This window comes from Pseudomonas gregormendelii (genome assembly GCF_017114825.1).
Lineage (GTDB): Bacteria > Pseudomonadota > Gammaproteobacteria > Pseudomonadales > Pseudomonadaceae > Aquipseudomonas > Aquipseudomonas gregormendelii.
The window spans coordinates 56,801-114,471 of record NZ_JADEVO010000014.1 but is presented as its reverse complement, the minus strand read 5'-3'; the positions used below and the strand labels follow the sequence as shown (position 1 = coordinate 114,471).

50 protein-coding genes (2 of these 50 running past the window's edge) are annotated in these 57,671 nt (G+C 61.6%); 24 read left to right on the top strand and 26 right to left on the bottom strand.

The genetic code is table 11. The features are described 5' to 3' along the window. Window positions 1-137 carry the end of a response regulator gene (locus tag IMW75_RS12245; RefSeq protein WP_045060441.1) on the top strand. 502 nt of this gene lie to the left of the window's left edge, so the window shows 137 of its 639 coding nt (coding positions 503-639); the start codon falls outside the window, past its left edge; the stop codon is at window positions 135-137. A 110-nt stretch (window positions 138-247) separates the two neighbouring features. Here IMW75_RS12245 and IMW75_RS12240 read toward each other — a convergent pair whose 3' ends face one another. Further along, on the bottom strand, window positions 248-889 hold the full coding sequence (locus tag IMW75_RS12240) for a pentapeptide repeat-containing protein (RefSeq protein WP_205892746.1): 642 nt from the start codon (window positions 887-889) through the stop codon (window positions 248-250). A gap of 143 nt (window positions 890-1,032) precedes the next feature. Continuing rightward, window positions 1,033-2,925 (bottom strand): quinoprotein ethanol dehydrogenase, encoded by a 1,893-nt coding sequence (gene exaA / locus IMW75_RS12235; RefSeq protein WP_045060443.1) that lies wholly within the window; start codon window positions 2,923-2,925, stop codon window positions 1,033-1,035. Window positions 2,926-3,179: 254 nt separating this feature from the next. Here exaA and pedF point away from each other — a divergent pair, with 254 nt between their 5' ends. From pedF to IMW75_RS12175, 12 genes are all read left to right on the top strand, one after another. After that, the gene (gene pedF, locus IMW75_RS12230) at window positions 3,180-3,641 is read left to right on the top strand and encodes a cytochrome c-550 PedF (RefSeq protein WP_045060444.1); all 462 of its coding nucleotides are present in this window, start codon (window positions 3,180-3,182) and stop codon (window positions 3,639-3,641) included. Between the two features lie 3 nt (window positions 3,642-3,644). Then, window positions 3,645-4,523 carry a substrate-binding periplasmic protein gene (locus IMW75_RS12225; RefSeq protein ID WP_045060445.1) on the top strand — a complete coding sequence of 293 codons (879 nt, stop codon included), beginning with the start codon at window positions 3,645-3,647 and terminating at the stop codon, window positions 4,521-4,523. Then, window positions 4,520-5,281, top strand: a complete 762-nt coding sequence (locus IMW75_RS12220) for a quinoprotein dehydrogenase-associated SoxYZ-like carrier (RefSeq protein ID WP_045060446.1) — start codon at window positions 4,520-4,522, stop codon at window positions 5,279-5,281. Before IMW75_RS12225 ends, IMW75_RS12220 begins: the two co-directional genes overlap by 4 nt. A 16-nt stretch (window positions 5,282-5,297) precedes the next feature. Then, window positions 5,298-6,236 carry a quinoprotein relay system zinc metallohydrolase 1 gene (locus IMW75_RS12215; RefSeq protein WP_205892745.1) on the top strand — a complete coding sequence of 313 codons (939 nt, stop codon included), beginning with the start codon at window positions 5,298-5,300 and terminating at the stop codon, window positions 6,234-6,236. 265 nt (window positions 6,237-6,501) lie between these two features. Further along, window positions 6,502-8,277 (top strand): PQQ-dependent methanol/ethanol family dehydrogenase, encoded by a 1,776-nt coding sequence (locus tag IMW75_RS12210; protein ID WP_045060448.1) that lies wholly within the window; start codon window positions 6,502-6,504, stop codon window positions 8,275-8,277. Window positions 8,278-8,452: 175 nt separating this feature from the next. Beyond that, window positions 8,453-9,973: an acetaldehyde dehydrogenase ExaC gene (gene exaC, locus IMW75_RS12205; protein WP_045060449.1), complete on the top strand. Its 1,521-nt coding sequence runs from the start codon at window positions 8,453-8,455 to the stop codon at window positions 9,971-9,973. 263 nt (window positions 9,974-10,236) lie between these two features. Next, complete coding sequence (gene pqqA, locus IMW75_RS12200) at window positions 10,237-10,308, top strand: pyrroloquinoline quinone precursor peptide PqqA (RefSeq protein WP_081499480.1); 72 nt, start codon at window positions 10,237-10,239, stop codon at window positions 10,306-10,308. Between the two features lie 55 nt (window positions 10,309-10,363). Next, complete coding sequence (pqqB, locus tag IMW75_RS12195; RefSeq protein ID WP_205892744.1) at window positions 10,364-11,278, top strand: pyrroloquinoline quinone biosynthesis protein PqqB; 915 nt, start codon at window positions 10,364-10,366, stop codon at window positions 11,276-11,278. Window positions 11,279-11,333: 55 nt separating this feature from the next. Further along, on the top strand, window positions 11,334-12,086 hold the full coding sequence (pqqC, locus tag IMW75_RS12190) for a pyrroloquinoline-quinone synthase PqqC (protein ID WP_205892743.1): 753 nt from the start codon (window positions 11,334-11,336) through the stop codon (window positions 12,084-12,086). After that, on the top strand, window positions 12,083-13,216 hold the full coding sequence (pqqE, locus tag IMW75_RS12185; protein WP_205892742.1) for a pyrroloquinoline quinone biosynthesis protein PqqE: 1,134 nt from the start codon (window positions 12,083-12,085) through the stop codon (window positions 13,214-13,216). Before pqqC ends, pqqE begins: the two co-directional genes overlap by 4 nt. A gap of 213 nt (window positions 13,217-13,429) precedes the next feature. Beyond that, the gene (gene ercA, locus IMW75_RS12180; RefSeq protein ID WP_045060453.1) at window positions 13,430-14,593 is read left to right on the top strand and encodes an alcohol dehydrogenase-like regulatory protein ErcA; all 1,164 of its coding nucleotides are present in this window, start codon (window positions 13,430-13,432) and stop codon (window positions 14,591-14,593) included. Beyond that, on the top strand, window positions 14,577-16,241 hold the full coding sequence (locus IMW75_RS12175) for a PAS domain-containing hybrid sensor histidine kinase/response regulator (RefSeq protein WP_205892741.1): 1,665 nt from the start codon (window positions 14,577-14,579) through the stop codon (window positions 16,239-16,241). The genes ercA and IMW75_RS12175 overlap by 17 nt, the downstream gene beginning before the upstream one ends. On the opposite strand, the gene IMW75_RS12170 is transcribed toward IMW75_RS12175, so the two are convergent. The 7 genes from IMW75_RS12170 to IMW75_RS12140 form a co-directional block, all read right to left on the bottom strand. Further along, entirely contained in the window at window positions 16,226-17,110 is an 885-nt protein-coding gene (locus tag IMW75_RS12170; protein WP_205892740.1) for an aldose 1-epimerase, read from the bottom strand. The genes IMW75_RS12175 and IMW75_RS12170 overlap by 16 nt on opposite strands. A 148-nt stretch (window positions 17,111-17,258) precedes the next feature. Then, entirely contained in the window at window positions 17,259-18,539 is a 1,281-nt protein-coding gene (locus tag IMW75_RS12165; protein ID WP_045060456.1) for a TRAP transporter large permease, read from the bottom strand. Then, the gene (locus tag IMW75_RS12160; RefSeq protein ID WP_205892739.1) at window positions 18,540-19,067 is read right to left on the bottom strand and encodes a TRAP transporter small permease; all 528 of its coding nucleotides are present in this window, start codon (window positions 19,065-19,067) and stop codon (window positions 18,540-18,542) included. Window positions 19,068-19,146: 79 nt separating this feature from the next. Beyond that, window positions 19,147-20,118: a TRAP transporter substrate-binding protein gene (locus IMW75_RS12155; protein ID WP_045060458.1), complete on the bottom strand. Its 972-nt coding sequence runs from the start codon at window positions 20,116-20,118 to the stop codon at window positions 19,147-19,149. A gap of 62 nt (window positions 20,119-20,180) precedes the next feature. Continuing rightward, window positions 20,181-21,074, bottom strand: a complete 894-nt coding sequence (locus IMW75_RS12150; protein ID WP_205892738.1) for an SMP-30/gluconolactonase/LRE family protein — start codon at window positions 21,072-21,074, stop codon at window positions 20,181-20,183. Window positions 21,075-21,119: 45 nt separating this feature from the next. Next, on the bottom strand, window positions 21,120-21,938 hold the full coding sequence (locus IMW75_RS12145) for an NAD-dependent epimerase/dehydratase family protein (protein ID WP_205892737.1): 819 nt from the start codon (window positions 21,936-21,938) through the stop codon (window positions 21,120-21,122). A 147-nt stretch (window positions 21,939-22,085) separates the two neighbouring features. Next, window positions 22,086-23,381, bottom strand: coding sequence for an OprD family porin (locus tag IMW75_RS12140; protein WP_045060461.1), 1,296 nt, complete (start codon window positions 23,379-23,381; stop codon window positions 22,086-22,088). A 233-nt stretch (window positions 23,382-23,614) separates the two neighbouring features. Between IMW75_RS12140 and IMW75_RS12135 the strand changes: the two genes are divergently transcribed. Then, a complete protein-coding gene (locus IMW75_RS12135; RefSeq protein WP_045060462.1) occupies window positions 23,615-25,270 on the top strand; it encodes an MFS transporter in 1,656 nt (551 codons plus the stop codon). Continuing rightward, entirely contained in the window at window positions 25,267-26,412 is a 1,146-nt protein-coding gene (locus tag IMW75_RS12130) for an HlyD family secretion protein (protein WP_205892736.1), read from the top strand. The genes IMW75_RS12135 and IMW75_RS12130 overlap by 4 nt, the downstream gene beginning before the upstream one ends. Window positions 26,413-26,544: 132 nt before the next feature. Here the strand turns inward: IMW75_RS12130 and copD are convergent, their stop codons facing one another. Then, entirely contained in the window at window positions 26,545-27,405 is an 861-nt protein-coding gene (gene copD, locus IMW75_RS12125) for a copper homeostasis membrane protein CopD (RefSeq protein ID WP_205892735.1), read from the bottom strand. Between the two features lie 3 nt (window positions 27,406-27,408). After that, window positions 27,409-27,774, bottom strand: coding sequence for a copper homeostasis periplasmic binding protein CopC (gene copC, locus IMW75_RS12120; protein WP_205892757.1), 366 nt, complete (start codon window positions 27,772-27,774; stop codon window positions 27,409-27,411). A 141-nt stretch (window positions 27,775-27,915) separates the two neighbouring features. Here copC and IMW75_RS12115 point away from each other — a divergent pair, with 141 nt between their 5' ends. Then, window positions 27,916-28,536 (top strand): TetR/AcrR family transcriptional regulator, encoded by a 621-nt coding sequence (locus tag IMW75_RS12115; protein WP_122839627.1) that lies wholly within the window; start codon window positions 27,916-27,918, stop codon window positions 28,534-28,536. Between the two features lie 172 nt (window positions 28,537-28,708). Here the strand turns inward: IMW75_RS12115 and preA are convergent, their stop codons facing one another. The 3 genes from preA to hydA form a co-directional block, all read right to left on the bottom strand. Next, entirely contained in the window at window positions 28,709-29,983 is a 1,275-nt protein-coding gene (gene preA / locus IMW75_RS12110) for an NAD-dependent dihydropyrimidine dehydrogenase subunit PreA (protein ID WP_205892734.1), read from the bottom strand. Then, window positions 29,984-31,351, bottom strand: a complete 1,368-nt coding sequence (locus IMW75_RS12105; RefSeq protein ID WP_205892733.1) for an FAD-dependent oxidoreductase — start codon at window positions 31,349-31,351, stop codon at window positions 29,984-29,986. 95 nt (window positions 31,352-31,446) lie between these two features. Next, window positions 31,447-32,886, bottom strand: coding sequence for a dihydropyrimidinase (hydA, locus tag IMW75_RS12100; protein ID WP_205892732.1), 1,440 nt, complete (start codon window positions 32,884-32,886; stop codon window positions 31,447-31,449). A gap of 552 nt (window positions 32,887-33,438) precedes the next feature. Between hydA and IMW75_RS12095 the strand changes: the two genes are divergently transcribed. Together IMW75_RS12095 and IMW75_RS12090 are read left to right on the top strand one after the other, a co-directional pair. Continuing rightward, entirely contained in the window at window positions 33,439-34,923 is a 1,485-nt protein-coding gene (locus tag IMW75_RS12095) for an NCS1 family nucleobase:cation symporter-1 (RefSeq protein WP_045060523.1), read from the top strand. Window positions 34,924-35,088: 165 nt separating this feature from the next. Beyond that, complete coding sequence (locus tag IMW75_RS12090) at window positions 35,089-36,372, top strand: Zn-dependent hydrolase (protein ID WP_205892731.1); 1,284 nt, start codon at window positions 35,089-35,091, stop codon at window positions 36,370-36,372. A gap of 104 nt (window positions 36,373-36,476) precedes the next feature. Here the strand turns inward: IMW75_RS12090 and IMW75_RS12085 are convergent, their stop codons facing one another. From IMW75_RS12085 to IMW75_RS12050, 8 genes are all read right to left on the bottom strand, one after another. Next, window positions 36,477-37,865 carry an amidohydrolase family protein gene (locus tag IMW75_RS12085; RefSeq protein WP_205892730.1) on the bottom strand — a complete coding sequence of 463 codons (1,389 nt, stop codon included), beginning with the start codon at window positions 37,863-37,865 and terminating at the stop codon, window positions 36,477-36,479. Window positions 37,866-37,877: 12 nt separating this feature from the next. Beyond that, window positions 37,878-39,233, bottom strand: coding sequence for a nucleobase:cation symporter-2 family protein (locus IMW75_RS12080; protein ID WP_045060520.1), 1,356 nt, complete (start codon window positions 39,231-39,233; stop codon window positions 37,878-37,880). Window positions 39,234-39,364: 131 nt separating this feature from the next. Then, a complete protein-coding gene (locus IMW75_RS12075; protein WP_045060519.1) occupies window positions 39,365-40,402 on the bottom strand; it encodes a CobW family GTP-binding protein in 1,038 nt (345 codons plus the stop codon). 69 nt (window positions 40,403-40,471) lie between these two features. Further along, a complete protein-coding gene (locus IMW75_RS12070; protein ID WP_205892729.1) occupies window positions 40,472-41,119 on the bottom strand; it encodes a UbiX family flavin prenyltransferase in 648 nt (215 codons plus the stop codon). Continuing rightward, a complete protein-coding gene (locus IMW75_RS12065) occupies window positions 41,116-42,501 on the bottom strand; it encodes a UbiD family decarboxylase (protein ID WP_205892756.1) in 1,386 nt (461 codons plus the stop codon). Before IMW75_RS12065 ends, IMW75_RS12070 begins: the two co-directional genes overlap by 4 nt. 255 nt (window positions 42,502-42,756) lie before the next feature. Beyond that, a complete protein-coding gene (locus IMW75_RS12060) occupies window positions 42,757-43,662 on the bottom strand; it encodes an amidohydrolase family protein (RefSeq protein WP_045060517.1) in 906 nt (301 codons plus the stop codon). A gap of 4 nt (window positions 43,663-43,666) precedes the next feature. Continuing rightward, window positions 43,667-44,596, bottom strand: a complete 930-nt coding sequence (locus tag IMW75_RS12055) for an amidohydrolase family protein (RefSeq protein ID WP_045060516.1) — start codon at window positions 44,594-44,596, stop codon at window positions 43,667-43,669. 332 nt (window positions 44,597-44,928) lie between these two features. Beyond that, window positions 44,929-45,819, bottom strand: a complete 891-nt coding sequence (locus IMW75_RS12050) for a LysR substrate-binding domain-containing protein (RefSeq protein ID WP_205892728.1) — start codon at window positions 45,817-45,819, stop codon at window positions 44,929-44,931. A gap of 118 nt (window positions 45,820-45,937) precedes the next feature. Here IMW75_RS12050 and IMW75_RS12045 point away from each other — a divergent pair, with 118 nt between their 5' ends. The 5 genes from IMW75_RS12045 (at window position 45,938) to IMW75_RS12025 (ending at window position 51,571) form a co-directional block, all read left to right on the top strand. Next, window positions 45,938-46,402 carry a (2Fe-2S)-binding protein gene (locus IMW75_RS12045; RefSeq protein ID WP_205892727.1) on the top strand — a complete coding sequence of 155 codons (465 nt, stop codon included), beginning with the start codon at window positions 45,938-45,940 and terminating at the stop codon, window positions 46,400-46,402. After that, the gene (locus IMW75_RS12040) at window positions 46,402-48,588 is read left to right on the top strand and encodes a xanthine dehydrogenase family protein molybdopterin-binding subunit (RefSeq protein WP_205892726.1); all 2,187 of its coding nucleotides are present in this window, start codon (window positions 46,402-46,404) and stop codon (window positions 48,586-48,588) included. The genes IMW75_RS12045 and IMW75_RS12040 overlap by 1 nt, the downstream gene beginning before the upstream one ends. 6 nt (window positions 48,589-48,594) lie before the next feature. Beyond that, on the top strand, window positions 48,595-49,488 hold the full coding sequence (locus tag IMW75_RS12035) for a LysR substrate-binding domain-containing protein (protein ID WP_045061633.1): 894 nt from the start codon (window positions 48,595-48,597) through the stop codon (window positions 49,486-49,488). Window positions 49,489-49,630: 142 nt separating this feature from the next. Beyond that, entirely contained in the window at window positions 49,631-51,127 is a 1,497-nt protein-coding gene (locus tag IMW75_RS12030) for a helix-turn-helix transcriptional regulator (protein ID WP_205892725.1), read from the top strand. A gap of 195 nt (window positions 51,128-51,322) precedes the next feature. Continuing rightward, window positions 51,323-51,571: a DUF1652 domain-containing protein gene (locus tag IMW75_RS12025; RefSeq protein ID WP_045061631.1), complete on the top strand. Its 249-nt coding sequence runs from the start codon at window positions 51,323-51,325 to the stop codon at window positions 51,569-51,571. Window positions 51,572-51,995: 424 nt separating this feature from the next. On the opposite strand, the gene IMW75_RS12020 is transcribed toward IMW75_RS12025, so the two are convergent. The 3 genes from IMW75_RS12020 to IMW75_RS12010 all read right to left on the bottom strand — a co-directional run bounded on the left by IMW75_RS12020 (window position 51,996) and on the right by IMW75_RS12010 (window position 54,984). Further along, window positions 51,996-52,763, bottom strand: coding sequence for an SDR family oxidoreductase (locus tag IMW75_RS12020; RefSeq protein ID WP_045061630.1), 768 nt, complete (start codon window positions 52,761-52,763; stop codon window positions 51,996-51,998). A gap of 44 nt (window positions 52,764-52,807) precedes the next feature. Continuing rightward, on the bottom strand, window positions 52,808-53,875 hold the full coding sequence (locus IMW75_RS12015) for a phosphotransferase family protein (RefSeq protein WP_045061629.1): 1,068 nt from the start codon (window positions 53,873-53,875) through the stop codon (window positions 52,808-52,810). A gap of 143 nt (window positions 53,876-54,018) precedes the next feature. Continuing rightward, window positions 54,019-54,984, bottom strand: coding sequence for a 2-hydroxyacid dehydrogenase (locus IMW75_RS12010; RefSeq protein ID WP_045061628.1), 966 nt, complete (start codon window positions 54,982-54,984; stop codon window positions 54,019-54,021). A 494-nt stretch (window positions 54,985-55,478) separates the two neighbouring features. Between IMW75_RS12010 and IMW75_RS12005 the strand changes: the two genes are divergently transcribed. Continuing rightward, the gene (locus IMW75_RS12005) at window positions 55,479-56,759 is read left to right on the top strand and encodes a serine/threonine transporter (protein WP_205892755.1); all 1,281 of its coding nucleotides are present in this window, start codon (window positions 55,479-55,481) and stop codon (window positions 56,757-56,759) included. Between the two features lie 153 nt (window positions 56,760-56,912). Here the strand turns inward: IMW75_RS12005 and acnB are convergent, their stop codons facing one another. Then, window positions 56,913-57,671, bottom strand: the 3' portion of a protein-coding gene (gene acnB / locus IMW75_RS12000; protein ID WP_205892754.1) for a bifunctional aconitate hydratase 2/2-methylisocitrate dehydratase. The gene runs 1,851 nt beyond the window's last position; 759 of the gene's 2,610 nt are visible here — the last part of the coding sequence; its start codon lies beyond the right edge, outside the window; it ends in the stop codon at window positions 56,913-56,915.

Genomic DNA, 57,671 nt, shown 5'->3' with positions numbered 1-57,671 from the left:
TTGCCGAGCAATTGAGCATCAGCGCCAAGACCGTCTCCAATCACCTGACCTTGCTCAAGAGCAAACTGCAAGTCAGCTCCCACGCCGAGCTGGTGCATCTGGGCATCGATATGGGAGTGGTGCGCAAGGCGGGGTGAAAGAACACACCCATTCCCACGGTAGAAGCGAGCTTGGTCTGCCCACAAAATGTTGTATATCAATCATGACTTTGGGGAGGCAAACCATTCCGTAGGAGGATATGGTCGGCTCATTTATTCCACGTTGTTGGACACCCCGAACACCCCTCCATATTGGCATCTTGAAAGTTCGCATAATGCTGGCGCGATCCACTCAGGTTCGCCTGCTCAAGATTACTTTCACCAAACTTGGATTCCTGCAGATTCGCGTCTGGGAGATTCGCGCCCTTGAGGTCCGCCTTGCTCAGCCAGGTCATCTCCAGATCTGCCGCACGCAGGTTGGCACTGTGCATCCTGGCCCCGGAAAGCCGGGCGAATTGCAGGTAGGCACCACTGAGGTCGGCATCCTGGAATTGTGCGCCCTGGGCAAACATGCCCCAGCCCTGGATCGCCAGCAATTTTGCCCCGGTGAGATTCGCCAGGCGCAGGTTGCTCTGTTGCAGGCTGGCGCGGGTCAGGTTGGCGCCTTGCAGCCGGGCTTTTTCCAGGTTCGCCAGGTCCAGGCGCGCATGGCGCAGGTCGGCCCCGCGCAAGTCGGCGCCGCTGAGATTCATGTTGCGCAGGTCCTGGTTACTCAGGTTCGCGCCCTTGAGGTCGGCACCGGGGCACTGGCTGTGATCGGCGATGGTGCAGCCGTTGATGATGAGCGGAACGTCGGCGGCGGCGTGGACCGTCGTAACGCTCAGTAGCAGTACTAGAGGCAGATATTTCATGAAGAGATCTCTGGCTGAGGGAGGTCTGTAGGAGCGAGCTTGCTCGCGATGGTCGTGAACGATGACGCGGGGTGTCTGGTGCCCCGTGTTGGTTTCGGGTTCATCGCGAGCAAGCTCGCTCCTACAGGGAAGGGGTTCGTGGTTTACTTTTGGACTACCTGGCTATCCCAGCTCGGAATCTTGAATACCCAGAACGACCCGCCCTGAGCCACTGGTTTGGTCAGCTCGGCCATGTCGCCGCCCCACAACGGCACCGCGCCGCCATAGCCAACGGTCACGCCGATGTACTGCTCGCCATCCTGCTCCCAGGTGATTGGCGGCGAGACGATGCCGCTGCCGGTCTGGAACTTCCACAACTCCTTGCCGGTTTTCGCATCGAAGGCCTTGAAGAAACCATCACCGGTACCGGTAAACACCAGGTTGCCCTTGGTCGCCAGCACACCGGCCCACAACGGCAAGGCCTCCTTGTGTTCCCACACCACCTTGCCGGTGGTCGGGTTCATCGCGCGCAGGCTGCCGACGTGATCGTCGTACATGCGCTTGATACGGAAACCCATGCCCAGATAAGCCGAGCCTTTCTTGTAGCTGACCTCCTCGGTCCAGTACTCCTCCTTCCACTGGTTGCCGGGGATATAGAACAGCCCGGTGTCCTGGCTGTAAGCCATGGGGTTCCAGTTCTTGCCTCCGAGGAACGGCGGCGAAACCTCCACCGGCTTGCCCTTGGTCTCGCCCGGTAGTGGCTTGGCTGGACGCTGGCCTTCGTTTTCCACCGGCCGCCCGGTCTTGAGGTCGATGTGACTGGCCCAGGTGATGTTATCGACGAAGGGGAAGGCGTTCTGCAATTTGCCGTTGTTGCGATCGACCACATAGAAGAACCCGTTGCGGTCAGCGTGGCCGGTGGCCTTGACCGTCTTGCCGTCTTTGTCCTTGTAGTCGAACAGCACCAGCTCGTTGTTGCCGGAGAAATCCCAGGCGTCGTTCGGGGTGTGCTGGTAGAACCATTTCACTTCGCCGGTGCTTGGGTCGACGCCGACCTGGCCCGAGGTGTAGAGGCTGTCGTAATCGTGGGGATTGCCATCCTTGGGCGTGCGCGCCCAGGTATTCCACGGGCCGGGGTTACCGGCGCCGACGATGATGGTGTTGGTTTCCGGATCGAAGCTCGCACTCTGCCACGGTGCGCCGCCCCCATGGCTCCAGGCCTCGACCTTGCCGGTTTCGGTGGTTGGGTCATTCGGCCAGGACGGCGCCTTGACGTCGCCGGTGGGGGTGCTGTCCTTGCCGTTCAGGCGGCCCACGTGACCTTCGACGAAAGGCCGCATCCAGACTTCCTCTCCGGTGTCCGGATCGCGGGCAAACAGTTGCCCGACCACGCCGAACTCATCGCCGGAGCTGCCATGGATCAGCAGCACCTTGCCGCTGGTCTTGTCCTTGATCAGCACCGGTGCGCCGGTCATGGTGTAGCCGGCGGCATGGTCACCGAACTTCTTGTTCCAGACCACTTTGCCGGTGTTCTTGTCCAGGGCGATCAGGCGCGCATCCAGGGTGCCAAAGTAGATCTTGTCGCCGAAGATTGCGGCACCGCGGTTGACCACGTCACAGCACGGACGAATGTTGTCCGGCAGACGATGGTTGTAGGTCCAAAGGCGTTTGCCGGTCTTGGCGTCCAGCGCGAAGACCCGCGAATAAGACCCGGTGACGTAAACCACGCCGTCACTGACGATGGCCTGGGATTCCTGGCCGCGCTGCTTCTCGTCCCCGAACGAATAGGACCAGGCCGGCGTCAGCTTGAACACGTTTTTGTCGTTGACCTGGGCCAGCGGGCTCCAGCGCTGGGCGTTGGTGCCCATGCCGTACTGCAGCACGTCCTTGGTGGTCAGGTGATCATTGGCAATGTCCTCCCACGAAACGTTGCGGGTAGGGGCCGCGGCTGCAGTGGCGGCATGGCTGGCAGTGCCGAGCGACAGGCTGCTCACCAGCACGAAGGCCTGTACGGCAAGGGTCAAGGGGGAAAGGGCGGGTAGCGATCTTATTGTCATGGTTGCAGTTCCCAGTGGAGGTTTTGGCCTGCACAGGGTGGTGTGCCCGGAGGGTTGGCGGATACGGAAAATATCCCGCTGTGGCCGGGAAAACTTCCCAAGGGGCACCTGATTTGAGTGTGCGCCACAAGCCCTACTACCAAGGGACTAGAAGGCGGCCACTAAAGCAGCATGGGGCTGGCGCCAGGTGCTTCCTAAGATGGTTGCCATAGCCTCTTTAAAGAGGTTTTGCGTGCAATCCTGAGGGCATAACAATGACAACAAAACGCAACGCCTTGCTTGTTGCCGGACTGCTGGCCGGTTTTATCAGTACCGGTTCCGCCTGGGCTCATGGCAACGTCGTCCCCCAAGCCGTCGAAACCCCGGGGCTGACCCCGATCAAGGACGCTGGCGTGCCGCTCGATGCCGATGGCTGGGCCGCAGTGAACCCTTATCGAACCTCGCCGCAGCACGACAAGGCGGTGGAAATCGGCTCTTCGGCCTACAACCAGAATTGTGCGGCCTGTCATGGCCTGGAAGCCAAGTCCGGAGGTATTGCCCCGGATCTGCGCATGCTCGATGTCGGTGACGCCGGTGATGAATGGTTCGTCGAGCGAGTGCGCCATGGCGCCGTACGCGACGGCCGCGTTTACATGCCCAAGATGGCCGATTACCTGAGCCAGGAAGCCTTGTGGGCAGTGCGCACTTACCTGGATACGGTCCACGTCGAGGAGTAAGGCATGCGCCTGTTCACGCTGTTGATCAGTGCGTTGTTGCTGTGCTGCCAGGTGGTACAGGCGCAGGTGCGGACCTATGACGAAATGATCGCCGCCGGAGAGCTGAAAGTGGCGGTCTACAAGGACTTCGCCCCTTACAGTTTCGAAGACGCCGGTCAGCCCCGGGGCGTCGATGTGGACTTGGCCGCAGCACTGGCCAAGGCACTCGGTGTGCGCCTGACCCTGATGTGGGCGCCGGCGGGAGAAAAACTCGACGACGACCTGCGCGACTACATCTGGCGTCCCAGCCAATTGCACGACCTGCAATTGGCTGACCTGATGATGCGCGTACCCTACGACCAGGACTACGCGCGCAAGCGCAACGAGCTGGGCGAACTGGAGAACAGCCACGTGGTGATGTTCGGGCCCTATCAGAACGAACAGTGGCAGGTGGCGTACGACCGTCGCCGCCTGGACAAGGTCGCCAGCGTGGCAGTGTTCGAGCATCATCCGATCGGCGTCGAGGTGGACAGCGTTCCGTCGTTCTACCTGACCTCGGTGTTCAACGGCATGCTCGCCGGCAAGACCCACCATTATCCCGGCGTGCACCAGGCATTCGCCGCGATGAAGGCGGGTGAAGTCGATGCGGTGATGGCGATGCGCGGCGAGATCGACTGGCAAGTGCACGAAGCGGCCGACCCCCAGGTTGCGCTGGCGGAAAACGCCTACCCGAATATGGGCAAGCAACTCTGGGAGATCGGCATGGCTGTGCACGAAAGCAATCGACAGCTGGCGTATGCGGTCGAGGAGGCGCTGGAAGGGATGATTAGCGATGGTTCGGTCAAGGCGCTGTATGCCAGGTACGGCCTGCGCTATGACGTGCCCGAGCTGTATCAGCAGTGAACTGGCAAGCGAGCTGCCTGCTGGCCTGCTGGCTGCCCATCGCTGCCCATGCAGCGGCCATCGACCCCGGCAAAGACCCGGTGCCGTCGGTGATGTGGGCTTTTTATCACACGCAAATGCTCGGTGATGCGCCGTTCGTGTTCGATGACCGGGTAAAACTGCTGGCCCCGCCATTCGCCGAAGATGCCCGGCAGGTACCGCTGGAGATCGACGCCCGGGCGTTCAAGGGCGAAGTGGTGAAAATCCTCGCCTGGGCCGAGTTGAACCCGTTGCCGAAGATCGTCGATTTCCAGCCGGTGAGCGGGGTCTTGCCCTGGCTGTCGATCCGTATCCGCATCGAACAGGCGACCCCGTTGCGCGCCGCCGTGTTGACCCGCGACGGCCTGTGGCATGTCGGTTCGACGCTGATCGACGCGGCGGGTGGCGGCTGCACCGCACCCAGCGTAGTGCGCACCCAGCCGGGGTGGGAGGAGCACATCGGCGAAGTGCTGGGCGGTCGATACCCGCGGGGCGAGTTCAGTCGCCTGCGCCTGCAGGTCGCGCATCCGATGGACAACGGCATGGTCAGTGGCATCCCGGAATTCTTCATCAATCATGCCGAATTGCGTGATGGTAATGATCAGGTCCTGGCGCGCCTTGAGCTGTTTCCCGCCGTCAGCGAAAACCCCAACCTGACGTTCGATATCGAAGGGGCAGGGCAGACGCGCCTGTTACTGCGCGACAACAGCGGCAATGAGTTCGATGCGGCCATTCCCTGACCCCAAGGAGCGCCTGATGCGCTGGATGCTGTTGTTGTTCATCGGCATGAGCCTACCGGCCCTGGCCGACCTCGAGTACTCGCTCAAGCCCAGGCTCATTGCCCAGGACACCTGGTTGCTGGAAGGCAGCACCGACAACTTCGCCAAGGGCAACGGCGGCAACATCGTCAACACCGCCTTCATTGTCACCGAGCGCGGCGTGGTGGTGATCGATACCGGGCCCTCGAAGCGTTATGGCGAAGCGATGCGCCAGGCGATTGCGGCGACGACCGACAAGCCGGTGATCGAGGTGCTGTTGACTCATCACCATCCCGACCATGTGCTCGGCAACCAGGCCTTTACCGACGTGCCGATTGCCGCGCTGGCGGGGACTACGCAGTTGTTGCGTCAGCAGGGTGATGCCATGGCCGAGAATATGTACCGGCTGGTGGGCGACTGGATGCGTGGCACCGAAGTCATATTGCCAACCCGGACACTGGAGCCGGGTGTGCACAGTTTTGGGAATCACGATTTACGCGTGCTGAGCCTGGGTGGGCACACCGGCGCGGATCTGGCTATTCTCGACCAGAAAACCGGCGTGTTGTTTGCCGGGGACCTGGTGTTTTATCAACGGGCACTGACCACGCCCAACAGCCCTGGGCTGGCGGTGTGGCTGGCCGACATCGCCACGCTTGAAGGCCTGCCCTGGACGCTGATCGTGCCCGGCCATGGCCCGCTGGCAACTGACGCCAGGCCCTTCGAACAGATGCGCGACTACCTGGGGTGGCTCGACCAGCTGATGCGCGACGGCGCGGCCAATGGCAGCGACATGGCGGAGATGATCCGCAGCCCCATTCCCGAGCGATTCGCCACAATCAACCTGAGTCGATATGAGCTGATTCGCAGCGTCAGTCATCTGTTTCCCCGCTACGAGCGCGCCCAAATGACCCGAGTGGATTCCACCCCCGACAACTGAATACCACTCACCACCTGACCTTCTGTGGCAGCGAGCCTGCTCGCGATGGTCGCCAACGATAACCCTGGAACCTGACACCCAGCGGCGTTCTCCCGTCCATCGCGAGCAGGCTCGCTCCCACATGGGTTACGCGCTACGACCCCGTACTAAGGAACTACAAATCTCCACACTGCGGGCAATTGTTGCCAGGGCCCCGGCGACCAAGAATCTGCACCAGACCGGGAAATTTTCCCGGGTATAACAAAAAACCGCAGAGGCAGCCGTCATGACCCAACCCGCACGTCGCCAACCCTTCGTCTTGAGCCTGTTGCTCAGCGCCATGCTGCTGTCCGGCCAGGCGCTGGCGGCCGTCACCGACCAGGAGATTCTCCAGGACCCCACGAACCCGGGGCAGATCGTCACCAACGGTCTGGGCGTGCAGGGTCAACGCTACAGTCCGCTCGATACGCTCAACGTCGACAACATCAAGGATTTGCGGCCAGTGTGGGCCTTCTCCTTCGGTGGCGAGAAACAGCGTGGCCAGCAAGCGCAGCCGATGATCAAGGACGGCGTGATGTACATGACCGGTTCCTACTCGCGGGTGTTCGCGGTGGATGCGCGCACCGGCAAGAAACTCTGGCAGTACGACGCACGCCTGCCCGACGATATCCGGCCCTGCTGCGACGTGATCAACCGCGGCGTCGCGCTGTATGGCGACCTGGTGTTCTTTGGCACCCTGGACGCCAAGCTGGTGGCGCTGAACAAGGACACCGGCAAAGTGGTCTGGAGCAAGAAGGTCGCCGATCACAAGGAAGGCTACTCGATCAGCGCCGCGCCCATGGTCATCAACGGCAAACTGATCACCGGAGTGGCCGGTGGCGAATTCGGCGTGGTCGGCAAGATCGAAGCCTACGACCCGAAGAACGGTGATCTGCTGTGGACTCGCCCTACGGTCGAAGGTCATATGGGTTACGTCTACAAGGATGGCAAGGCCGTAGAAAACGGCATTTCCGGCGGCGAGGCGGGCAAAACCTGGCCGGGCGACCTGTGGAAGACCGGTGGCGCAGCGCCGTGGCTGGGTGGCTACTACGACCCGGAAACCAACCTGCTGCTGTTCGGTACAGGTAACCCGGCACCGTGGAACTCGCACCTGCGTCCTGGCGACAACCTGTACTCGTCCTCGCGCCTGGCGCTCAACCCGGACGACGGCACCATCAAATGGCATTTCCAGAGCACGCCCCACGATGGCTGGGACTACGATGGCGTGAACGAGCTGATTTCGTTCAATTACACCGAGGGCGGCAAGGAAATCAAGGCTGCCGCCACTGCTGACCGCAACGGTTTCTTTTACGTGCTGGACCGCACCAACGGCAAATTCATCCGCGGTTTCCCGTTCGTGGACAAGATCACCTGGGCCACCGGGCTGGATAAGGACGGTCGGCCGATCTACAACGAAGCCAGCCGACCGGGTGCACCGGGCACCGAAGCCAAAGGCAGTTCGGTGTTCGTCGCCCCGGCGTTCCTCGGCGCGAAAAACTGGATGCCGATGGCCTACAGCAAAGACACCGGCCTGTTCTACGTGCCGTCTAACGAGTGGGGCATGGACATCTGGAACGAAGGCATCGCCTACAAAAAAGGCGCGGCCTTCCTCGGTGCCGGTTTCACCATCAAGCCACTGAACGAAGACTACATCGGCGTGCTGCGCGCCATCGACCCGAAAACCGGCAAGGAAGTCTGGCGTCACAAGAACTTCGCGCCACTGTGGGGCGGGGTGCTGACCACCAAAGGCAATCTGGTATTCACCGGCACGCCGGAGGGGTTCCTGCAGGCATTCAATGCCAGGACCGGCGAGAAGGTCTGGGAATTCCAGACCGGCTCCGGTGTGCTCGGCTCACCTGTGACCTGGGAAATGGACGGCGAGCAGTACGTCTCGGTGCTGTCCGGCTGGGGTGGCGCGGTGCCGTTGTGGGGCGGCGAAGTGGCCAAGCGCATCAAGGACTTTAACCAGGGCGGCATGCTCTGGACCTTCAAATTGCCGAAGGACCTGGTGGCTAAGCACTAATCCAGGTTCACCACATCCCACAGAGATTTCCACCCCATTGGGATTTGTGGGCAAACCTACTACCAAATAACGAGAGCCCCCCTGCCAACGGCGCATTCGTCTGGCACCTGGGGCTCTCTACTATCGGTTCATCGCCTGTTTGCACGACAGGCATCGACCCAGACAGAGGCCCACCATGATCTACGCACAACCCGGAACACCCGGCGCCGTCGTTTCCTTCAAGCCGCGCTACGGCAATTTCATTGGCGGCGAGTTCGTTGCCCCGGTCAATGGCGAGTACTTCACCAACACCTCGCCGGTCACCGGTGAAGTGATCGCCGAATTTCCGCGCTCCAGCGCCGCCGATATCGACAAGGCCCTCGACGCGGCCCACGCTGCGGCGGATGCCTGGGGCAAGACCTCGGCGCAGGACCGTTCGCTGGTCCTGCTGAAAATCGCCGACCGCATCGAGCAGAATCTGGAAATCCTCGCCGTTACCGAAACCTGGGACAACGGCAAGGCCGTGCGTGAAACCCTCAATGCCGACGTACCGCTGGCCGCCGACCACTTTCGCTATTTCGCCGGGTGCATCCGTGCGCAGGAAGGCGGCGCCGCCGAGATCAACGAACTGACCACCGCTTATCATTTCCACGAGCCTTTGGGCGTGGTCGGACAGATCATCCCGTGGAATTTTCCATTGCTTATGGCCGCCTGGAAACTCGCTCCGGCCCTGGCTGCCGGCAACTGCGTGGTGCTCAAGCCGGCCGAGCAAACGCCACTGTCGATCATGGTGTTCGCCGAACTGATCGCCGATCTGCTGCCAGCGGGTGTGCTGAACATCGTCCAGGGTTTCGGCCGCGAAGCCGGTGAGGCCCTGGCCACCAGCAAGCGCATCGCCAAGATCGCGTTTACCGGGTCCACTCCGGTGGGCGCACACATCATGCACTGCGCCGCCGAGAACATCATTCCAAGCACCGTGGAACTGGGCGGCAAGTCGCCGAACATCTTCTTCGAAGACATCATGAACGCGGAGCCGCAGTTCATCGAAAAAGCCGCCGAAGGCCTGGTGCTGGCGTTCTTCAACCAGGGCGAAGTCTGCACCTGCCCATCCCGGGCGCTGGTCCAGGAATCGATCTACGAGCCGTTCATGGCCGAGGTGATGAAGAAGATCGTCAAGATCAAGCGCGGCAATCCGCTGGACACCGAGACCATGGTCGGCGCCCAGGCGTCCGAGCAGCAGTACGACAAGATTCTCTCGTACCTCAAAATTGCCCAGGAGGAGGGCGCGGAGCTGCTCACCGGCGGCGCCGCCGAGCGCCTTGAAGGCGACCTGTCGACGGGTTACTACATCCAGCCGACCCTGCTCAAGGGCCACAACAAGATGCGGGTGTTCCAGGAAGAAATCTTCGGTCCGGTGGTGGGTATCACCACCTTCAAGGACGAAGCCGAAGCGCTGGCGATCGCCAACGACAGCGAATTCGGCCTCGGTGCCGGCCTGTGGACCCGCGACATCAACCGTGCCTACCGCATGGGCCGGGCGATCAAGGCCGGCCGTGTGTGGACCAACTGCTACCACCTGTACCCGGCGCATGCCGCGTTCGGCGGTTACAAGAAGTCCGGGGTGGGCCGCGAAAATCACAAGATGATGCTCGACCACTACCAGCAGACCAAGAACCTGCTGGTGAGCTACGACATCAATCCGCTGGGGTTCTTCTAACCCCCAAAAACACCGCGCCCACCTGTAGGAGCGAGCTTGATCGCGATGGTCGCCAACGATAACGCTGGGAACCTGATACCCAGCGTTGTTCTTGCGTCAATCGCGAGCAAGCTCGCTCCTACAGGTTTTTGCAATCGAACCGCCGCGCAACACCCCCTACCAACGCACCCCGCCAACTCCTTCGAAAGTAGCATTCGGTCACCTCCCGCCCCGTGCATTAATGGCTTTACCGGAATTGCCCGGCACAAGAAGAGGATTGACCCATGTGGCATAAACCCGCGTTTACCGATCTGCGCATTGGCTTCGAAGTGACGATGTATTTCGCCAACCGTTGATTGTTCACCCGGCCAGCCGTCGTGTTGGCCGGGCCTGCCTTCTGGAGCATTGCTCATGCACATCCGTGTTCTTGGTTCGGCTGCTGGTGGCGGTTTTCCGCAGTGGAACTGCAACTGCCGGCAATGCGCCGGAGTGCGCAACGGCACCCTGCGGGCGCAGCGGCGAACGCAGTCCTCGATTGCCCTGAGCGACAACGGGGTGGACTGGGTGCTGTGCAATGCTTCACCGGATATCCGCGCGCAGCTGGAAAGCTTCGCGCCGCTGCAACCGGCTCGACAACTGCGCGACACGGCGATCACCGCCGTGGTGCTGATGGACAGCCAGATCGACCACTGCACCGGCCTGTTGAGCCTGCGCGAAGGCTGCCCGCATTCCGTGTATTGCACCGGCCGGGTCCACGAAGACCTCAGCAGCGGCTTCCCCCTGTTCGGCATGCTCAAGCACTGGAACGGCGGCCTGCAGTGGCGAACGCTCGGCCTGGACCGCGAACCCTTTCAGATCCCGGCCTGCAAACACCTGCGGCTGCGGGCGATCCCGCTGGTCAGTAACGCACCACCGTACTCGCCCAACCGCGGCAATCCGCAGCCCGGCGACACCATTGGCCTGTTTATCGAAGACCTGCAAAGCGGCGCGTCGCTGTTCTACGCCCCGGGGCTCGGGCAGATCGACGCTGAGGTGCTGGGCTGGATGCAACGCGCCGATTGCCTGTTGCTCGATGGCACGTTGTGGCGCGACGACGAAATGCGCGTGTGTGAGGTCGGCCAGAGCCTGGGCAGCGACATGGGCCACCTGGCCCAGAGCGGGCCTGGCGGCATGCTGGAAGTGCTGGAAGGCTTTCCCCGCCAGCGCAAGGTGCTGATCCATATCAACAACACCAACCCGATCCTCGATGAGGACTCGGCGGAACGGGCGTTGCTGGAGCGGCGAGGGATTGAGGTGGCTTTTGATGGCATGGACATTGTGCTGTAGCCAATGGCCCCATCGCGGGCAAGCCAGATACCACACAGCTTCCAGGATGATCCCAATGACCGACACCCCAATGACCCCCACCGAATTCACCGCCGCCCTGCAAGCCAAAGGCGCTTATTACCACATCCACCACCCCTTCCACCAAGCCATGTATGCCGGTCGAGCTACCCGCGAACAGATCCAGGGCTGGGTCGCCAATAGGTTCTACTATCAGGTGAACATCCCCCTGAAAGACGCCGCGATCCTCGCCAACTGCCCCGATCGCGAAGTGCGGCGTGAATGGCTGCAACGCATCCTCGACCACGACGGCGTGCCTGGCAGCGAAGGCGGCATCGAAGCCTGGCTGCGTCTGGGTGAAGCCGTAGGGCTCGATCGCGAACAGATTCTCTCCCAGGAACTGGTGCTGCCCGGCGTACGTTTTGCCGTGGACGCCTACGTCAATTTTGCCCGGCGTGCCTGCTGGCAGGAAGCAGCCAGCAGCTCCCTGACCGAGCTGTTCGCGCCGCAGATCCACCAATCACGTCTCGAGGCCTGGCCGAGCCATTACCCATGGATCGACAGCGCCGGCTACGACTACTTTCGCACCCGCCTGGGCCAGGCGCGTCGGGATGTCGAGCACGGCCTGCGCATTACCCTGGCGCACTACGTCACCCTGGAGGGCCAGCAACGCATGCTGGAAATCCTGCAATTCAAGCTTGATGTATTGTGGAGCATGCTCGACGCCATGAGCATGGCCTATGAACTGCAGCGCCCGCCTTACCATAGCGTGACCACGCAGAACGTCTGGCATCGGGGGATTGACCTGTGAACGGGAGCAAACCGCAACCCGGTCCACCGCTGTGGCTGCTGGCGGAGCTGACCTATCGTTGTCCGCTGCAGTGCCCCTATTGCTCCAATCCGCTGGATTTTGCCCAGCAGGGGGCGGAGCTGAGCACCGAGGAATGGATTCGCGTATTTCGCGAAGCGCGGGAGATGGGTGCGGCGCAGCTCGGCTTTTCCGGAGGCGAGCCGCTGGTGAGGCAAGACCTGGCCGAGTTGATCAAGGCCGCGCGGGACATGGGTTATTACACCAACCTGATCACCTCGGGCATCGGCCTGACCGAGCAGAAGGTGCGCGACTTCAAGGTTGCCGGGCTGGACCACATCCAGATCAGTTTTCAAGCGGCCGACGAGGCGGTCAACAACATGCTCGCCGGCTCCCGCAAGGCCTTCGCGCAGAAGCTGGCCATGGCCCGGGCGGTGAAGGCCCAGGGTTATCCGATGGTGCTGAATTTTGTCACCCATCGGCACAACATCGACCAGATCGACCGCATCATCGAGCTGTGCCTGGAGCTGGAAGCGGATTTCGTCGAGTTGGCGACCTGCCAGTTCTACGGCTGGGCCGAGCTCAACCGGGTCGGCCTGTTGCCCACCCGTGAGCAGTTGCAGCGCGCCGAGCGCATTACCAATCAGTACCGCGAGCGTCTCGAGGCCGAAGGGCATCCCTGCAAGCTGATCTTCGTCACCCCGGATTACTATGAAGAACGCCCCAAGACCTGCATGAACGGCTGGGCCAACCTGTTTCTCGACATCACTCCGGACGGCACCGCACTGCCATGCCACAGCGCCAGGCAGCTCCCGGTAGCCTTCCCCAATGTGCGCGAGCACAGCATCGAGCACATCTGGACCGACTCGTTCGGCTTCAACCGTTTTCGTGGCGACGACTGGATGAAGGAGCCTTGCCGCTCCTGCGATGAAAAGCACAAGGACCTGGGGGGGTGTCGGTGCCAGGCGTTCATGCTGACCGGCGATGCCGAGAATGCCGACCCGGTGTGCAGCAAGTCGGCGCACCACGGCGTCATCCTCAAGGCCCGGGACGAGGCCGATGCGCCCGGGCTGGGCATGGAGCACCTGACGCTGCGCAACGAAAAAGCCTCGCGCCTGATCTACCGCGGATAACAACCATGCACACGCCCCCGTAGGAGCCGGCTTGCCGACGATGGCGTGCGCACAATCTACGCAAGGCTTCAGGGCCTCATCGCCGGCAAGCCGGCTCCCACAAGGAATCTGTTGTCATTTCAGCCTTTAGCTACCCATTGGTCTGATTGCATTCACCGCCGGATGGGGTAGTGTGGCTTTACCTTCCAAAACAATAAAAACACAGGCTTTCCAATGAGCCAAAGTCTCAGCCAGCTGCGTAAATTCGTTTCACCTGAAATCATCTTCGGTGCCGGTTGCCGGCATAACGTCGGCAACTATGCCAAGACTTTTGGTGCGCGCAAGGTCCTGGTGGTCAGTGACCCCGGGGTGATTGCCGCCGGGTGGGTGGCCGATGTCGAGGCCAGCCTGCAGGCCCAGGGCATCGACTACTTTCTCTACAGCGACGTGTCGCCCAATCCCCGGGTCGAAGAAGTCATGCTCGGTGCCGAGCTGTACCGGGAAAACCACTGCGATGTGATCGTCGCCGTGGGCGGCGGCAGCCCGATGGATTGCGGCAAGGGCATCGGCATCGTCGTCGCCCATGGCCGCAACATCCTCGAGTTCGAAGGGGTGGACACCATTCGCGTGCCGAGCCCGCCGCTGATCCTGATCCCCACGACCGCCGGCACCTCGGCGGATGTTTCGCAATTCGTGATCATCTCCAACCAGCAGGAGCGCATGAAGTTCTCCATCGTCAGCAAGGCGGTGGTGCCGGACGTGTCGCTGATCGACCCGGAAACCACCTTGAGCATGGACCCGTTCCTGTCGGCCTGTACCGGAATCGATGCCTTGGTGCACGCGATTGAGGCTTTCGTGTCGACCGGTCACGGGCCCTTGACCGATCCCCATGCGCTGGAAGCCATGCGCCTGATCAACGGCAACCTGGTACAGATGATCGCCAACCCCACGGACATTGCCCTGCGCGAGAAAATCATGCTCGGCAGCATGCAGGCCGGGCTGGCGTTTTCCAACGCGATCCTCGGTGCGGTGCATGCGATGTCCCACAGCCTTGGCGGTTTCCTCGACTTGCCCCATGGCCTGTGCAATGCGGTACTGGTGGAACACGTGGTGGCGTTCAACTACAACTCGGCGCCGGAGCGTTTCAAGGTCATCGCCGAGACCTTTGGCATCGACTGCCGTGGCCTCAATCACCGGCAGATCTGCGGGCGCCTGGTGGAACATCTGATCGCGCTCAAACACGCGATCGGCTTCCATGAAACCCTCGGCCTGCACGGCGTGCGCACCGCGGACATTCCGTTTCTCTCGCAGCACGCCATGGACGACCCGTGCATCCTCACCAACCCTCGCGAGTCCAGTCAGCGTGATGTCGAGGTCGTCTATGGCGAAGCCCTCTGACGAGCAGCAACGGGCGCTCGCCGGGCTGCTGGGATTAGGCAGCCACTCGGCGCGCAAAAGCCACTACCCGGAGCTGGCCGCGCGCCTGGAAGAGCTGGAAGCCGAACGCAATCGCTACAAATGGCTCTTTGAAAATGCCGTGCAGGGGATCTTCCAGGCCAGCCTGCTCGAAGGCATGCGTGCGGCCAATCCGGCGCTGGCGCGGATGCTCGGCTACCAGGACCCGCAGGACGTGTTGTTTTCCCTGGCGGACCTGGCGAGCAACCTGTTCGTCGGCGGTGCGCAGGAGCTGGCCAATATCGGCGAGATCCTCAGGCACCAGGGCAGCTTGCACGGCTACGAAACCCAATTGCGGCGCAATGACGGCAGCAGCCTCGATGTGTTGATGAACCTGTTGCTCAAGCCTGATCAGGAAGGCCTGGTGGAAGGTTTTGTGACCGACATCACCGAGCGCAAACTGGCCCAGGAGCGCCTGCAACAGCTCAACGACGAACTGGAGCAGCGGGTCAACGCGCGCACCGACGAACTGCTCGAGGCCCGGGACGCCGCCGAGGCCGCCAATCGCAGCAAGGACAAGTACCTCGCCGCCGCCAGCCATGACCTGCTGCAACCGCTCAACGCCGCGCGCCTGCTTATCTCGACCTTGCGCGAGCGCAAGTTGCCCGACATCGAGCAGGTCCTGGTGGAGCGTACCCATCAGGCACTGGAAGGCGCCGAAGACCTGCTCACGGACCTGCTGGACATTTCACGGCTCGACCAGGCCGCCGTCAAACCGGACATCGCGCTGTATCGCCTCGACGAGTTGCTTGGGCCCCTGGTATCCGAGTTCCAGTCCGTCGCCGAGGCCGACGGCCTGCACCTGCGCGTGCACATGGGCGACTACGCGATCAGCACCGACTTGCGCCTGATGACGCGCATCCTGCGCAATTTTCTCAGCAATGCCTGCCGCTATACCGACCAGGGCAGCATCCTGCTGGCGGCCCGACGCCGGGGCGAGATGCTGCGCCTGGAGGTGTGGGACACCGGGCGCGGGATTGACCCGGACCGCCTGGATTCGATTTTCCTCGAGTTCAACCAGCTGGATGTCGGCCGCGCTGCCGATCGCAAGGGCGTCGGGTTGGGGCTGGCGATTGTCGAGCGCATCGCCAAGATTCTCGAGTACCGCGTGCAGGTTCATTCGCTGCCGGGGCGTGGTTCCAGATTCAGCATCGAGGTGCCCATGTCCCGGGAAGTGCCGCTGCCGATCAGCCTCGCGGCGCCGCAGCCGGGCACCGGTAATCCGTTGCCGGGGCGTCGTTTGCTGGTGCTGGACAATGAAGTCAGCATCCTTGACAGCATGCGGGCGCTGCTTGGGCAGTGGGGCTGCGAGGTGGTGACGGCCACCGACCAGGCCTCGGCGTTGAGCGCACTGGCCGGGCGGGCGCCGGAGCTGATCCTGGCCGACTATCACCTGGACCACGGGGTGGTGGGCTGTGAAGTGGTCAGGCACTTGCGCGAGCATTTTGCCCAGGCAATTCCTGCTGTCATCATCACCGCCGATCGCACCGATCAATGCCGTCGCTCATTGCGGCGCCTGGATGCACCGCTGCTGAACAAACCGGTGAAGCCTGGCAAGTTGCGCGCGGTGCTCAGTCAGTTGCTGGGGTAGGGCAGCGCGCGATATTGCAGGCTGAAACCCAGCTCGGCAGACTGACCTTGTGCCAGCAGGCGCAAGCCCGGCCGCCCGGGCAGGTGATGGGCATTGACCGGATGGCTTACCGGTTCGATACAGAAGAATCCCAAGTCAACCGGGCAATACAGCAGGTAGTAATCGCTGCCGCTGGCCTCGCACTGCAGTTCGTAGCCCAGGTCCGGTTGCTGGATCAGGCAGTGGCCGTCCCATTGGCAGAAACCGTTGTCGACCAGGGTGTCCGGCAGCGCTTGCAGTTGCTGAAAATCCCATCGGTCGGGGATCGAATCAAGTCGGGTAGGCAGTCTGGACGCGTCGCACATCCAGACCTGTCGGGCAGTTGCCTGCAGACGGGTGCCGGCGGTGCGCGGCAGATAAGGATGCAGTCCCAGCCCATGCCACGCGGCATGCTCGGCCAGATGCGTAACCTGCACCTCGATACTCAAGCGGCCCTCGCTCAAGTGAAAGCGTTGCCGGGCGCGATAGGCGAAGGGGATGCTGCAGTCCAGTTGCAGCACCACTTCATCCTGCGTGTGGGAAACGACCTGCCACGGCTGTTGCCAGGCACTGCCGTGGATGGGTAGCGGGTCGGTGAGGCTGTTGGGCGCCAGGGCAAGCCAGCCATCGGGGCAGTCGAAACCGCCTTCGGCGATCCGGTTGGACCAGGGCACCAGCGGGAAGCAGCCGAGCTTGCCCGGCAGGCCTGTGTTCAATGCCTGCGCATCGTTGTACCGCAGCAATGGCTGGCCGGTACTGCGTACGGTCCAGTTGACGATGCTGCCGCCGAGTGCGGGGGCGAGGGTCAGGTGGGTGAGTTCGTCTTCGAGTTCGAGCAGTGTTGGCGCCATAGCCGTTAACCTATCTGAAAAACACCGAGATCCCCGTAGGAGCTGCCGAAGGCTGCGATCTTGGCTGTAAAAAACAAGATCAAAAGATCGCAGCCTCGTTGCACTCGGCAGCTCCTACGGCAGCTCCTGCAGTAGCTGCATTGGCCTTTTACAACACCAGATGCGGCAACCACAGCGACAGTGCAGGAACGTAAGTCACCGCGATCAGCACCAGGAACAGCACGGCATAAAAAGGCAGCAGTGCGATCACGGTTTTTTCGATAGTGACTTTACCCACGGCAGACCCCACAAACAGTACCGCGCCTACGGGCGGCGTGATCAATCCTATGCCCAGGTTCACCAGCATGATCATGCCGAAGTGCACCGGGTCGACGCCTATGCCAAGAATCACCGGCAGCAGGATGGGTGTCAGGATCAGGATCAAGGGCGCCATGTCCATCACCGCGCCGAGAATCAGCAGCATGACGTTGATGCACATCAGGATCACGTAGCGGTTGTCTGACAGGGTCAGGAACATGGTGGTGATCTTTGCCGGAATCTGCATCAGCGTCATGATGTAGCCGAAGCTGGCGGCGAAACCGATCAGGATCATCACGATGGAAATGGTCCGGACCGTGCGGTGCATCAGTTTCGGCAGCTCACTCCATTTGTAGTCGCGATAGATGAACATGGTCACGAAAAACGCCCAGAGCACGGCGATGGCCGCAGACTCCGTGGCGGTGAAAATACCGGACAGAATGCCGCCGAGGATGATGACCATCGCCATCAAACCCCACATCGCTTCGCCGCATATTTTCAGCGCCTGCTTGAGGGGAATGACCTCGCCCTTGGGGTAGTTGCGCTTTTTCGCGAAGATCAGGCAGAGCACCATCAGGCAGGCGCTCATCAACAGCCCCGGTACGATACCCGCCATGAACAGCGAAGCAATCGACACCGTGCCGCCGGCAGCCAGTGAGTAAATCACCGAGTTGTGGCTGGGAGGCGTCAACAGGGCCTGGACCGACCCGCTGATGGTCACGGCCGTGGCGAATTCCCGTGGATAACCCTTGCGCTCCATTTCCGGAATCAGTACAGAGCCCACTGACGCGGTATCCGCCACCGAGGAGCCGGAAATCGCCCCGAAGAATGTCGAGGCCATGATGTTGACCAGCGACAGGCCGCCGCGCACGAAGCCCACCAGCACCCCGGCAAAGGCGACCAACCGGCGGGACATGCCTCCCTCGGCCATGATCGCGCCCGCGAGCACGAAGAACGGAATCGCCAGCAGGGAGAATTTGTTCACACCACCGGCGACTTGAATCATCAGCGCCTGAAACGGAATGTCGATCCACCATGCGCCGATCAGCGCAGAGAGCCCCAAGGCATAGGCGACCGGCATGCCGATCATGATCAAAGCGAGAAAACTGCCCAGCAGAATCAGAGCGTCCATTTATACGGCACCTTCGCTTTCTTCAACCAGGTCGAAACGCACGACCCGACGGTTGCTCTGATCACCGAGCAGGAGTTTTTCCAGGACAAAAATCAGCGTGAGCAGACCGCCCACGGGGATCGGCATATAGGCAATGCCCACGCGCAGCGTCGGCAGGGCGCTCATGAACTGGTTCCAGGTGGACATGCACAGTTTGGTGCCCCAGACAGTCATGAACAGGCAGACCGTGGCCATCAGCAGTTGCGAGAAGATCCCCACGACTCTGCGTACTTCGGGCGTCATCCGGTCGGTCACCATGGCCACCGCCATGTGCGCACCGGCGCGATAACTGGCCGCCGCGCCGATGAATGTGAAGACCATCATCAGCAAAATGGCGGTGGGCTCCGGCCAACTGGAGCCGGTGCCGAGGACATAACGAGCGAAAACGCCCCAGGGAATGATCAGGGCAATGGCCAGCACCGACAGCCCGGCGACCCAGATGCAGGTCATGTAAATCTTGTCATTGATGCGCAGCAGCAGATTCTTCATCGGGTTTCACCGTAACCGGGCGCGCGCTGGGCTACACAGACGTCAGCGGCGCCGGCCTTTCATGAGTGCCTGGGAGGGGTTATTGGACCGCTTCGATACGCTTGATCAGATCGGCATAGGGCGCGCCGTATTTTTCGCGGATCGACGCGGTGGCCTCGTAGAAAGGTTTTTTGTCGACGGTGATGAACTCGACGCCGGCCGCCTTGAGTTTCTCCTCACTGCTGGCGGACTTCGCGTCCCATAGGGTGCGCTCCTGGGCCTGCGCGGCCTTGGCGGTTTTCTTCACCAGCACTTGCTGGTCGGGGGTGAGCTTGTCCCAGGTGATTTTCGACATCACGATGGGTTCCGGCAGGATCAGGTGGCCGGTGAGGCTGTAGAACTTGGCATTCTGGTAGTGGTTGTGTTCGAGCAGGGTGGGCGGGTTGTTTTCCGCGCCGTCGATCACCCCGGTCTGCAGGGCGCTGAAGATCTCCCCGGTGTCCATCGCAATGCCGTTGCCGCCCATGGCGTTGATGGTTTCGATGAACATCGGGTTGCCTTGTACGCGGATCTTCATGCCCTTGAGGTCTTCAAGGCTGCGCACCGGTTTTTTGGTGTAGATGTTGCGCGTGCCGCCGTCCATCCAGGCCAGGGCGACCAGGCCGAATTCGGAATCGGTGATCTTGGCGAGGATTTCGTCGCCCACCTCACCGTCGATGACCTTGCGCATGTGCGCCTGGTCGCGGAACACGAACGGCATGTTGAACACGTTCACGTCCGGTACCACGGGACCGACGATGCCAAGGCTGACCCGGGCCATCTGGATGGCGCCTACCTGGGCCTGTTCGACCACTTCCTTTTCCGAGCCGAGTACGCCGCCGGCAAACATCTTGAAAGTCAGCTTGCCGTCACTGTCGGCCACCAGGGTTTTACCCAGCTGCTCTTCGGCCACGACGGTGGGGTAACCGGCCGGATGGATGTCGGCGAATTTGATTTCCAGTGCCTGGGCGGCACTGCTGAGGGTGAAGGCCAGGGGGAGTGCAGCGGCGAGCAAGGTGCGTTTGAAGTCCATGGGGCAATTCTCCAGTCTTGTTGTTTTTTTTATTCAAGGCACAGCAGATTCAGCAAGGGCGTTTACAGCGAGTGATTGAACAGCGGTTCCGGCAAACCCTGGACGCCAGGGTTGAGGGCGAACACGCCACCGGCCAGTGACTGTGGATCCTGGTCGTCACCGGGGCGGATCGACGTCACGAATAGCGTGTCGAGCCGACTGCCACCGAAGGCGCACATCGTCGGTTTTTTCACAGGTACCGCCAGCGATCGGTCGAGGCGGCCATCGGGGGTAAAGCGATGAATCAGCCCGGCATCATTGGCGCAGATCCAGTAGCAACCCTCGGCGTCCACCGCGGCACCGTCGGGACGACCTTCGTACTGGTTCATGTCGACGAACAGTCGGCGGTTGGTTGGGGTACCCGTGTCGATGTCATAGTCGAAGGCCCAGATCTGCCGGACCAGTGGGTGTGAATCGGAGAGATACAGGGTGCGGCCATCCGGGCTGAAGCCCAGGCCATTGGGCACGATGAACCCGCCCAGCCTGGCTTCAAGTGGCCCCGTCTGCCCGGCGCTGTAGCGGTAAAGGCTGCCATTGGCGGCGTTGGCGCCCATGTTCAGCACCATGCTGCCCGCCCAGAAGCGGCCCTGACGATCACAGCGCCCGTCGTTGAGGCGCATGTCTGCTCGCGCGTGGTCGACATGCGCCAGCGGCTCACTGTCCAGGCTGCCATCGCTGTGCGGTTGCAGCCGGAAGAACCCGCTTTCCATCCCGGCGACCCAGCTGCCATCGCTTTGACGAGCGATGCAAGCCAGCATCTGCGGGGTTTTCCAGGCGTGTACGTGGCCAGTATCAGCGCTCCAGCGTTGCAGGCCGCCGTTGGGAATATCCACCCAGTACAGAGCATTTTCCACGGCGACCCACACCGGGCTTTCTCCAACCGCATTGCGGGCATCGACAATCAGTTCTGCGTGCATGGCCACTCATTCCCTTGGTTATTTTTGTGGGGACTGTTGCGCGGCTCAGTCGCCGAACGGGCCGGCGGCACAGAATGCCCCACCCTGGTAGACCCGCGCCGGATCATCGGCAGCAGGCATCGGTTGGGCCTCGACCTGGTCGCGGAACACTTCGGAGCTGTCTTGCGCCACATAACCAAGGCCCGCAGCCAAGCGGTTGTCCCACCAGACTTGCTTGTTGTCGGACATGCCGTACACCACGGTATGGCCCACGTTGGGTGCATGGAGTGCGCGTTCGAGCAGCTGGGTCAGGTCACCGAAGCTCAGCCAGGTGCTCATCATCCGGCGGTTTTGCGGGACCGGGAGCGAAGAGCCGATCCGGATGCTGACGGTCTCGATGCCGTAGCGATCGAAGTAGAACGTCGCCATGTCCTCGCCATAGGATTTGGACAGGCCGTAGTAGCTGTCCGGACGGCGCGGGGAGTGGGCATCGAGGATCTCGCCCTGCTGGTAGAAGCCGATGACGTGGTTGGAACTGGCGAAAATCACGCGCTTGACGCCATGCTTGCGCGCCGCTTCGTAGATGTGAAACACGCCGCAGATATTGGCGCCTAGGATCTCTTCGAACGGACGCTCCACCGACACCCCGCCGAAGTGCAGGATGGCGTCCACGCCTTCGACGAGCTTATCCACGGCCTGCTTGTCCGCGAGGTCACAGATGACGACCTCCTCGCGATCATCCACCGCCGGGCTGATATCGGCGATATCCGAAAGACGAATGACATGGGCATAGGGTCGCATGCTTTCGCGCAGCACTTTGCCAAGGCCGCCCGCAGCGCCGGTGAGCAGCAGGCGATTGAATGGAGCTGTAGGGTGAGTAGTCATGAGAGTCCCTGGACAAGCAGTTATTATTTAATTTGTTGTAGGTTGTCGTACGACGCAGAGAAGTATCCGTAGAGTTTTCCGCTCTTGTCAACGCGACTTAGGTTGAAAGTCGATGCAGGTATTCAAACCACTTCGCTGCTGGGCGGATTACAACAACGAAAGCGGGTAGCTGATGAAAATCCGGTTTTCGTCAAATTCGTTGGTGCTGAAATCCTTGCGGATCGACGCATTGCGCCACTTCACGTTGAGATTTTTCAGCGCGCCGCTTTGCACGGTGTAGGCCAGTTCCGACTCGCGGCCCCATTCCTTGCCGTCGGTGATGGCACCGGTGTGCACGTTATCGCCGCTGATGTAGCGGTTCATCATGGTCAGGCCAGGAATGCCCAGGGCGACGAAGTTGTAGTCATGACGCAGCTGCCAGGATTTTTCCTTGGCGTTGTCATAGCTGGAGTTGTAGCTGTCGTTGGCCAGGGTGCCGCCGCTGGTGCCGTTGACACGCATCCAGGCGCTGTCGCCCGTCAGCTTTTGCAGGCCGACGTAAAAGGTGTTGCCGCCATATTTGGCCGAGAGCATTGCAAAGGTGGTCTTGTTTTCCATGTCGCCGGCCAGGGCGCTGCCATCTTCCTTGCCGTTAAAAAAGCCGAGGTTGGCACCCAGGGTCCAGTCGCCCAACGGCTGGCTGTGACTGAGGTTGAAGTACTGCTGCTGGTAGATGTCGCTGAGTTCCGAATACCAGACGCCGACCAGGGTGCGCTTGTCGTTGAAGGTGTATTCACCCCCTGCGAAGTTGAAGCGGTCCGAGGTGAACGCCGCGCGGCCATTCATGGACATGTCTTCCATGCTTGCATCGTTGCGCGGGCTGTTCTGGCGGAACTGGCCGCCGTAGAGCGTCAAACCGCTGATCTCGGTGGAGGTGACCTGGCCACCGCGGAAGGTCTGCGGCAGTGAGCGCCCATCGTCCGAGCGCAGCACGGGCAATACCGGCATCCATTCGCCGACCTTGAGTTCGGTCTTGGAAATCTTGCCCTTGACCGCTACGCCCATGCGCCCGAAATTGTCGGCAGGGCGCCCGTCATCGTGAATCGGCAGCAACTGTGTACCACCCGTGCCTTTGCCTCCGTCGAGCTTTTGCGAGTACATGCCGAGCACATCCACACCAAAGCCGACCGGGCCTTGGGTAAATCCGGACTTGGCGTCGAGGATGAAGCTCTGCGTCCACTCCTCAGCCTTGCCCTGGGGATAGGCCGGGTTGGTGTAGTTGCGGTTGAAGTACGCATTGCGCAGGTTCAGCGTCGCCTTGCTGTCATCGACAAACCCTTCTGCCTGGCTGGCGAGGGGCAGGGCCAGAACGATCCCGCCGAGGCTGAGCAGGCTGAGGGTATGACGGCGGGCAAAAGTCGGGCGAGGGGTGCAGGCGAAGGAATGGCGGACGAGTTGACTCACAGTGACGCTCCCTTTGTATTTTTGTTTTTATGGTTGTTATACGTCGTCGTACAACATATGGGTGATTATTTGCGAGGTGTCAGCGGGTTGTCAATCGGAAGTTATACGATGACTTCATGCTTGAGGGCGCCGTGACCTCTGAGGGCCGGGAGGGCGATAGACCAACAGGATATGGGTGTTGGCTAACAAGGTTTTACGGCAAACTGGCACGACCTCCGACACAAGGCCACTGAATGGATCATTACGCCCCGCGCAACTGGCAGCCCCACGAGCGGCCCAGCTTGCCCGGTTCGCCTTCCACGCCGCTGCACTCCACGCCCAAACGCCTGGCCTATGCGCTGGTCGGATTGCTGGTGGCGTTGACCGGGGGGTTGGGAAACTCCCTGGTGATTGCCAACCTGCCTTATCTGCAGGGCGCGCTGGGTGCGACCACCGCCGAGATGGCCTGGCTGCCGGCCGCGTACGTGATGACCAATGTGTCGATGAACCTGCTGCTGGTGAAGTTTCGCCAGCAGTTCGGCTTGCGCGCGTTCACCGAAGTGTTCCTGGTGCTCTACGCGTTGGTGACCTTCGGCCACTTGTTCGTCAACGACCTGAATTCGGCGATTGCAGTACGGGCGGCGCACGGCATGGTCGGGGCGGCGTTGAGTTCGTTGGGGCTGTACTACATGATCCAGGCGTTCCCCGCGAAGTGGCGCATGAAGGCGCTGGTGCTCGGGCTTGGGACTTCGCAGCTGGCTCTGCCCCTGGCCCGGCTGTTTTCCGAAGACTTGCTGCAGATCGCCGAATGGCGCGGCCTGTACCTGTTCGAACTGGGCATGGCGCTGTTGTCCCTGGGGTGCGTGTTCCTGCTCAAACTGCCCCCCGGGGACCGTTTCAAGACTTTCGAAAAACTCGACTTCCTGACGTTCGCCATTCTGGCCAGCGGCGTCGCACTGCTCTGCGCGGTGCTCTCGCTGGGGCGTATCGACTGGTGGCTGGAAGCACCCTGGATTGGCGTGGCGTCGGCGGGTTCCATCGCGCTGATCATGACCGGCCTTGCCATCGAGCATAACCGCAGCAACCCGATGCTGATGACTCGCTGGCTGGGCAGCGGGGTGATGATTCGCCTGGCCCTGGCGGTGGTGCTGATTCGCATGGTGGCCTCGGAGCAGTCCACCGGCGCCGTCGGCTTCATGCAAGCCCTGAACATGAGCACCCAGCAGCTGCACAGCCTGTATGTGGTGATGATGATCGGCAGCATTGCCGGGCTGGTCACCAGCGCGCTGACCATCAACCCCAAGCACCTGTTCAGCCCGTTGATCGTGTCGCTGGCATTGATGGCTGTCGGTTCGGTGATCGACAGCCATTCGAATAACCTGACCCGTCCGGAAAACCTGTATTTCAGCCAGTTCCTGCTGGCATTCGGCAGTACGTTTTTTCTCGGGCCGACCATGGTGCTGGGCACGCGCAATGTATTGACCAACCCACGCAACCTGGTGAGCTTCTCGGTGCTGTTTGGTATCTGCCAGAACCTCGGCGGCTTGATCGGTGCAGCGTTGCTGGGCACTTTTCAGATCGTTCGCGAGAAATTTCACTCCAGTAACATTGTCGAACACCTGGTGTTGACCGATCCGCTGGTGGCTGCGCGGGTCCAGAGCGGCAGCAATGCCCTGGGTTCGGTGATCGCCGATCCAGCCTTGCGCAATCTGCAGGGCATACGCAGCCTGGCGACGGCCGCTACGCGCGAGGCCAATGTGCTGGCCTATAACGACGTGTTCATGCTCATCGCAGTGATCGCCGTGCTGACGATGATCTGGATCTCCATTCGCGCCCTGTGGCTGATGAGCACTACAAAGAACGTCACTCCAACGCCTTCCGACTCCACCAGCGGTGCCACACCTTCATGACCGAACCGACCACGACGACCACCAACGCCATTGCCGCCACCCCCGAGGGCGTCGCGCCACCGTCCACGCCCGCCACCGAGCCGCGCTCGCTACGGGTTCGAGTGCTTTCATCGATGGGCTTTGCGGCGATCGCCCTGGTGGGTGTGCTGATCGTGTTGTACGCCTGGCAGTTGCCACCGTTCAGCAGCGCGATCGAGACCACGGAAAATGCATTGGTGCGCGGCCAGGTGACCATCATCGGTCCGCAGCTCAGCGGCTACGTTTATGAAGTGCCGGTGTCGGACTTCCAGTTCGTCAAGACCGGCGACTTGCTGGTGCGCCTGGATGACCGGATCTACCAGCAGCGCCTGGACCAAGCCCTGGCACAACTGGCGGTGCAAAAAGCCGGCTTGGCTAACGTAGTGCAGCAACGCAACAGCGCCGAGGCCACCATCAAGCTGCGCCAGGCAGCAGTCGCCGACAGCCAGGCGCAGGCGCGCAAAAGTGCCGCCGACCTGCGCCGTAATAACGAGTTGGTTCGCGATGGTTCGGTGTCCAGGCGCGAGCTGGATGTGAGCCTGGCGGCGAACGCGCAGTCGATTGCCGCGGTCGCCCAGGCCCAGGCCAATCTGGAGATCGCCCGCCAGGATCTGCAGTCAGTGATCGTCAATCGAGGCTCACTGGAAGCGGCAGTGGCGAGCGCGGATGCCGCGGTGCAACTGGCGCGCATCGACCTTTCCAATACCCGAATCGTTGCGCCCCGGGACGGCCAGCTGGGGCAGATCGGTGTACGTCTGGGGGCTTATGTCAACTCCGGCGCGCAGCTGATGGCCCTGGTACCGCATCAGCTGTGGGTGATTGCCAACATGAAGGAAACCCAGATGAACAACGTGCGGGTCGGCCAGCCGGTGACGTTCACGGTGGATGCACTGGACCACCGCAAGTTCAAGGGCCGGGTGCAGCGGATCTCACCCGGTACCGGTTCTGAATTTGCGCTGCTGCAAGCCGACAACGCCACCGGCAACTTCGTCAAGATCGCCCAGCGGGTGCCGGTGCGGATTACCGTGGACGAAGATCAGGCCGAGAGCGAGCGGCTGCGGCCGGGGATGTCGGTGGTGGTGAGCATTGATACGGCGGCTTCAGGCGACGCCGCAGCCCCATAACATCGCAGTGGCGAGCAAGCTGACACAACATCTGTGGGAGCAAAGCTTGCTCGCGATCACGATCTACCAGTCGATTTGAATGGCCTGGCACTGCGCAATCGCGAGCAAGCTTTGCTCCCACAGATATCTCGTTCAGGCGGCCACCAGCGGTGGCATGGTGCCCAGCAACGACACTGCCGCCACCGCGCCAATCCCTAATAGCCACTCCATGATCACGCTGGTTTTCAGCGCCCCCATGCGCTGGTCGCAATCATTGACCCGCAGCCGATTGAACAACGCCAGGCCCAGCATCGCCGCCGCCAACCCGACCTTGATCAACAGAATCAAGGCAAATCCCGACCACAATGGCGTCGGCCACAGCTGGCCCGTCAGTACTCGCACGTTGATCAGCCCCGTCAACACCAATCCCGCCACCAGCGCGTAACCCACACCACTGAACCGCTGGAGAATGACGCCGATCGGGTGGACTGATGCCTGGCGCAAGATCATCACCAGCAGCATCAAGCCACCCAGCCAGATGCCCACGCACACCAGGTGCACGATCTGATTGAGGATCAGCAGTTGGCCGTTCAAGCCATCCAGCATGGCGCCATGGCCCACGGGAGCGAGCGTCGCCAGCAACAAGCCACCCAGTACCAGACGCGGCAGCAGGGAGGTCTGCCAGCGTGTGAACAGCAACGCCAGTACCAGCCCGTTGAGTAACAGATGCCAGCGCCATACCTGGCCGAAAAAAGTGTTGCCCATCACCAGTTGCAGGGTCGGCAGATCAAGGGCGGCCGCCCAGTCCCCAGCCATGCTGGCAGTGATCAATAGCAACCAGCAGACGCCGCTCACCAACGCCACCGCCGCCAGCCATCGGCTCACCCGCGCCAGCGGCTGATCCAGCGTGGTAATGCCACGCCCTAACAGCAGGGGCCTGAACACCCAGGCCCCGACCAGCATCAGCACCACGGTGAAATGCAAAAAGCGGCACAGCACCATCGCGCTTGTCATGAGTTACTGGCCAACCTTGAAGCTGTACGCGCCTTCACTTTTGTGGGTATCGACGGACACCGCGTGCCATTCGACCTTGTAAGAGCCTGCAGACAAAGGCGCTTGCGGCGTCACCACCAGGGTTTTCTTGTCACTGCCTTCGGTGGCCAGGCTTTTAACCGGTACGTTGCTGCCGTCCTTGCTCAGGGTCACCTTGGTAAAGGTCGCTTCCACACCTTCGGAAAATACCAGGCGCAACTCGGCCGGTGCGCTGACCGTGCTGTCGGCGGCCGGGCTCTGGCTTTTCAGGTGGGCATGAGCGAACACCGACGAGGTGGCGAACAGCGAGCCGAGGAGGGTGACGGTGGTCAGGGTTTTCTTGAGCGTCATCATGGAATACCTCTGGGGGCAGGTTGGAAGAGAGGTGCAGTTTACCTTCCAGGGCGCGCCGGGACGAAGTTTCGTTTTGCCCTGTCGCCGCGAAGTAGAGCGGATGCTAGTCTTGAGCAACGCTGTCGTCAGGGAGCCCTCATGGGCAATCACAAGATCGAGATCCGTCGCAGTAACGTCGAGAAGATTCTGCTGGGGGCTGAAAAGGTCTTCGCCGAGAAAGGCTTCGGCAGCACCGCCATGGCCGACATTGCCGCCGAAGTGCAACTGCCGCGCTCCAACCTGCATTACTACTTCAGCACCAAGAGCGAACTCTACAGTGCAGTGCTGTTCGACCTGCTGGAAGTGTGGAAACAGGATGCCCTGTGCTTCGAAATGTTCGACGACCCGCGCGTGGTCCTGAGCAGCTACATCCGCGCCAAGATGCAACATTCGCGCAGCCGTCCGTACGGCTCCAAGGTCTGGGCCAACGAAATCATCCACGGTGCCCCGACGCTGGGTGAGGCACTGGACGCCAGCCTGTACGACTGGGCCAAGATGAAGGAAGCGAAAATCCGTCAGTGGGTGGAAGACAAACGCATCCTGCCGGTGGAGCCCTCCAGCCTGCTCTACATGATCTGGGCGTCGACCCAGCACTACGCCGACTTTGATCATCAGGTGAATATCCTCAATGATCACCAGCCATTGTCCGATATGCAGTTTGAGCGGGCGGTGCAGACGGTGACGAGTGTGATTTTGCGCGGGATTGGGTTGGAGCCCTAGATGTCCCATACATCAGTGGGTGTTGGCCAGGGAGTCGTCGGTCTGTGGTGCGCTTGAAAAGATCGCAGCCTCGTTGCACTCGACAGCTCCTACCGGGGTGGAGTGGGGTGGCGCTGGGGCCGGGTAGGATCTGTCGAGTGCAACGAGGCTGCGATCTTCTACTGTTTAAAGGTCAGACCGCGACATGGTAGGGGTTACGCGGATCGTGGTTCCAGTCCAGGAACGGCTTGCCGCTGTCGATCGGCACCATCTCGATGCAGTCCTGCACCGGGCAGGTGATCTGGCACAAGTTGCAGCCCACACATTCATCGTCGATCACTTGATACTTGTGCGTGCCATCGGCCTGCTTGAGGCTGGCCACCGCCTGGTGCGAGGTGTCTTCGCAGGCGATGTGGCAACGGCCGCAGCCGATGCAGGCCTCCTGGTCGATCTTGGCGATGACCTGGTAGTTGATGTCGAGGTACTTCCAGTCCGTTGTATTAGCCACCGCACGCCCGGAAAAGTCCGCGATGCTGGCGTAGCCCTGACTGTCCATCCAGCGTGACAGGCCGTCTTTCATCTCCTCGACGATCCTGAAACCATGCAGCATCGCTGCCGTGCACACCTGCACCGTGCCGCTGCCGAGCGCGATGAACTCCGCCGCATCGCGCCATGTGCCAATGCCGCCGATGCCGGAGATGGGTAGCCGCTGTGTCTGCGGGTCGCGAGCGATCTCGGCGACCATGTTCAGGGCGATGGGCTTGACTGCCGAACCGCAGTAACCACCGTGGGTACTCTGGCTACCGACCACCGGGTTGGCGACCATGCGTTCGAGGTTGACGCTGGTGATGGAGTTGATGGTATTGATCAGCGATACCGCATCGGCACCGCCGCGATGGGCGGCGCGGGCGGCGACGCGAATGTCGGTGATGTTGGGCGTGAGCTTGACGATCACCGGCAGCGAGCAGTAGGTCTTGCACCAGCGCGTGACCTGTTCGACGTACTCCGGCACCTGGCCGACCGCTGCGCCCATGCCGCGCTCGGGCATGCCATGGGGGCAGCCGAAGTTGAGTTCGATGCCGTCAGCACCGGTCGCTTCCACCAGCGGCAGAATGAATTTCCACGACTCTTCCACGCAAGGCACCATCAGCGAGACGATCAGCGCGCGGTCCGGCCAGTCCTTTTTGACCTGGGTGATTTCCCGCAGGTTGATTTCCAGGGAGCGGTCGGTAATCAGCTCGATGTTATTGAAACCCATGACTTCCCGGTTGGCGCCAAACAGCGCCGAGTAGCGTGATGACACGTTGACTGCTGCCGGGTCCTCGCCCAGGGTTTTCCAGACCACGCCACCCCAGCCAGCCTCGAAGGCGCGGACTACGTTATAAGCCTTGTCGGTGGGCGGTGCGGAAGCCAGCCAGAAGGGGTTGGGGGCTTTGATACCGGCGAAGTTGATCGAGAGATCGGCCATTTACGCAGCCTCCACATTGAGCATGAGTTGGGTGTGGATGGCCTCGGCGGCCAGTTTGCCGTGTTGCACCGCTTGCACGGTGAGGTCCTGATCGAGGCTGGTGCAATCGCCGCCCGCGTACACGCCAGGAATGCTGGTGCGCAGCTGTTCATCGACCTGGATGCGCTCGCCCTGGCGCTTCAATTCCCGGGCCAGTGGGTCGGCGAGTGCAGCGGTATCGAAGGCTTGGCCGATGGCTTTAAAAATCGCGTCGGCTGCCAGTTCGAAGGTTTCACCGGTGGTTTGCAGCCGATCTTCTACCAGCACGGTGCGGGCGAAGCGCATGCCACGCACGTTACCCAGGTCATCGAGCAACACTTGCTCCGGTTGGGCCCAGGTCAGCAGGCGCACCTGATTGGCTTTGGCGATGTCCTGCTCGTGGCCCGTGGCGCCCATTTCCTCGACGCCCCGGCGGTACACCAGGTTGACGTCGCGGGCGCCGAGGCGGGCCATTTGCACGGCCATGTCGATGGCCGTGTTGCCGGCGCCGAGGACGATACAGCGATCAGCCAGGGGCAATTGGGTCAGGTCGTCGGCCTGGCGCAGTTCGCGGATGTAGTCGGTGGCGGCGAGCAGTCCCGGCGCATCTTCGTGGGCCAGGCCCAGCTGCTTGCTGGCGTTCAGGCCAATGCCGAGGAATACCGCGTCGAATTGCTGGTGCAGTTCACTGAGGGTCAGGTTTTCGCCGAGTTTTTGCCCGTGACGGATTTCGATGCCGCCGATTTGCAGGAGGAAATCCAGCTCTTTCTGGGCGTAGTCGTCCACCAGTTTGTACTTGGCGATGCCGTACTCGTTGAGGCCGCCGGCCTTTTCCCGTGCCTCGAAGATCACCACGTCGTGGCCGTGCATGGCACTGCGGTGGGCGCAGGACAGCCCGGCGGGACCGGCACCCACCACTGCGATGCGTTTGCCGGTAGCCGCCGCACGGGAGAATGGATGCGTGCTGAAGTGCGCGTTGTCGACTGCGTAGCGTTGCAGCAGGCCGATCAGTACCGGTGCGCACTCATGATCGTTGTTGCGCACGCAGGCCTGCTGGCAAAGAATTTCCGTGGGACAGACCCGCGCACAACTGCCGCCCAGTATGTTCGCGGAGAGTATTTTATGGGCGGCACCTTGCACGTTGTCCGCATGGATATTGCGGATGAACGACGGGATATCGATTTCACTTGGGCAAGCATTCACACAGGGCGCGTCGTAGCAGTAGAGGCAGCGCGAAGCCTCCAAGTGCGCCTGCCGGTCGTTGAGTGGTGGCGCCAGGTCGGTAAAGTGACCGGCGAGGGCGACCGCACTTTCATGGGGATGCGGGAGGTGGTTCAAGCTCTTGATCACGGTGTTGGCCTCACGGTTATTGAGGTGCTGCCTCTGGTGGGCAGTGGGTTTTCTGTTGCGTCCGGGCTGGCCCGCAATGGCCGAAGGCCTGGATTTCAGCGCTTCACAGCAACTGGCTGATTCAACTCAGCCCGCTTGCTCAGCAGGTCAAACACCGCCGGATATGCCGGCCGCTCGACATACCGCCCTGCACCGCGTTCGGCCCGCAGGTCACCATCGGCCCAGACCACCCGGCCCTGGCTGATCGTATGGCTGGGCACACCGCGTACGGTCTTGCCTTCAAAGATATTGAAGTCGACCTGCTGGTGATGGGTGGCCGCGGAAATGGTCCGGGTACCTTGCGGATCCCACAGCACCAGGTCGGCATCGGCACCGACGCGAATGGCGCCTTTGCGCGGGTAGAGGTTGAAAATTTTCGCGGTGTTGGTCGAGGTCAGCGCCACGAACTGCTGCATCGAGAAACGCCCGGTGTTAACCCCCTCATCCCACAGCACGGCCATGCGGTCTTCGATACCGGCGGTGCCGTTGGGGATCTTGCTGAAGTCATCGCGCCCGGCCGCTTTCTGCTCGGCACAGAAGCAGCAATGGTCGGTGGCGGTGGTGTGCAGGTTGCCCGATTGCAGCCCGTGCCAGAGTGCCTCCTGATGCCCGCGCGGGCGGAAGGGCGGGCTCATGACGTAGCCGGCGGCAGTGTTCCAGTCCGGGTTCTGATAGACGCTGTCGTCCAGCAGCAAGTGCCCGGCGAGGACCTCGCCGTAGACCTGCTGGCCCTTGCTGCGGGCATAGGTGATTTCGTCGAGGGCTTCCTTGGTCGAGACATGCACCAGGTACAGCGGCGTGCCCAGGGTTTCGGCAATACGGATCGCCCGGCTGGCCGCTTCACCTTCCACCTGTGAAGGCCGCGACAGCGGGTGCGCTTCCGGCCCGGTGATGCCCTGGGCCATCAGCTTGCGTTGCAGGTGATACACCAGCTCGCCATTTTCCGCGTGTACGGTCGGCACGGCGCCCAGCTCCAGGCAGCGTTCGAAACTCGCCACCAGGGTATCGTCCGCCGCCATGATCGCGTTCTTGTAAGCCATGAAATGCTTGAAGCTATTGACCCCGTGCTGGCTGACCAACTCGGCCATTTCTTCGCGAACCTGCTCGCTCCACCAGGTGATGGCGACGTGGAAGCCGTAGTCCGCTGCCGATTTTTCTGCCCAGCCGCGCCATTGATGAAAGGCTTCCATCAGCGATTGCTGCGGGTTGGGAATCACGAAGTCGATAATCGAGGTGGTGCCACCGGCTAGCCCTGCCGCCGTGCCGCTGAAAAAATCTTCGCTGGCCACCGTGCCCATGAAGGGCAGTTGCATGTGAGTGTGCGGATCGATACCACCGGGCATCAGGTACTGGCCGCTGCCGTCGAGCACTTCGGCACCCGCCGGAACATCCAGTTGATCGCCGATGGCTTTGATTACGCCGTCGGCGCAATAGACGTCGGCGCGATAACTTTCATCGTGAGTTACAACGGTGGCGCCACGGATCAACAGAGACATTCCGAGTTCCTCGCAGGCAATGACCGACTGGTGCCGGTTCTAAATGTTTTATATGAACCAGACGCAAACAGGTGTATTCCTGTCAGCGCTGTCAGGAATAGAAACTAGTCCGAGTTTGAGGAATGAGCAAGATTATTTTTTATAAGCTAATGCCATTAATAAACTATTGATAAATAACGATTAAATATTGAAATCACCAATTTGGTTCAGGCTTTCACCATTTTGACGCACTTGACAGGATGCCAAAATAGACGAGATTTCTTATGTGAAATCAGCTGCTTGAGAAGCGTCTATGGTTAACGCGCAAAGCCGGGAAAAAAGTTTGATGCACCAGTTTGAGTCCTGACGGTTCGGACAACTTTGCCTGGTCGTCGCCCTGAGCGCCGGGCAGTGTCCCGAGGACCGTTTGTTTATATAAATAAACATGATGAGTTTCAGAGAGTTAACGCTTTTTAATGGATCTGCCCGATGCGCAAGCGGGGCAATCGGCATGTTTATTGATGTCGCCAGCCCCTGATGAGCAAGATAATCAAAAATAACAGTGGAGCGGCCATGCAACAGATCAGATCGCAAGTGACCGAGCGCAACGGCTTGTATGAGCTGGAAGCCGGCACCGACGTCCTCGACAGTCCCCGTTACAACCACGACATGGCACCGACCAAGGTGCGCGAACGAACCTGGAACAAGTGGCACATCACGGCATTGTGGGTCGGCATGTCGATCTGCGTGCCGACCTACACCCTCGGTGGCGTGCTCACTGCCTATTTCGGCCTGAGTGTCGGCGAGGCGCTGCTGGCGATTCTGTTTGCCAACATCATTGTGCTGATCCCGCTGACGTTGAACGCGTTTCCCGGCACCAAGTACGGCATCCCTTTTCCAGTGTTGCTGCGTTCCTCTTTTGGCATTCTCGGCTCCAACATTCCCTGCCTGATTCGGGCGCTGGTGGCCTGTGGCTGGTTCGGTATCCAGACCATGTTCGGCGGGTTGGCGATTCACCTGTTCCTCGGTTCGGTGTTCGAGGGCTGGAAGTCCCTGGGCGGCACCGGGGAGGTGATCGGTTTCATGGTGTTCTGGGCCCTGAACCTGTGGGTAGTGATCCGCGGTGCCGAGTCGATCAAGTGGCTCGAGACGCTGTCTGCACCCTTGCTGGTGCTGGTTGGGGTGGGACTGCTGGTGTGGGCGATGCCCAACGTGTCGATGACCGAGCTAATGGCGATCCCGGCCAAGCGTCCGGAAGGGGCGAGCGTTGTCAGTTACTTCGCCGCCGGGCTCACCGCAATGGTCGGTTTCTGGGCGACCTTGTCCCTGAACATTCCGGATTTCAGCCGTTATGCCAAGAGCCAGAAGGACCAGATAGTCGGGCAGATTATCGGCCTGCCACTGACCATGTTCCTGTTTGCCGCCCTGGGTGTGGTGATGACCGCCGCCTCGGTCAAGCTGGTGGGGGTGACCGTGTCCGATCCGGTAACGTTGATTGGTCATATCCAGAGCCCGGTGTGGGTCGCCCTGGCCATGGCACTGATCATTATCGCGACGCTGTCGACCAACACTGCGGCGAATATCGTGTCGCCGACCAACGATTTCCAGAACATTGCGCCAAAGGTCATCAACCGCACCAAGGCGGTGTTGCTGACCGGGGTGGTCGGGCTGGTGCTGATGGCCCATGAATTGTTGAAGAAGCTTGGCTTGATCGTTTCCGACGTCAGCCTGGAGACGGTGTATTCCAACTGGTTGCTCGGTTATTCGAGTTTGCTGGGGCCGATTGCCGGGATCATGGTGGTGGATTATTTCCTGATCAGGAAACAGCAGCTGGACCTGGCAGGGCTGTACCGCGATGACGTGTACCCGGCCTGGAACTGGTTCGGTTTTATCGCCTTCGGCGTGCCGGTGGCGCTGACCTTGCTGTCGTTGGGCAGCGATGCGTTCAGCTGGTTTTACAGTTATGGCTGGTTTACCGGTTCGGCCTTGGGCGGGTTGATTTATTACGGGTTGTGTTCACTGCGACCTGACCCGTCTGTTGCGAAATCTGCGGTGTAAGTGCCGGCCTCATCGCGGGCAGCCCGGCTCCCACAGGAGTGGTGTCAGACGCAACTAACGGGGACACCACAATCCTTTGGGAGCCGGGCTTGCCCGCGATGACGGCAGTGAGAGCACCGGAAAAAATCTGAATAATCCAATAACAAGTCGCCTGAGGAGATCAACATGAACGCTGCTGTAGACGTTCTGCAGTCCACCCATCAGCACATCAACCGCGATCGCCTGTGGCAGTCGCTCATGGAACTGGCCAAGCTTGGCGCCACGGTCAAAGGCGGTGTCTGTCGCCTGGCCCTGACCGACCTCGATCGTCAGGCTCGGGATATCTTTGTCAGGTGGTGCGAAGAGGCGGGCTGCACCGTCAGCATCGACGCGGTCGGCAATATTTTCGCCCGCCGTCCCGGGCGCAATCCGGACCTGCCTCCCGTGATGACCGGCAGCCACATCGACACCCAGCCCACCGGTGGCAAGTTCGATGGCTGCTTTGGCGTGCTGGCCGGCGTCGAGGTACTGCGCACGCTCAACGATCTGGGCGTGGAAACCGAGGCCCCGCTGGAGGTGGTGGTCTGGACCAACGAAGAGGGCTCGCGTTTTGCGCCGTGCATGATGGGCTCGGGGGTCTTCGCGGAAAAATTCACGCTGGAGGAAACCCTGGCCAAAGTCGATGTCGACGGCGTCACCGTGGGCGAGGCACTCAATGCCATCGGCTACGCCGGCACTCGCAAGGTCAGCGGCCATGCGGTCGGTGCCTATTTTGAAGCGCACATCGAGCAAGGCCCGATTCTTGAGGATGAGCGCAAGACTATCGGCGTGGTCATGGGGGCTCTCGGGCAGAAGTGGTTCGACCTGAAACTGCGCGGAGTCGAAGCCCATGCCGGCCCGACGCCAATGCACTTGCGCAAGGACGCCCTGGTCGGCGCCTCCATCATCGTGGGTGCGGTCAATCGTGCCGCCCTGGGTCATCAACCTCACGCCTGCGGCACGGTCGGGTGCCTGCAAGCCTACCCCGGCTCGCGCAATGTCATTCCCGGCGAAGTGCGCATGACCCTGGACTTCCGGCACCTGGAACCGGCTCGCCTGGATTCGATGATTGCCGAAGTTCGCCAGGTGATTGAAGCCACCTGCGAGCAACATGGCCTGACCTACGAACTGACGCCCACGGCGGATTTCCCGCCGCTGTATTTCGAGCAAGGTTGTGTCGACGCGGTGCGCAATGCGGCGCAGGGGCTGGGTCTGTCGCACATGGACATCGTCAGTGGCGCGGGGCATGACGCGATCTTCCTCGCCGAACTGGGGCCGGCGGGGATGATCTTCGTGCCGTGCGAAGGCGGTATTAGCCACAACGAGATCGAAAACGCGGCGCCGGATGACCTGGCGGCGGGGTGTGCGGTGTTGTTGCGGGCAATGCTGGCGGCTTCGGCGGCGATTGCAGGGGGGCAACTGGCGGCTTGAATGATGAGGTCCCCGTAGGAGCTGCCGCAGGCTGCGATCTTTTGGCTGCGTCGAAAGCGGCGCGAGATCAAAAGATCGCAGCCTGCGGCAGCTCCTACCGGGGGCTAGTCGTCGACGTGCATCAGTTGCTGCACGCCTTCCCAGGCTTCGGCGCGCATGCGCTCCAGGTCGAGCCCCGGGATCACGCCGTCATCGACCACCACCCGGCCACCCACCAGGCTGTAGCGCACGGCGATCGGTTCGCCCGCGACCACCGGTGCTACCGCCAGGTCGTGGAAGCCGAAAAAGCGCGGGTGATCCAGGCCGTAGATCACCAGGTCCGCTGCCTGTCCGATCTCCAGTGTGCCCACCGCACCGAGGCCCAATACCTGAGCGCCGCCGGCCGTGCCCCAGTGAATCACGTCTTCGGCGGTGGTGGCGCCCGCGCCTTGTTCCGCCCGGTGAATCAGCCAGGCGGTATGCGCTTCACCGACCATGCTTCCGGACTCGTTCGACGCCACCCCATCCACGCCCAGTGATATCGGCACGCCGGCCTCGGCCATCTGTGGCACTGGCGCGATACCGCTACCCAGTCGGGCGTTGCTCACCGGGCAGTGGGAAACACCGGTGCCCGTCTGCGCGAGCATGCAAATTTCCCCTGGTTGCAGGTGCACCGCGTGGGCGAACCAGACATCCGGGCCGAGCCACTCGTGCTCAGCGACGAATTCGACCGGCAGGCAATTGTATTTCTCGCGGCAGAAATTGACGTAGTTCTGCGTCTCCGACAGGTGCGTATGCAGGCGCAGGCCAAGGCCACGAGCCGTGTGAGCCAGCTCCCGCAGCAGGGTGGGCGGCAGCGAGAAAGTGGGCGTGGTCGGCGCCACCACGACCCGGCGCATGGCGTCCGGAATGTCCTGGTGATAGCGCGATTTCAAGCGCTCGATGTCGCCGACCATTTGCTCCAGCGACTCCGGCTGCAGCGCGGTTTTTGAAAAGCCGGGGTGTGCACTTGCCGACTCCAGGGCACCCCCTCGGCACAGCACGAAGCGCAAGCCGAATTCGTCCGCCGTGTCGAACAGCAGGTCACCGGTCTCGGTCGTGCCGTGGGCGTGGTACAGGTAGTGATGGTCGGCGCAGGTCGTCACCCCCGACAGCAGCAACTCGGCCATACCTAGCCGCGCGGCAATGCGCGACAGCTGCGGGGTGAAGCGGTTGAGGCGCGGGTAGGGCACGCTGGCGAGCCAGCCTTGCAGGTCCTGGTTCAACCCTTCGGGCACGGCTTTGAGCAGGTTCTGGAACAGGTGATGGTGGGTGTTGATCCAGCCTGGATACACCAGGCAATGACGGGCGTCGATCACCCGCTCCCCGGGTTGCGCCTGCAGGCCGGCGGCCATTTCGGCGATGCGCCCGTTGACCACGCGGATGTCGACGCTGCCGGCCCGGGCGCGTTCGCCGCGCAGGCCGGTCATCACCTCCAGCGGGTTTTTGATCAGGATGTTTTGAAGTTGAGTCATGGGCTTCTCCGGTCAAAGGCTATGGGAGGCGGGTTTGCTGGCGGCGCTGTCTGGCGCGCTGACGCCATTGAGGGCGGCGTTAAGCAGCACTGACACCAGGCAGGCGATCACCACGCTGCTGTGCAGGAACGGCTGGCTCCACTCGGGCAATTGCTTGAACAGCGCCGGGGCCAGCACCGGCACCAGGGCGGCGGCGATGGTGAAACCGACGATCAGCACGTTGTAGCGATTACGCTCGTAGTCGACCTTGGCCAGGGTCTGGATGCCGGCGGCCGCGACCACGCCAAACATTGCGATCCCGGCACCACCCAGGGCTGCGGTCGGCATTGAGGCGATGATTGCCCCGGCCTTGGGCACCAGGGCCACGGTGCACATGAGCAATCCGCTGATCGCCACTACCCAGCGACTGCGCACGCCCGTGAGGATCACCAGGCCGACGTTCTCCATGAAGGCAATGAACGGGAAGGCGGCGAACATGCCGGCAATGGTGCTCGCCAGGCCGTTGGCCCGCAGGCCGTTGATCACCTGTTTTTCTTCCACCGGCTTGTCGACGATGTCGCCAATCGCGACGAACAGCCCCATGGACTCGACCATCTGCACAATCATCACCACCACCATGGTCGCGATCGGGATCAGGCTGAAGGTCGGCAGGCCGAAGTAGAACGGGTAGGGCACCGTGAGCCAGGGCGAATCGCCGACGCTGCTGAAGCTGCCCATACCCAGCCCGTACGCCAGCCCCGCGCCCACCAGCATGCCCACCAGCACCGCCATGTTGCGCAGCATCGGGCTGCCGTATCGGTTGACCAGCAGGATGGTCAACAGCACCACGGCGGCGACAGCCAGGTACGCCGGCGCGCCAAAATCGCTGGCGTGACGCCCGCCACCGACCCACTCGTAGGCAATCGGGAACAGCTGCAGGCCGATCACGGTGACGATGCAGCCGGTGACCACTGGCGGGAAATAGCGCCGCAGTCGGCCGACGAAGGGCGCGACCAGCATGGTAAAAATCCCTGCGCCGATCACCGCTCCGCAAACCCCGGCAAACCCCACCTCCGGGTTGCTGCCAATGGCGATCACCGGGCCGACGCTGCTGAAGGCCACGCCCTGCAGAATTGGCAGGCGTACGCCGAATTTCCAGAAGCCCACGGTTTGCAACAGCGTGGCGATGCCCGAGCAGAACAACGTGGTGCTGATCAACACCACGGTATCGGCCTGGGACATTTTCAAGGCGCTGGCGACAATCAACGGCACGGCGATGGCGCCGATGTACGAGACGGCCATGTGTTGCAGGCCGAGGGTGAGCATTTGGCGCACAGGTAGAACCTGGTCGACCGGGTGGATGGTTGAAGGGGGAGTGGCTGACGACATGGGAATCACCTCTTGCTGTTTTATGCTGTAGAGAGGGGTATTCGTGCTGATGCCTGATACCTGTGGGCTACCAGAGGTGTCAGGCATCTGTATGCCCGGAGCCGCCATCCACCGGCTCCGATGCCGCTGCTTCAGCCTGCCAGGCAGGCGGCAAAGCCCTGGTTCAGCGCCGCGCGGTCCAGGTCGCGGCCGATGAACACGATCTTGCTGGAGCGCGGTTCAGTGCCCCACAAGGTTGATGCGCGAAACTCCACCAGGCTGTGAACGCCTTGCAGTACATAGCGCTGGTCCTGGTCCTGCACCGCCAGTACGCCTTTCATGCGGTACAGGTTGTCGGCCTGAGCGGTGCGCAGTTCGCTGATCCAGCGGTGAAACGCGCCGAGGTTCACCGCGCCGTCCACGGCAATGCCTACCGACGAGACACTGGGGTCGTGGTCATGATCCGGCTCGTGATGATGTTCGTGGCCGTGATGGTCATGTTCGGCGCCGATTTCCATGAGTTTTTGCGTGGACTCGAAGGCGCCGATGCCGAGGATTTTCGTCAGGTCGATTTCGGCATAGCTGGAGGTCACCAGGTCCGCAGTCGCGTTCAAGCCACGAATTTTTTCGCTCAGGGCGTGCACCTCGGCGCTGCTCACCAAGTCGACTTTGTTGATCACGATCCGGTCGGCGCAGACGATCTGGTCCACCGCCTGGTTGTCGACGCCATCGAGTTGCAGGTCTTCCAGATGCTGGGCGATGTGCTTGGCGTCAACCATGGTCACGATCGCATCCAGTTCCACTTCATCGGCGATGGGATCGTTGATGAAAAAGCTCTGTGCCACCGGGTACGGATCGGCCAGGCCACTGGTTTCGATCAGGATGTGGTCGAGGCGTACCGGGCGCGCCACCAGTTCGCGAACGATGCGCACCAGGTCTTCGCGGACCTCGGCGGTGCAGCACACACACCCGTTGACCATCTCGTAGATTTCCTCGGTCTCGGAACTGAGGACCAGGTCGCCGTCGATCCCGACCTCACCGAATTCGTTCTCGATCACCGCGATTTTGCGTCCGTGGTTTTCCTTGAGGATGTAGTTCAGCAGGGTGGTTTTGCCGGCGCCGAGAAAGCCGGTGAGGATGGTCACCGGGATCTTGCGGTTCGGGGTCGGGGCGTTGAATGGGCTGTTCATGTGATGCTCCTTTGGAACCAATGGGTCGGGGTGCAGTGTGTAAGCGAGCCTGCTCGCGATGGCGCTGGATCAGCCGATCCCGATGCTGGCTGTTGCGGCCTCATCGCGAACAGGCTCGCTCCCACAGGTTTTGCTTTTCAATGAATGAAGGTCCGGTTCGCCCCAGCGCAACGCGGTGCCGGCGTCGAGGCCGAACAGGTCGAGGACCCGACCCAGGCTGTGATCGACCATTTGCGCAAGGCTTTGCGGGCGGGCGTAAAAGGCCGGGACGGGTGGGGCGATGATCCCGCCCATTTCGGTGACGGCGGTCATGTTGCGCAGGTGCGCCAGGGTCAACGGCGTTTCCCGGGCCATCAGCACCAGGGTGCGGCGCTCCTTCAAGGTCACATCGGCCGCGCGGCCGATCAGGCCTGCGGAGGTGCCGGTGGCGATTTCCGCCAGGGTGCGCATGGAACAGGGCGCCACCACCATGCCCAGGCAACGAAACGAGCCACTGGCGATGCCCGCCGCGACGTCGTCTGCGCGGTGGTAGTGACTGGCCAGGGCGATCACGTCCGCCAGTTTGTAGCCGGTTTCATGGGCCATGGTCAGCAACGCGGCCCGGCTGATGACCAGGTGCGTTTCGATGTCGAGCCTGGCCAGCAACTCCAGCAGGCGCACGCCGTAGATAAACCCGGACGCGCCGCTGATACCGACCACCAGGCGCTGGCGATTCATGACCGATAACCCTGCAGCAGGCTGCGCGCGCGCTCCAGGGCGGCCTGGTCGAGTTGTGCCTTGATGCCGTCAAACCCTGCGCCGCGGGTGGCGTCCAGGCCCATGCGCGAGGTGGTGCCGTTGACCGAGGACGAAGGGTCCAGGGGGCTGCCGGGCAAGCCGTCGATCACGAAGATGTCCTGATGCGGCTGGAAGTGCGTGGCCAAGGCCCAGAGCACCTGGCTGTCGTCGTTGATATCGATGTCACTGTCCACCGCGATCACCGATTTCAGGTAAGGGTCCCAGCCCAGCAGCGCCAGCATGATCTGCCGCGCCTCACCGTCGCGGCTCTGGTCCAGGGCCACGTAACAATGGAAATGCGTACCGGAATTGGGGTAGTGCACGGCGGTGACGGCGGGAAAGCGTGCCTTGAGCTTTTCGCTCATTTCCGCTTCCCGGGGCAGCCGTGCCAGGGTCAGGTGTTCGGCATAACGCCCGCCGACCACGTCCACCAGCCAGGCATCCTTGCGGCGCATCAGGGTGTCGACGCGCAGCACGTTATTGGTCGAACGGTCCGAGGAATAACCGCTGAACTCGCCAAACGGACCTTCTTCGGCATAGGCCGTCGGGTCGATCGCACCTTCGAGCACGAATTCGGCGAACGCCGGCACGCCGATGCCGTAGCGTGGGGTCTTGACCAGCTCCAGCGGGGCGCCGAACAGGCCGCCGGCCACTGCCCGCTCATCACTGCCAAAAGGTAACCTTGCGGCGGCGGCGAGCATGAACAGCGGATGGGCGCCGACGACCATGGCCACGCGCAACTCTTCCCCGCGTTCCCTGGCAGTTTGCAGCATGCGCCACAGGTGACCCCGTGAGTGCAGGCTGGTGGCGAGGGTTTGCCGGGCATGGCGCATGGAGCGGTGATAGCTCATGTTGGCGATGCCGGTCAGCGGATCCTCGGCAATGATGATCGCGTTGGTGATGTAGGGGCCGCGGTCGCTGTCGAAGTGCTTGAGCATCGGCAACAAGGCCAGGTCCACGGCCTCGCCTTCGAAAATTTCGTCCAGCACCGGGCCGGTTTCAACGTAGCGCGGTGCGATGGGCTGGTTGGCGCGGGCCTGGAACGTCTCGTGCAGTTGCGCCGCGGTGACGCCGAAGATCCTTGCGATCCGGCTGCGGGAGGCGAACAGGTTGGTGGCTACGGGCACGCCGAGGTTGCCGACCTGTTCGCAGATCAACAGCGGATCGCGGCCCTGGCTGGCGAGGGCGTCGACCAGGGCGGTGACGTCCTGGTCGGCACTCAGGGGTTCGTGGATGGTCAGCACATCGTCCGGGTACAACCGGCGATAGGCGTCGATGAAAACGTGGAAATCCTGGGTATCGCCAAGCGTCGAAACGGTCATGGTTTCACTTCGTAAAAAAGCAGGCGCGCAGGGTTGAGGGCGACGTTCGATCGACAAGCCGTTGGCCCGCGGGTCGATCGAACGCCGGTTCATCTTCGCGCCTGTAAAGTCGCTGTACCGCAATGTTGTGGATTGGTGCAGAACCTGTGGGAGCTAGCCTGCTGGCGATACCGGTGGGCCAGTCGACATTGATTTTGACGGTGCTGCCGCCATCGCCAGCAGGCTGGCTCCCACAGGGTTCTGTGTGATGCCGATCTACAAATAAGTCGTGGTCAGGCGGATGTCCGCCTCGATCAGGTCCTTGGGTGGCGGCGTCGGTTCGATGCCGCACAGCCGGGCGATGTTGTTGCCCAGGTAGTCCTCCAGATGATCCTCATCGATGCCCAGGCCTTGCGGCGCAGGCGAGCACAACACTTCGAGTTCGCGTAGCCACATGCCCGGTTCGTTGGGTGGCGAGTCAGTGCCGAACACGATTTTGTTGCGCGGCAGGTCCTTGGCGAACTCGACGATCCGCGACTGGAAGCACCAGCCGGATTCGCAGTACACGTTCGGTGTGTCCATCGCCATCCAGAACGCTTCGAACGAGTAGTTGCCGCCGGTCTGGATGCCGAAGTGACCGATGATGAAGTTGACCATCGGGAACTCGCGGATGATCGGGTAGAACATCGTCGGGATGGTGTACGGGCCGTCGCCGGTGTGGATCAGCACCACGATGTTGTACTTGGCGCAGACCTTCATCGCCGGGCGCAGCCAGTCCAGTGCGCGATCGGGGCGATAGCCGTGCATGTTGGCGTGCAATTTCAGCATCTTGAAGCCGTATTCCTTGATGTGGAATTCCAGCTCCGCGGCGCCGTTTTCCGGTCCCCAGCGCGGGTTGAAGTTGAAGTTGCCGATGAAGCGGTCCGGGTACTTCACACAGAGTTCGGCAATGTACGACATGTAGTCGCGCACGCCTTCGCGGCCCCGGCGGTTACCGTCGCGATAGCCAGTGTTGCCCGGTGGCGGCTGGATGAAACCCATGTCGATGCGGCGAGGTTTGCCGTTGATCATGTAGGGGCCGTCCATCAGCTTGAGCATGCGCTCGCCGGTGAAGGGTTCGCCCGTGTGGCGCCAGGCCTCGTCGACCAGGTTGGTGGGGTGCAGATGGGTGTCGATGATCATCGATTCAGCTCCTGGCCAGTTGGGTGGTGACGGGGCGCTTGAGTTGCGCCTCGGCTTCGGACACGGAACGCGGCGGCGCAGTCGGCTCGAGGCCGATCATCCGTGCGGTGTTGTTGCCCAGGTAGTCTTCGAGGGTGTCCTCGTCGAGGTTCAGGCCCTGCGGCGGCTCGTGGCACAGCACTTCCAGCAGGCGCAGCCACATGCCCGGCTCGTTGGGGGGTGTGTCGGTGCCGAAGAGGATTTTGTGGGTGGGCAGCACCTTGGCGAATTCGACGATCCGCGATTGCAGGCACCAGCCTGATTCGCAGTAGACGTTGGGCAGTTCCATGGCCCATTGCATGGGTTCGAACACGTAGACGCCACCGGTCTGCACGCCGAAGTGCGCCATGATGAAATCGACGTTGGGAAACTCCTTGATCATCGGCACCCATTCCGACGGGATGCTGTAGGGGCCATCACCGGTGTGCAGCTTGACCGGGATGCCGAGTTCGGCGCATTTCTCGAAGGCCGGACGCACCCAGTCCAAGGCGCGGTCCGGGCGATAGGCATGCATGTTGGCCTGCATTTGCACCATCTTGAACCCGTGTTCCTTGACGTAGCGTTCGATCGCCTCGACGCCGTTCTGCACTCCGCAACGCGGGTTGTAGACAAAGCAGCCAATGAAACGATCAGGGTAGGTCTGGACCATCTTCAGGGTGTAGGCCATGTAAGCGTCGATGGACTCGCGACCTGTCAGGTCGCCGTCGGTCCAGGTGTAGATGGTGTTGCCCTGGGGGGGCTGGATGAAGGCTTTGTCGATGCGGCGAGGTTTGCCGTTGACCATGTACGGGCCATCCATCATCTCCAGCAGACGCTCGCCGGTGAACGGGTCACCGTCATGCCTCCAGGCGAGGTCCACCAGATCGGTGGGATAGCAGCTGATATCGATGATCATTGAAGTCGATCTCCTGATAGCGGAAAGGGAACCTTGCGGTTCGCTAGCAGCCACGTCCGGGCAATCGGCCATTTCTATGCGCAGCAGGCTGCGCATTCCCTCGCCTGGTCGCATCCGGCTCGGGACGCTGGCTGCTTGGGGAGGAGTATTGGAAGGGGGGGCAGGGTTCGTACAATATTAATTGGGCGGGGAGGTGATATGCGTTCGATATGGTTTCGTATTGACTGGGCGGGCCTCATCGCTGGCAAGCCAGCTCCCACAGGTTTTTGTGTTGTCAGAAAGACTGGGTCAACACTTTGATCCCTGTGGGAGCTGGCTTGCCAGCGATGGCGTCAGGATTCTGTACGCAAGGCCAGCTGCTTGATCACCTCAACCACCGGCGCCACGCGCTCGGCTTGCCCCGGCGGCCACACCGCATACAGGTTGTAATGCGCCGGGATCTGCGCGGTGTTCAGTTCAACCAAGCGCCCCGCGCGCAACGCATCTGCTGCCAACAGCCCACGCACCAATCCCGCACCGACCCCCGCTTCAGCCGCCGCAATCAGGTTCGCCGCATTATCGAAAATAACCCGCGCGGCCGGCTCGGTGGGGGTTAATCCCGCGGCATCCAGCCACGGAATCCACGACCGACGCGTGTAGCCCAGCAACGGCAATTGCAACACCTGCGCCGGCGTCATCGGCAGCTGCAGACCGTGCCGCTCAAGCAGTCCGGGGGAGGCCACCGCCATGACCCGGTCACCGCAGATCTGCGTCATCTCGCAGTCTTCCCAGTCGCCATAGCCATAACGCAATGCCAGGTCCACCCGCTCGAACGAAGTGCGATCCGAGCGTGGCACCGACAGCATCACGACTTCATGCCCGGGCAGTAAATCCAGAAGCTCGGGCAAGCGTGGGTTGAGCCAGCTCTGCGCCAGTTCGCTGTCGACATCGAGCGTCAGCCGCTGCGCCACGCTGCGGTTCTTCACTGAGGACAGCGCGCGGTCGATTTGTGCCAGGCCGTCAGAGAGCACGCTGGCGAACAACTGGCCGGCATCGGTCAGCTTGCTGCCACCGCCTTCGCGCACGAACAACGGCTGGCCGATGAAGTCTTCCAGGGCACGGATCTGCTGGCTGATGGCGCTGTGGGTCAAGTCGAGCTTGCGCGCAGCGCTGGAAAAACTGCCGCTGCGCGCAGCCTGGATGAATGCGCTCATGGACTGTACCGACGGGTATCGTTTGTACATGCTGTTAGTCCTACTTACACAGGGTGGCAGAAATCGTCGCTGGCCCGATTGGCCTGCGGTTACCACTATTCGATCACCAGGCCCGCACAAAGGCGGGCCGCTCTTTTGGAGCCTGACAATGATCGAATTCACGGTAAACGGCGAACGACACGAGCTGGTAGAGACTGCGCCCTCCATGCCCTTGTTATGGGTGTTGCGTGACCACTTGAAACTCACCGGCACAAAGTTCGGCTGCGGCATGGGGCTGTGCGGAGCCTGCACGGTGCACCTGGACGGGGTCGCAGTGCGTTCCTGCCAGTTACCGGTGGCGGCGGTGGCGGGGCACCGCATCACAACCATCGAAGGTTTGTCGCCCACCGGGCAGCATCCGCTGCAACTGGCCTGGGTTGCCGAAGATGTCCCGCAATGCGGCTACTGTCAATCCGGCCAGATCATGTCGGCGGCGGCGCTGCTCATCACCGGGGCGGCGGTCACCGATGAGTCGATCCGCGATGCGATGTCCGGCAACCTGTGCCGCTGCGGCACGTACGGGCGCATCAATAAGGCGATCAAGCGCGCAGCCGATGCGCCGAAGGAGGCGTGATGACGAGCAACCGGATCGAGCTGCCACGCCGGCAGTTTCTCAAGCACAGCGCCACCGTTGCTGCGGGTTTGGCTGTTGCCTTCTACCTGCCCGCCGGCATCAGCGCCAGCGACCCGAAAGCGCCGGCGCCTGCCACTGTCTTTGAGCCGAATGCCTGGGTGCGGGTATTGCCCGATGGCACGGTCAAACTGGTGGTGCACAAACACGATTCCGGCACCGGCACCCACACCGCACTGGCCGCGTGCGTGGCGGAGGAGCTGGACGTCAACCCGATGACCGTGCAGGTCATCTCGCCGGAAAACCCCTTCTTCGAAACCTATATCCACCCGGTGTGGAAAGTCTATTCCACCGGGGGCAGCACCAGTGTGTCGCTGGAATATGATCGCCTGCGCATGGCGGGCGCCACCGCGCGGGCGTTGTTGATCGCGGCAGCGGCAAGGCAGTGGCAGGTCAGCCCTGACAGCTGGGTGGTTCACAGCACCAGCCAGCGCAGCCTGGGTTATGGCGAACTGGTGAGTGTGGCCGCGCACTTGCCGGCGCCCACAGCCGTCAAGCTCAAGGACCCCGCGCAGTTCAAGTACATCGGCAAATTGCGCCATAAACGCGATGCGGCGGCGAAGGTCTGCGGACGTTTCAAGTACAGCATCGATGTGCAATTGCCCGACCTGTTGGTGGCGGTGATCCTGCGCACCCCGGTGGTGGGGGCGAAAGTCTTGAAGGTGGATAGCACAGCAGCATTGCAGGTCCCGGGTGTGCGCAAGGTGATCGCGGTACCGGGCCGTCCCGACGTGCTCGGCGGCAATCAGGAAGGTGTCGCAGTATTGGCCGACACTTACTGGGCCGCGCAGCAGGGGCGGGCGCTGCTGGTGGTGCAATGGAGCGAGTCGCCCCTCGCCGGGTTCGACAGCGATCAGCTGGCCACAGCCCAGGCGGCGGCGCTGGCTGATAAAACCGCGCTGCGGGTCACGGCGATGCAGGCGGGTGATGTCAACGCTCAATGGCCAGGCGCGGCCCGGCTGCTGGAAGCTGATTACCGCATGCCCTACAAAGTCCAGAACCCTCTGGAACCGATCTGCATCACCGCCCAGGTCAAGGACCACGCCATCACCTATTGGGGCGGCGTACAGGTGCCGTCTTCGGCATTGGAGGCGGCGCACGTGGTGTGCCGTATCGCCAAGGACAACGTCACCATCAATGAGATGGTCTCCGGTGGCAGTTTCGGCGCACGGGAGGCCAATTACTGGCTGTTCGAAGTGGCGTACCTGGCGCAACAGGCCAAGGTCCCGGTGAAGCTGATGAACAGCCGTGAAGATGAAATGCGCTCGCTGTTCATGCACCCGGCCACGTTGCACAGGGCCAAAGGCGCACTCGACGCCCAGGGCCGCCTGACGGCCTTGCGCCTTGAAGCCGTGTCGCCGGCCTCGCCGGAGCAGTGGGAGCCGGGCTATTTTGAACGGCCTGACCGCATGGACTACAGCACCACCGAAGCGCTCACCGCGTGGGACTTTGCGTATCGCCCGGCGAACCTGGACCTGGTCTGGGTCAAACACGAAAGCCAGGTGCCGAGCGGCTGGTATCGCTCGGTGAGCTTCATCCCCAACGTGTTCGCCGTGGAAAGCTTCATGGACGAGCTTGCGCAGGGTGCCGCAGAGGATCCCCTGGCCTTTCGGCTGGCCCACATGCACGAGCGGCCGCGTCATGTCGCGGTGCTCAAAAGTGCCGCCGAGCGTGCGGGCTGGGGCCAGCCGCTACCGGAAGGCACGGCCCTGGGGATTGCCACCAATCAGGGTTACACCAGCTTTATCGCCGTGGTGGCGCGGGTGGCCAGAAAGGACGGAGTGATTCGCGTGGAGAAGCTCACGTGCGTGGTGGATTGCGGCCTGGCCGTGTCGCCTGGCGGCGTCGAGGAACAAATCTACGGCGGCCTGATGTGGGGCCTTGGTCACGCCCTGTTCGACCGCATGGACATCAAGCAGGGCCAGGTGGTGCAGAGCAACTTCCATGATTACCGGGTGCCGCGCATGTCCGACATGCCGCAGGTAGACATCCTGGTGCTCGACGGCGAACCGGGTAAACCAGGGGGCGTCGGTGAGCTGGGCAGCCCGTCGGTGGCCCCGGCCATTGCCAACGCGCTGTTCAGCCTGACGGGCGTGCGTCAGCGCTCGACACCACTGACCCTTGGGTAAACCGCCATGGACCTGCGCTTGTTGCGGTACTTCATGGCCTTGGCCGAAGAGCTGCATTTCGGTCGGGCCGCGTCGCGGTTGCACATCTGTCAGCCACCACTGAGCCAGCAGATACGCCTGCTTGAGGAAGAGCTTGGTACGCCGCTGTTCGAGCGCAGCCACCATCGGGTCGAACTGACGGCGGCGGGGCAGATGCTCAAGGAGCAGGCGCCCCTGGTGTTCGAACAACTGAACCGCGCGCTGGACCTGACCCGCCAGACCGGTCGCGGCCAGTTGGGCGAGCTGGAGATTGGCATGATCAGCTCGGTGATGGTCGGCGTGCTGCCGCGGGCCCTGCACCTTTTTCGCGAGCGCTATCCGCAGGTCAACTGGCGGTTGCACGAGATGACTCCGGCGGCTCAGGTCAAGGCCTTGAAGGAAAAGCGTATTGACGCCTGCGTGTTTCGGGTCGGCTACGACGATCCGGGCCTGCGTAACGAACTGCTGATTTATGAACCGATCCGGGTGGTCATGCCGGTGGACCATCCATTGGCGCAACGCGAAGTGCTGGCGCCCGCCGACCTCGCGGCAGAACCTTTCGTGGCACTGGAACTCAAGCAATCGAGGTTTGCCGATTTTCTCTTCCAGTGTTGTATCAAGGCTGGATTCACCCCGCAGATCCGCCAACAGGTGATCGAGGTACAGACCCTGCTCAGCCTGGTCCGCGCAGGATTCGGTGTGGCCTTGCTGCCAGCCTCGATCGAACAGCTGGCGCCCGCCGGGCTGGTGTTCCGTCGGTTGAGCCCGGCACTGCCCGAGGTGCCGCTGTACGCCACCTACCGCGCCGATGATGAATCGCCGGTGCTCAAGCTGTTCCTTGATACGTTGCGCGAGTTGGTCGTCGAAGGTGCGCCCCGTTAGACGCTCCCACAGCCTTGCACCCACAGAATTCGGCATCGGCTACAGGGCCGTGTACAAGACTTATTCGCACTTACGCAAATGGTTGCGGTCGACATCTTCACAGAGCACCACGGGTTGGTGCGGATATATCAGTGGAGATCCAATGAGCCAGGACGTCCTGACCACCGAAACCAATCGCCGCCATCTCCAGCAGATCATCGCTGGCCTGTCCGACGGGGTGATTTTGCTGGAGCTAGACCAGACCATCATCTGGGCGAACGAAGCTGCACTGTCCATGCATGGCGTCGAGCAACTGGGTGACCTGGGTGCCAATGCCCAGGAATACGCCAAGCGCTTCGCCCTGCGTTATCGCAACAACCACCCGGTAGTGTTCGACAATTATCCGATCAGCCGCGTGGGCCGTGGCGAGACCTTCAGTGACGTGCTGGTCGAGGTGACCCGCACCGATGATGAGGAGCGTACCTGGGTGCACAACGTGCGCAGCCGGGTTCTGACCAACAGTCGCGGCGATCCCGAGTCGCTGGTGCTGATCATGGACGATGTCACCGAATGGGCCAGCGCCGAACAGCGCTTCGAAAGGACCTTCAACGCCAACCCCGCGCCGGCGGTGATCTGTCGCCTGAGCGATCTGCGCTATATCAAGGTCAATGCCGGTTTCCTGGAAATGACCGGCTATACCCGGGATCAGGTGATCGGTGCATCGACCTACGAGCTGGACATTCTCGAAGGGGCCGAGCGCAGGGAGCTGGCCATCGAGCGCCTGCGCGAGCACGCCACCATTCCGCAAATGCAGGCCGAGCTGACATTGCCCGAGGGCGGCAGCAAGCAGGTGATAGTGGCTGGCCAGCCATTGGCGTTCAACGAGGAAGACTGCATGCTGTTTTCCTTCGTCGACATTGAGCCCCGACACAAGGCCGAGGTTGCGTTGCGCCAGAGCGAGGAGCGATTTGCCAAGGCGTTTCGCCTGTCGCCGGTGCCGATCCTGGTGTGCGGGGCTGCCGATCAGGTGGTGATGGATGTCAACGAAGCGTTCCTCGATACCTTTGCCTATCCGAGTGAAGAAGTGCTGGGCAAAACGGTTGCCGAGATCGGTTTCTTTCATGACAAGGGGGCCCAGACTCGTCTGTTCGCCGCCCTGGAAAAAACTGCAAGGCTGGACCGCATCGACGTCGGCCTGCGCAAGAAAACGGCTGAATTGCTCGACTGCGCCATCTCGGCCGACACTGTGAATATCCAGGACCATCCGTCTTACCTGCTGGTGATGATGGACATCACCGAACGCAAGCGCACCGAGCTGGAACTGGTGGCGGCGATCGAGGAAGTGATGAAGGACGCTTCCTGGTTCAGCCGGACGCTGATTGAAAAGCTCGCCAACGTGAAGAGCGTCAATTCACCGAAACTGCCCAGCGTGTCATTAGCCGAGCTGACGGCGCGCGAACGCGATGTGCTGGGGTTGATCTGTGAGGGCCTGGCCGACAAGGAGATTGCGGCGCGATTGAAGCTGGCACCCAACACGGTGCGTAACCATGTGTCGACCATCTATTCCAAACTCGATGTCCACAGCCGCAGCGAGGCCATCGTGTGGGCACGGGAGCGTGGATTGTTCTCGGGGGAATGGCGCACCAAGGGGCAGCGTTAGGGGTGCAAATGCACTAGGTGATGGGGTGCAATTGGATGTGTCTGGCGACTCTTCCTGTTCGTAATCTGAGAGGGTGCGATACAGGTGCTGGAAAGACCTGTGGTGCCCCAACGGTACATCTCAAGGAACAGCAACATTGATAGCGAAAACATCGACATATCGATCCATTTTGCGCCAGTGCCAAGGTGAATCCCTATGATTTCTCTCGTGCAATTGCGTACCCAACTGGAGCAGAGCTTCCCTCCGCTGGCCTGTGACTGCAGCCTGACGGGCGACAGCTCGCTCACGGTGAAGCTCTATCATCCGACTTCAGGTCAGGTCGACCTGGTGGTCAGCGGGTTGAGCGTCGTCAATCTGCGAACACCTGATGCGGTCGCCGCGCTGGTCGAAGAATTGCGTTATGAACTCGAGAGTAACAACTTGCGCCAATTAGGCCCTTTATAGTCCAGAGTGGCCATTTACTGGCGTTGGCGGCAGGCTAGGCTATAAGAAATGCGAAGGTATTATTTTCTGTAGCCAGCGCGCGGCTTCGCGATGTTGTCGTCAGGTTGCCGAAAGTGTCGATAACTTACCGCAGGTCAGCCTATGAAAAGTCTTGGGAAACGCGTTTTTTCGCCGCTGTCGCTTGCCCTTTGCGCACTGATCCTCGGCGGCTGCGCCAGTCCGCCTCCGCCGCCACCCCCACCGGCACCACCACCTCTGGAACGTACCTGCGAAATGATCGAAAGCACTGATGTCCAGGGCGACGTGCGTGGGGAGAGCGGGCAAGTTACGCGAGTGACCGAGCTGACCCGGTGCGTCACCCAATAGGTTTTTCAATCGATATTGGTTTAACGCATACCCCCTAAGGGGTGTGCGTCAACTCAGATCAGGAGAGGAACCCGCCATCCACATTCAGCGACACACCCGTGGTGTAGCTGGACGCGTCACTCGCCAGATAAAGCACCGCCCCGGCCATTTCACTGGGGTCTGCTACTCGCTTGAGCGGGATCTGCTGCAGTGCAGTCTTGAGGATTGCATCGTTTTTCACCAGCGCCGAAGCAAACTTGGTGTCCGTCAGCCCAGGCAGCAGGGCGTTGCAACGGATGCCGAACTGCGCGCATTCCTTGGCAAACACCTTGGTCATGTTGATCACGGCAGCTTTGGTCACCGAGTAGATGCCCTGGAACACTCCCGGGGAAATACCGTTGATCGATGCCACGTTGATGATGCTGCCACCGCCGTTCTCGCGCATCAGCTTGCCGGCTTCCACGGACATGAAGAAGTAGCCGCGGATGTTCACGTCCACGGTTTTCTGGAACGCCCCGAGGTCGGTGTCCAGCACGTTGCAGAACTGCGGGTTGGTCGCGGCGTTGTTGACCAGGATATCGAGACGGCCGAACTGTTCCTTGATGCCGGCGAAGACCTGGCTGATCTGTTCCATTTCGCCAATGTGACAGGCGATCGCCGTGGCTTTGCCACCCGCAGCGATGATGGCGTCGGCAACGTGCTGGCAGCCTTCGAGTTTGCGACTCGAAACAATGACATGGGCGCCTTGTTGGGCCAGGAGTTTGGCAATGGCTTCACCAATGCCACGGCTGGCGCCGGAGACGAAGGCGATTTTGCCGTCGAGGTCGAACAACTGGGTCTTGGACATGGAATTCCCTTAATGAAGAGTCTTGTTATTGGGCCAGGGCGGATTCAGAGGCTGGATTTGGCAATGACCTGCAGGCTCATCTGCTCCAGCAGTTTGTTCATGTGAATGAACTGCGCAAAGCGTTTGTCCTGGGTCTGGCCATGGAAGAAGCGGTAGTAGATCTGCTGCACGATCCCGGCCAGGCGGAACAGGCCGTAGGTGTAGTAGAAATCGAAGTTGTCGATCTGCAGGCCGGCACGCTCGGCATAGTAGTCGACGAATTCACGGCGAGTGAGCATGCCTGGAGCATGGCTCGGCTGGCGGCGCATCAGTTGCACCGGCGGCGGGTCGCCGGCTTCTATCCAATAGGCCAGGGTGTTGCCCAGGTCCATCAGTGGGTCGCCGAGGGTGGTGAGCTCCCAATCGAGCACGCCGATGATCTGCATCGGATTGCCGGGGTCGAGAATCACATTGTCGAAGCGGTAATCGTTGTGCACGATGCTTGAGGTAGGGTGATCGGCGGGCATCTTGTCGTTGAGCCAGGCCTTCACCGCTTCCCATTTCGGTGCATCCGGGGTCAGGGCCTTCTCATAGCGATCGCTCCAGCCGCGAATCTGCCGCGCCACATAGCCTTCGGGTTTGCCCAGGTCGCCCAGGCCACAGGCCTGGTAGTCGACCCTGTGCAGCTCGACAAACTTGTCGATGAAGCTCTTGCACAGGGCCTCGGTCCTGGCTGAATCCAGCCCCAGCTCTGCAGGCAGCTCGGAGCGCAGGATAATGCCCTTGACCCGCTCCATCACATAGAACTCGGCGCCTATCACCGATTCGTCGGTGCAGTGCACGTAGGCCTTGGGGCAATAGGGAAAACCGTCGCGCAGTTGATTGAGGATGCGAAACTCGCGCCCCATGTCGTGGGCGGACTTGGCCTTGTGACCGAACGGCGGGCGCCGCAGGACGAACTCCTGCCCAGGGTATTCCAGCAGATAAGTGAGGTTGGAGGCGCCACCGGGGAACTGGCTGATGGTGGGCAGGCCACTCAATCCGGGAATGTGGGCTTTGAGGTAAGGATCGATCAGGCTGGCATCGAGTTCTTCGCCGCTGCGAATAGGTGTGGATTGGTCAGTAAGCGCCATGCTTATCCCTTCTGCTTATTCTGGAGGCCTGAAACTATTGGCTAATCTAATGCGCACTCCTGGCACCCACAACCACGAACATCCCTTATAGGTGAGCGTGTTGCCGGCCAATCATTGTTTTTGATACACCTGTTTGAATTATCTCAGAGCACCGCACTGCTCAGATCGCTGGGCAGGTTGACGGGCGTCAGTACCGGTTCACCGGAAAAGAATGCCACCAGGTTGCGCCCGACCATCTCCACGGTACCCTGGGTCGCTTCCGGAGACAGCCCGGCAACGTGCGGGGTGAGGATCACGTTGGCCAGGGACTTGAGTGCATCGGGGACCCGGGGCTCGGCGTCGAATACGTCCAGCGCCGCGCCAGCGATCCTGCGTTGCTCAAGCGCGCTGATGAGGTCGGCAGTCACGACCACACTGGCCCTGGCGATGTTGACGATAAAACCGCTGGGCCCCAAGGCATCTAGCACCTGGCGGTTGATCAGGTGCCGGGTACCCACCCCACCGGGCGTTGCGACGATCAGAAAGTCCGAGGCCCGGGCCAGCTCGGTCGGAGTCGAGCAAAAATCGTAGGGGACATCCTTGCGGTTCTGCCGGTTGTGGTAGCAGATCGTCATGTCGAAGCCATTGGACGCGCGCTTGGCGATGGCCATGCCGACTGCACCCAGGCCGAGGATACCCAGGCGTTTGCCCGCCAGCGACGGGCGCATGATCTTCGGCCACTCACCCCGGCGCACGGCGGCGTCGCAGCGGGGAATGTCGCGCACCAGCGACAGCAGCATTGCCATGGCATGGTCGGCCACCGACGACGCATTCACCCCGGCACCGTTGGTGACGGTGATGCCCCGGTCAGCGGCAGCGTGCAGGTCGACGTGTTCGTAACCGGCGCCGATCACGCAGATGATCTTGAGGGCGGGCAGGGCGCTGATCTCTTCGGCGTACAAGCCAAGCGGCCCGCGGGTCAGCACCGCATCGATCCGGTCACCATGACGGGCGATGGCAGCAGCCCGTTCGTTGGGGGTCGGTGCCAGAATCAGGTGAAAGCCCTGGTGTTCGAGAATCGGCAGGTAGTCATTGATGGTTTCGACCAGTACCAGAACGGTTGCGGGCATTGCGCGACTCCTGTGATCGGCGACTAGGTGGACAGCGCAAATGGGTCAAAAATGCTGATTCCCTGACAGTCTGGCAATCGTTGTCATTTGCGCAGTAGTGCTTTGATTCTGGACGGGTTCACGCAAGAAGCAAGGTCGGTGGCACGCCGGCTATCCAGTGTGCCACCAGGATACTGGGCGGCGCGCGCTCTGGTGTGTTCGGCCTGTGCAATCGGCTTGAAATCATAGATTGGGGATGAGCCGAATTAACTCCAGCGCATCGCTACGCAGCGACATATCTGAAAGCGACAGATAAGCCAGCTGATAACGACAGCTTTTGTGCTGATAACGACAAGTCGACGATCTGCCACGCACGACCATTCCTCAGCTAAGTCTTTGCTTCTGCTCAGTTATCGCGGAGAATCGCGCCCCTGTTTCGGCCGGACATGTCTGTCGGTTTTTTCCGACGCGTCCTGACCGAGTGGCAAGTGACCGGAATGCGGAGATCCGACCGGATGAATGATCAGGCCAATAGCGTCGACGAACGCTATGTAGCGACGAAACCCACCAGCCTCGAAGGCTGGAATCGCCATGACACCACCTGGATGTTGGGGCTGTTTGGCACGGCCATCGGCGCCGGCACGCTGTTCCTGCCGATCAATGCGGGTCTGGGCGGCTTTTGGCCGCTGATGATTCTTGCGCTGTTGGCGTTCCCCATGACGTTCTACGCGCACCGCGGCCTGACCCGGTTCGTGCTGTCCGGGCGCGAAGGCGCCGACATCACCGAAGTGGTTGAAGAACATTTCGGGATCAAGGCCGGCGCGCTGATCACCTTGCTGTACTTCTTCGCGATCTTCCCGATCCTGCTGATCTACAGCGTGGCGCTGACCAACACCGTGGGCAGTTTCCTCGAGCATCAACTGCACATCATGCCGCCACCGCGCGCGGTACTGTCGCTGGTGCTGATTCTGGGCCTGCTGGCGGTGGTGCGTTGCGGCGAACAGGTGATCGTCAAGGCCATGAGCCTGATGGTCTATCCGTTTATCGTCGCGCTGTTGTTCCTGGCGGTGTTCCTGATTCCCCACTGGAATGGTGGCATCCTCGCTACCGCGACCACAGTGCCGGCACCTTCGGCGTTACTGCATACGCTGTGGCTGGCGATTCCGGTGATGGTGTTCTCATTCAACCACTCGCCGATCATCTCGGCCTTCGCGGTGGATCAGAAGCGTCGCTACGGTGAACATGCCGAAGAGCGCAGCTCGCAGATCCTGTCCCGCGCCCACGCTTTGATGGTGGTGATGGTGCTGTTCTTCGTCTTCAGCTGTGTGCTGACACTGTCGCCGGCGCAGCTGGCGGAAGCCAAGGCGCAGAACCTGTCGATCCTGTCGTACCTGGCCAACCATTTCAGCAACCCGACCATTGCCTTTGCTGCGCCACTGATTGCCTTCGTGGCGATTTCCAAGTCGTTCCTGGGGCACTACATCGGCGCCAGTGAAGGGCTCAAGGGGCTGGTCGTCAAGAGCGGCAAGCGTCCGGCAGCCAAGACCCTGGACCGCATGACGGCGGCCTTCATGCTGGTGGTTTGCTGGATCGTGGCGACGCTGAACCCGAGTATCCTGGGGATGATCGAAACCCTGGGCGGACCGATCATTGCGGCGATTCTGTTCCTGATGCCGATGTACGCGATTCGCAAGGTACCGGCCATGGCGCGGTATCGCGGGCAGGCATCGAACGTGTTCGTGACGGCGGTGGGTCTGGTGGCGATATCGGCGCTGATCTATTCGCTGAGTGCCTGACAAGCAAGATCAAAGGATCGCAGCCTTCGGCAGCTCCTACGGGTAAATGCATTCCCCTGTAGGAGCTGCCGCAGGCTGCGATCTTTTGATCTCAGGGCATAAAAAAACGCCGCTCATCTCACGATGGGCGGCGTTTTTTATTGCGCTGTAACGTTAGGCTTGAACGACCGGGATGTTGGCGTTCGCTGCGGCTTCACGGAACTCGGCGATCTGGTCGAAGGACAGGTAGCGGTAGACATCAGCCGCCATGCTGTCGATCTTGCCAGCGTATTCCATGTACTCCTCGACGGTCGGCAGGCGACCCAGAATGGAAGCCACCGACGCCAGCTCAGCCGAAGCCAGGTAGACGTTCGCGCCGTCACCCAGACGGTTCGGGAAGTTACGGGTCGAAGTCGACACGACGGTCGAATTCGGCTCTACACGGGCCTGGTTACCCATGCACAGCGAGCAGCCCGGCATTTCCATGCGCGCGCCAGCCTTGCCGTAGATACCGTAGTAGCCTTCCTCGGTCAGTTGGTGAGCGTCCATCTTGGTCGGCGGCGACAGCCACAGACGGGTTGGCAGCTGACCCTTGACCTGCTCCAGCAACTTGCCCGCAGCGCGGAAGTGGCCGATGTTGGTCATGCACGAACCGATGAACACTTCGTCGATCTTCTCGCCAGCAACGCTGGACAGCAGACGGGCGTCGTCCGGATCGTTCGGCGCGCAGAGCACAGGCTCCTTGATGTCGGCCAGGTCGATTTCGATGATTTCAGCGTATTCGGCGTCAGCATCGGCAACCATCAGCTCAGGGTTGGCAACCCAGGCTTCCATCGCTTGGGCACGACGCTCCAGGGTACGCGCATCGCCGTAGCCTTCGCCGATCATCCAGCGCAGCAGGGTGATGTTGGAGTTCAGGTACTCGGTGATCGA

Bases quoted from the DNA above. Each gene is read 5' to 3' on its own strand.
- IMW75_RS12060 (WP_045060517.1), bottom strand. From the start codon at position 43,662: ATGATCATCGACACCCATCTGCACCCCACCAACCTGGTCGACGAGGCC.
- pqqC (WP_205892743.1), top strand. From the start codon at position 11,334: ATGACCGACACCCCAATGACCCCCACCGAATTCACCGCCGCCCTGCAA.
- IMW75_RS12145 (WP_205892737.1), bottom strand. From the start codon at position 21,938: ATGACTACTCACCCTACAGCTCCATTCAATCGCCTGCTGCTCACCGGC.
- IMW75_RS12160 (WP_205892739.1), bottom strand. From the start codon at position 19,067: ATGAAGAATCTGCTGCTGCGCATCAATGACAAGATTTACATGACCTGC.
- IMW75_RS12135 (WP_045060462.1), top strand. From the start codon at position 23,615: ATGGATCATTACGCCCCGCGCAACTGGCAGCCCCACGAGCGGCCCAGC.
- IMW75_RS12080 (WP_045060520.1), bottom strand. From the start codon at position 39,233: ATGTCGTCAGCCACTCCCCCTTCAACCATCCACCCGGTCGACCAGGTT.
- IMW75_RS12065 (WP_205892756.1), bottom strand. From the start codon at position 42,501: ATGACCGTTTCGACGCTTGGCGATACCCAGGATTTCCACGTTTTCATC.
- IMW75_RS12045 (WP_205892727.1), top strand. From the start codon at position 45,938: ATGATCGAATTCACGGTAAACGGCGAACGACACGAGCTGGTAGAGACT.
- IMW75_RS12085 (WP_205892730.1), bottom strand. From the start codon at position 37,865: ATGACTCAACTTCAAAACATCCTGATCAAAAACCCGCTGGAGGTGATG.
- IMW75_RS12150 (WP_205892738.1), bottom strand. From the start codon at position 21,074: ATGCACGCAGAACTGATTGTCGATGCCCGCAATGCGGTTGGAGAAAGC.
- IMW75_RS12050 (WP_205892728.1), bottom strand. From the start codon at position 45,819: ATGTACAAACGATACCCGTCGGTACAGTCCATGAGCGCATTCATCCAG.
- IMW75_RS12035 (WP_045061633.1), top strand. From the start codon at position 48,595: ATGGACCTGCGCTTGTTGCGGTACTTCATGGCCTTGGCCGAAGAGCTG.
- IMW75_RS12175 (WP_205892741.1), top strand. From the start codon at position 14,577: ATGGCGAAGCCCTCTGACGAGCAGCAACGGGCGCTCGCCGGGCTGCTG.
- IMW75_RS12240 (WP_205892746.1), bottom strand. From the start codon at position 889: ATGAAATATCTGCCTCTAGTACTGCTACTGAGCGTTACGACGGTCCAC.
- IMW75_RS12225 (WP_045060445.1), top strand. From the start codon at position 3,645: ATGCGCCTGTTCACGCTGTTGATCAGTGCGTTGTTGCTGTGCTGCCAG.
- IMW75_RS12075 (WP_045060519.1), bottom strand. From the start codon at position 40,402: ATGAACAGCCCATTCAACGCCCCGACCCCGAACCGCAAGATCCCGGTG.
- preA (WP_205892734.1), bottom strand. From the start codon at position 29,983: ATGGCCGATCTCTCGATCAACTTCGCCGGTATCAAAGCCCCCAACCCC.
- pqqB (WP_205892744.1), top strand. From the start codon at position 10,364: ATGCACATCCGTGTTCTTGGTTCGGCTGCTGGTGGCGGTTTTCCGCAG.
- IMW75_RS12070 (WP_205892729.1), bottom strand. From the start codon at position 41,119: ATGAATCGCCAGCGCCTGGTGGTCGGTATCAGCGGCGCGTCCGGGTTT.
- exaA (WP_045060443.1), bottom strand. From the start codon at position 2,925: ATGACAATAAGATCGCTACCCGCCCTTTCCCCCTTGACCCTTGCCGTA.
- IMW75_RS12115 (WP_122839627.1), top strand. From the start codon at position 27,916: ATGGGCAATCACAAGATCGAGATCCGTCGCAGTAACGTCGAGAAGATT.
- IMW75_RS12055 (WP_045060516.1), bottom strand. From the start codon at position 44,596: ATGATCATCGATATCAGCTGCTATCCCACCGATCTGGTGGACCTCGCC.
- IMW75_RS12170 (WP_205892740.1), bottom strand. From the start codon at position 17,110: ATGGCGCCAACACTGCTCGAACTCGAAGACGAACTCACCCACCTGACC.
- IMW75_RS12020 (WP_045061630.1), bottom strand. From the start codon at position 52,763: ATGTCCAAGACCCAGTTGTTCGACCTCGACGGCAAAATCGCCTTCGTC.
- pedF (WP_045060444.1), top strand. From the start codon at position 3,180: ATGACAACAAAACGCAACGCCTTGCTTGTTGCCGGACTGCTGGCCGGT.
- copD (WP_205892735.1), bottom strand. From the start codon at position 27,405: ATGACAAGCGCGATGGTGCTGTGCCGCTTTTTGCATTTCACCGTGGTG.
- IMW75_RS12005 (WP_205892755.1), top strand. From the start codon at position 55,479: ATGAATGATCAGGCCAATAGCGTCGACGAACGCTATGTAGCGACGAAA.
- IMW75_RS12090 (WP_205892731.1), top strand. From the start codon at position 35,089: ATGAACGCTGCTGTAGACGTTCTGCAGTCCACCCATCAGCACATCAAC.
- IMW75_RS12030 (WP_205892725.1), top strand. From the start codon at position 49,631: ATGAGCCAGGACGTCCTGACCACCGAAACCAATCGCCGCCATCTCCAG.
- IMW75_RS12095 (WP_045060523.1), top strand. From the start codon at position 33,439: ATGCAACAGATCAGATCGCAAGTGACCGAGCGCAACGGCTTGTATGAG.
- hydA (WP_205892732.1), bottom strand. From the start codon at position 32,886: ATGTCTCTGTTGATCCGTGGCGCCACCGTTGTAACTCACGATGAAAGT.
- IMW75_RS12215 (WP_205892745.1), top strand. From the start codon at position 5,298: ATGCGCTGGATGCTGTTGTTGTTCATCGGCATGAGCCTACCGGCCCTG.
- IMW75_RS12155 (WP_045060458.1), bottom strand. From the start codon at position 20,118: ATGGACTTCAAACGCACCTTGCTCGCCGCTGCACTCCCCCTGGCCTTC.
- IMW75_RS12015 (WP_045061629.1), bottom strand. From the start codon at position 53,875: ATGGCGCTTACTGACCAATCCACACCTATTCGCAGCGGCGAAGAACTC.
- copC (WP_205892757.1), bottom strand. From the start codon at position 27,774: ATGACGCTCAAGAAAACCCTGACCACCGTCACCCTCCTCGGCTCGCTG.
- exaC (WP_045060449.1), top strand. From the start codon at position 8,453: ATGATCTACGCACAACCCGGAACACCCGGCGCCGTCGTTTCCTTCAAG.
- IMW75_RS12010 (WP_045061628.1), bottom strand. From the start codon at position 54,984: ATGCCCGCAACCGTTCTGGTACTGGTCGAAACCATCAATGACTACCTG.
- IMW75_RS12210 (WP_045060448.1), top strand. From the start codon at position 6,502: ATGACCCAACCCGCACGTCGCCAACCCTTCGTCTTGAGCCTGTTGCTC.
- IMW75_RS12130 (WP_205892736.1), top strand. From the start codon at position 25,267: ATGACCGAACCGACCACGACGACCACCAACGCCATTGCCGCCACCCCC.
- IMW75_RS12040 (WP_205892726.1), top strand. From the start codon at position 46,402: ATGACGAGCAACCGGATCGAGCTGCCACGCCGGCAGTTTCTCAAGCAC.
- IMW75_RS12165 (WP_045060456.1), bottom strand. From the start codon at position 18,539: ATGGACGCTCTGATTCTGCTGGGCAGTTTTCTCGCTTTGATCATGATC.
- ercA (WP_045060453.1), top strand. From the start codon at position 13,430: ATGAGCCAAAGTCTCAGCCAGCTGCGTAAATTCGTTTCACCTGAAATC.
- IMW75_RS12025 (WP_045061631.1), top strand. From the start codon at position 51,323: ATGATTTCTCTCGTGCAATTGCGTACCCAACTGGAGCAGAGCTTCCCT.